General features: G+C 69.2%; 57 protein-coding genes and 1 pseudogene (1 of these 58 cut by a window edge). 25 read left to right on the top strand and 33 right to left on the bottom strand.

Annotated elements, in window-relative coordinates; translation table 11 throughout:
- From B2742_RS04275 to B2742_RS04245, 7 genes are all read right to left on the bottom strand, one after another.
- Window positions 1-264 carry the 5' portion of a DUF4241 domain-containing protein gene (locus B2742_RS04275; protein WP_292063367.1) on the bottom strand. It extends 492 nt beyond the left edge of the window, so 264 of the gene's 756 nt are visible here — the first part of the coding sequence; the start codon lies at window positions 262-264; its stop codon lies off the left edge, out of view.
- A gap of 3 nt (window positions 265-267) precedes the next feature.
- Window positions 268-1,056: an enoyl-CoA hydratase-related protein gene (locus B2742_RS04270; protein ID WP_292063365.1), complete on the bottom strand. Its 789-nt coding sequence runs from the start codon at window positions 1,054-1,056 to the stop codon at window positions 268-270.
- A 37-nt stretch (window positions 1,057-1,093) separates the two neighbouring features.
- Entirely contained in the window at window positions 1,094-1,312 is a 219-nt protein-coding gene (locus B2742_RS04265; protein WP_414633043.1) for a helix-turn-helix transcriptional regulator, read from the bottom strand.
- Complete coding sequence (locus tag B2742_RS04260; protein ID WP_292063363.1) at window positions 1,309-1,797, bottom strand: hypothetical protein; 489 nt, start codon at window positions 1,795-1,797, stop codon at window positions 1,309-1,311. The genes B2742_RS04265 and B2742_RS04260 overlap by 4 nt, the downstream gene beginning before the upstream one ends.
- Window positions 1,798-1,858: 61 nt before the next feature.
- Window positions 1,859-2,413: a DUF1697 domain-containing protein gene (locus B2742_RS04255; RefSeq protein ID WP_292063361.1), complete on the bottom strand. Its 555-nt coding sequence runs from the start codon at window positions 2,411-2,413 to the stop codon at window positions 1,859-1,861.
- Between the two features lie 4 nt (window positions 2,414-2,417).
- Entirely contained in the window at window positions 2,418-3,281 is an 864-nt protein-coding gene (mutM, locus tag B2742_RS04250) for a bifunctional DNA-formamidopyrimidine glycosylase/DNA-(apurinic or apyrimidinic site) lyase (RefSeq protein WP_292063359.1), read from the bottom strand.
- 126 nt (window positions 3,282-3,407) lie between these two features.
- The gene (locus B2742_RS04245) at window positions 3,408-3,866 is read right to left on the bottom strand and encodes a cytochrome c (protein ID WP_292063356.1); all 459 of its coding nucleotides are present in this window, start codon (window positions 3,864-3,866) and stop codon (window positions 3,408-3,410) included.
- A gap of 226 nt (window positions 3,867-4,092) precedes the next feature.
- Here B2742_RS04245 and B2742_RS04240 point away from each other — a divergent pair, with 226 nt between their 5' ends.
- The 3 genes from B2742_RS04240 (at window position 4,093) to B2742_RS04230 (ending at window position 8,912) form a co-directional block, all read left to right on the top strand.
- Entirely contained in the window at window positions 4,093-6,150 is a 2,058-nt protein-coding gene (locus B2742_RS04240; protein WP_292063354.1) for an OPT family oligopeptide transporter, read from the top strand.
- 172 nt (window positions 6,151-6,322) lie between these two features.
- A complete protein-coding gene (gene typA, locus B2742_RS04235) occupies window positions 6,323-8,152 on the top strand; it encodes a translational GTPase TypA (RefSeq protein WP_292063352.1) in 1,830 nt (609 codons plus the stop codon).
- Between the two features lie 154 nt (window positions 8,153-8,306).
- Window positions 8,307-8,912: a superoxide dismutase gene (locus B2742_RS04230; RefSeq protein ID WP_292063350.1), complete on the top strand. Its 606-nt coding sequence runs from the start codon at window positions 8,307-8,309 to the stop codon at window positions 8,910-8,912.
- A 73-nt stretch (window positions 8,913-8,985) separates the two neighbouring features.
- Here the strand turns inward: B2742_RS04230 and B2742_RS04225 are convergent, their stop codons facing one another.
- Window positions 8,986-9,240: a GlsB/YeaQ/YmgE family stress response membrane protein gene (locus B2742_RS04225; RefSeq protein ID WP_292063347.1), complete on the bottom strand. Its 255-nt coding sequence runs from the start codon at window positions 9,238-9,240 to the stop codon at window positions 8,986-8,988.
- A gap of 193 nt (window positions 9,241-9,433) precedes the next feature.
- Here B2742_RS04225 and B2742_RS04220 point away from each other — a divergent pair, with 193 nt between their 5' ends.
- Window positions 9,434-9,811 carry a helix-turn-helix domain-containing protein gene (locus B2742_RS04220; RefSeq protein WP_292063345.1) on the top strand — a complete coding sequence of 126 codons (378 nt, stop codon included), beginning with the start codon at window positions 9,434-9,436 and terminating at the stop codon, window positions 9,809-9,811.
- Between the two features lie 80 nt (window positions 9,812-9,891).
- Entirely contained in the window at window positions 9,892-10,677 is a 786-nt protein-coding gene (gene hisN, locus B2742_RS04215; protein ID WP_292063374.1) for a histidinol-phosphatase, read from the top strand.
- Here the strand turns inward: hisN and B2742_RS04210 are convergent.
- The 4 genes from B2742_RS04210 to B2742_RS04195 form a co-directional block, all read right to left on the bottom strand.
- Window positions 10,674-11,075 (bottom strand): endonuclease domain-containing protein, encoded by a 402-nt coding sequence (locus B2742_RS04210; protein WP_292063343.1) that lies wholly within the window; start codon window positions 11,073-11,075, stop codon window positions 10,674-10,676. The two genes, hisN and B2742_RS04210, sit on opposite strands and share 4 nt — an antisense overlap.
- A gap of 92 nt (window positions 11,076-11,167) precedes the next feature.
- Window positions 11,168-12,208 carry an alpha/beta hydrolase gene (locus B2742_RS04205; RefSeq protein WP_292063341.1) on the bottom strand — a complete coding sequence of 347 codons (1,041 nt, stop codon included), beginning with the start codon at window positions 12,206-12,208 and terminating at the stop codon, window positions 11,168-11,170.
- Complete coding sequence (locus B2742_RS04200; RefSeq protein WP_292063339.1) at window positions 12,205-13,116, bottom strand: class I SAM-dependent methyltransferase; 912 nt, start codon at window positions 13,114-13,116, stop codon at window positions 12,205-12,207. The genes B2742_RS04205 and B2742_RS04200 overlap by 4 nt, the downstream gene beginning before the upstream one ends.
- Before the next feature lie 107 nt (window positions 13,117-13,223).
- Window positions 13,224-14,057 (bottom strand): class I SAM-dependent methyltransferase, encoded by an 834-nt coding sequence (locus B2742_RS04195; protein ID WP_292063337.1) that lies wholly within the window; start codon window positions 14,055-14,057, stop codon window positions 13,224-13,226.
- Between the two features lie 273 nt (window positions 14,058-14,330).
- On the opposite strand from B2742_RS04195, the gene B2742_RS04190 reads away from it, so the two are divergent.
- Window positions 14,331-14,807, top strand: coding sequence for an Hsp20 family protein (locus B2742_RS04190; protein ID WP_292063335.1), 477 nt, complete (start codon window positions 14,331-14,333; stop codon window positions 14,805-14,807).
- A gap of 101 nt (window positions 14,808-14,908) precedes the next feature.
- On the opposite strand, the gene B2742_RS04185 is transcribed toward B2742_RS04190, so the two are convergent.
- From B2742_RS04185 to B2742_RS04170, 4 genes are all read right to left on the bottom strand, one after another.
- On the bottom strand, window positions 14,909-16,141 hold the full coding sequence (locus B2742_RS04185) for a pentapeptide repeat-containing protein (RefSeq protein ID WP_292063333.1): 1,233 nt from the start codon (window positions 16,139-16,141) through the stop codon (window positions 14,909-14,911).
- Window positions 16,138-17,412 carry a pentapeptide repeat-containing protein gene (locus B2742_RS04180; RefSeq protein WP_292063331.1) on the bottom strand — a complete coding sequence of 425 codons (1,275 nt, stop codon included), beginning with the start codon at window positions 17,410-17,412 and terminating at the stop codon, window positions 16,138-16,140. Before B2742_RS04180 ends, B2742_RS04185 begins: the two co-directional genes overlap by 4 nt.
- 64 nt (window positions 17,413-17,476) lie before the next feature.
- A complete protein-coding gene (locus tag B2742_RS04175) occupies window positions 17,477-18,115 on the bottom strand; it encodes a bifunctional diaminohydroxyphosphoribosylaminopyrimidine deaminase/5-amino-6-(5-phosphoribosylamino)uracil reductase RibD (protein WP_292063329.1) in 639 nt (212 codons plus the stop codon).
- Window positions 18,112-18,837 carry a 2,3-bisphosphoglycerate-dependent phosphoglycerate mutase gene (locus B2742_RS04170; protein ID WP_292063326.1) on the bottom strand — a complete coding sequence of 242 codons (726 nt, stop codon included), beginning with the start codon at window positions 18,835-18,837 and terminating at the stop codon, window positions 18,112-18,114. Before B2742_RS04170 ends, B2742_RS04175 begins: the two co-directional genes overlap by 4 nt.
- Before the next feature lie 167 nt (window positions 18,838-19,004).
- Between B2742_RS04170 and B2742_RS04165 the strand changes: the two genes are divergently transcribed.
- Window positions 19,005-20,504 (top strand): phosphomannomutase/phosphoglucomutase, encoded by a 1,500-nt coding sequence (locus B2742_RS04165; protein WP_292063324.1) that lies wholly within the window; start codon window positions 19,005-19,007, stop codon window positions 20,502-20,504.
- A gap of 19 nt (window positions 20,505-20,523) precedes the next feature.
- The gene (locus tag B2742_RS04160) at window positions 20,524-21,849 is read left to right on the top strand and encodes an FAD/NAD(P)-binding protein (RefSeq protein WP_292063323.1); all 1,326 of its coding nucleotides are present in this window, start codon (window positions 20,524-20,526) and stop codon (window positions 21,847-21,849) included.
- Here the strand turns inward: B2742_RS04160 and B2742_RS04155 are convergent.
- Both B2742_RS04155 and glmM read right to left on the bottom strand, forming a co-directional pair.
- Window positions 21,828-22,871, bottom strand: a complete 1,044-nt coding sequence (locus B2742_RS04155; protein ID WP_292063321.1) for a YeiH family protein — start codon at window positions 22,869-22,871, stop codon at window positions 21,828-21,830. The two genes, B2742_RS04160 and B2742_RS04155, sit on opposite strands and share 22 nt — an antisense overlap.
- A gap of 53 nt (window positions 22,872-22,924) precedes the next feature.
- On the bottom strand, window positions 22,925-24,274 hold the full coding sequence (glmM, locus tag B2742_RS04150; RefSeq protein WP_292063319.1) for a phosphoglucosamine mutase: 1,350 nt from the start codon (window positions 24,272-24,274) through the stop codon (window positions 22,925-22,927).
- 165 nt (window positions 24,275-24,439) lie between these two features.
- On the opposite strand from glmM, the gene glmS reads away from it, so the two are divergent.
- Both glmS and galU read left to right on the top strand, forming a co-directional pair.
- The gene (gene glmS, locus B2742_RS04145; protein WP_292063317.1) at window positions 24,440-26,254 is read left to right on the top strand and encodes a glutamine--fructose-6-phosphate transaminase (isomerizing); all 1,815 of its coding nucleotides are present in this window, start codon (window positions 24,440-24,442) and stop codon (window positions 26,252-26,254) included.
- A 55-nt stretch (window positions 26,255-26,309) separates the two neighbouring features.
- The gene (galU, locus tag B2742_RS04140) at window positions 26,310-27,188 is read left to right on the top strand and encodes a UTP--glucose-1-phosphate uridylyltransferase GalU (RefSeq protein WP_292063315.1); all 879 of its coding nucleotides are present in this window, start codon (window positions 26,310-26,312) and stop codon (window positions 27,186-27,188) included.
- Here the strand turns inward: galU and B2742_RS04135 are convergent.
- The gene (locus tag B2742_RS04135; RefSeq protein WP_292063313.1) at window positions 27,185-27,937 is read right to left on the bottom strand and encodes an alpha/beta fold hydrolase; all 753 of its coding nucleotides are present in this window, start codon (window positions 27,935-27,937) and stop codon (window positions 27,185-27,187) included. The genes galU and B2742_RS04135 overlap by 4 nt on opposite strands.
- On the opposite strand from B2742_RS04135, the gene B2742_RS04130 reads away from it, so the two are divergent.
- The 10 genes from B2742_RS04130 to pheT all read left to right on the top strand — a co-directional run bounded on the left by B2742_RS04130 (window position 27,936) and on the right by pheT (window position 38,202).
- Window positions 27,936-28,277 carry a DUF5076 domain-containing protein gene (locus B2742_RS04130; RefSeq protein WP_292063311.1) on the top strand — a complete coding sequence of 114 codons (342 nt, stop codon included), beginning with the start codon at window positions 27,936-27,938 and terminating at the stop codon, window positions 28,275-28,277. The two genes, B2742_RS04135 and B2742_RS04130, sit on opposite strands and share 2 nt — an antisense overlap.
- A gap of 39 nt (window positions 28,278-28,316) precedes the next feature.
- The gene (locus B2742_RS04125; RefSeq protein ID WP_292063309.1) at window positions 28,317-29,276 is read left to right on the top strand and encodes a glycosyltransferase family 9 protein; all 960 of its coding nucleotides are present in this window, start codon (window positions 28,317-28,319) and stop codon (window positions 29,274-29,276) included.
- Window positions 29,277-29,399: 123 nt separating this feature from the next.
- A complete protein-coding gene (gene infC, locus B2742_RS04120; RefSeq protein WP_284221445.1) occupies window positions 29,400-29,921 on the top strand; it encodes a translation initiation factor IF-3 in 522 nt (173 codons plus the stop codon).
- Window positions 29,922-30,062: 141 nt separating this feature from the next.
- The gene (locus tag B2742_RS04115; protein ID WP_292063306.1) at window positions 30,063-32,054 is read left to right on the top strand and encodes an alpha/beta hydrolase family protein; all 1,992 of its coding nucleotides are present in this window, start codon (window positions 30,063-30,065) and stop codon (window positions 32,052-32,054) included.
- A gap of 131 nt (window positions 32,055-32,185) precedes the next feature.
- The gene (locus B2742_RS04110; protein ID WP_292063303.1) at window positions 32,186-33,436 is read left to right on the top strand and encodes an MFS transporter; all 1,251 of its coding nucleotides are present in this window, start codon (window positions 32,186-32,188) and stop codon (window positions 33,434-33,436) included.
- Window positions 33,437-33,596: 160 nt separating this feature from the next.
- Complete coding sequence (gene rpmI / locus B2742_RS04105) at window positions 33,597-33,794, top strand: 50S ribosomal protein L35 (protein WP_003166435.1); 198 nt, start codon at window positions 33,597-33,599, stop codon at window positions 33,792-33,794.
- 54 nt (window positions 33,795-33,848) lie between these two features.
- The gene (gene rplT, locus B2742_RS04100; RefSeq protein WP_292063300.1) at window positions 33,849-34,205 is read left to right on the top strand and encodes a 50S ribosomal protein L20; all 357 of its coding nucleotides are present in this window, start codon (window positions 33,849-33,851) and stop codon (window positions 34,203-34,205) included.
- An 87-nt stretch (window positions 34,206-34,292) separates the two neighbouring features.
- On the top strand, window positions 34,293-35,369 hold the full coding sequence (pheS, locus tag B2742_RS04095; RefSeq protein WP_292063298.1) for a phenylalanine--tRNA ligase subunit alpha: 1,077 nt from the start codon (window positions 34,293-34,295) through the stop codon (window positions 35,367-35,369).
- 8 nt (window positions 35,370-35,377) lie between these two features.
- Entirely contained in the window at window positions 35,378-35,782 is a 405-nt protein-coding gene (locus B2742_RS04090; protein ID WP_292063295.1) for a hypothetical protein, read from the top strand.
- Window positions 35,779-38,202, top strand: coding sequence for a phenylalanine--tRNA ligase subunit beta (pheT, locus tag B2742_RS04085; RefSeq protein WP_292063293.1), 2,424 nt, complete (start codon window positions 35,779-35,781; stop codon window positions 38,200-38,202). Before B2742_RS04090 ends, pheT begins: the two co-directional genes overlap by 4 nt.
- Before the next feature lie 25 nt (window positions 38,203-38,227).
- Here the strand turns inward: pheT and B2742_RS04080 are convergent, their stop codons facing one another.
- A complete protein-coding gene (locus B2742_RS04080; RefSeq protein ID WP_292063291.1) occupies window positions 38,228-38,602 on the bottom strand; it encodes an ammonium transporter in 375 nt (124 codons plus the stop codon).
- Window positions 38,599-38,895 (bottom strand): autorepressor SdpR family transcription factor, encoded by a 297-nt coding sequence (locus B2742_RS04075; RefSeq protein WP_292063289.1) that lies wholly within the window; start codon window positions 38,893-38,895, stop codon window positions 38,599-38,601. The genes B2742_RS04080 and B2742_RS04075 overlap by 4 nt, the downstream gene beginning before the upstream one ends.
- A 170-nt stretch (window positions 38,896-39,065) precedes the next feature.
- Here B2742_RS04075 and B2742_RS04070 point away from each other — a divergent pair, with 170 nt between their 5' ends.
- Window positions 39,066-39,686, top strand: a complete 621-nt coding sequence (locus tag B2742_RS04070; protein WP_292063287.1) for an EipA family protein — start codon at window positions 39,066-39,068, stop codon at window positions 39,684-39,686.
- 50 nt (window positions 39,687-39,736) lie between these two features.
- Here the strand turns inward: B2742_RS04070 and B2742_RS04065 are convergent, their stop codons facing one another.
- The 4 genes from B2742_RS04065 to thpR all read right to left on the bottom strand — a co-directional run bounded on the left by B2742_RS04065 (window position 39,737) and on the right by thpR (window position 43,036).
- Window positions 39,737-40,624, bottom strand: coding sequence for an SDR family NAD(P)-dependent oxidoreductase (locus tag B2742_RS04065; RefSeq protein WP_292063285.1), 888 nt, complete (start codon window positions 40,622-40,624; stop codon window positions 39,737-39,739).
- 8 nt (window positions 40,625-40,632) lie between these two features.
- Window positions 40,633-41,868 (bottom strand): NAD-dependent epimerase/dehydratase family protein, encoded by a 1,236-nt coding sequence (locus B2742_RS04060; RefSeq protein ID WP_292063283.1) that lies wholly within the window; start codon window positions 41,866-41,868, stop codon window positions 40,633-40,635.
- A 95-nt stretch (window positions 41,869-41,963) separates the two neighbouring features.
- The gene (locus tag B2742_RS04055; RefSeq protein WP_292063281.1) at window positions 41,964-42,500 is read right to left on the bottom strand and encodes a GNAT family N-acetyltransferase; all 537 of its coding nucleotides are present in this window, start codon (window positions 42,498-42,500) and stop codon (window positions 41,964-41,966) included.
- Window positions 42,497-43,036, bottom strand: a complete 540-nt coding sequence (thpR, locus tag B2742_RS04050; protein WP_292063279.1) for an RNA 2',3'-cyclic phosphodiesterase — start codon at window positions 43,034-43,036, stop codon at window positions 42,497-42,499. Before thpR ends, B2742_RS04055 begins: the two co-directional genes overlap by 4 nt.
- Window positions 43,037-43,160: 124 nt before the next feature.
- Here thpR and B2742_RS04045 point away from each other — a divergent pair, with 124 nt between their 5' ends.
- Complete coding sequence (locus B2742_RS04045) at window positions 43,161-43,916, top strand: Bax inhibitor-1/YccA family protein (RefSeq protein WP_292063277.1); 756 nt, start codon at window positions 43,161-43,163, stop codon at window positions 43,914-43,916.
- Between the two features lie 120 nt (window positions 43,917-44,036).
- Here B2742_RS04045 and B2742_RS04040 read toward each other — a convergent pair whose 3' ends face one another.
- The 4 genes from B2742_RS04040 to B2742_RS04025 all read right to left on the bottom strand — a co-directional run bounded on the left by B2742_RS04040 (window position 44,037) and on the right by B2742_RS04025 (window position 48,353).
- Complete coding sequence (locus tag B2742_RS04040) at window positions 44,037-44,369, bottom strand: DUF2794 domain-containing protein (RefSeq protein WP_292063275.1); 333 nt, start codon at window positions 44,367-44,369, stop codon at window positions 44,037-44,039.
- Window positions 44,370-44,728: 359 nt separating this feature from the next.
- Window positions 44,729-46,057 (bottom strand): S1C family serine protease, encoded by a 1,329-nt coding sequence (locus B2742_RS04035; RefSeq protein ID WP_292063273.1) that lies wholly within the window; start codon window positions 46,055-46,057, stop codon window positions 44,729-44,731.
- A gap of 27 nt (window positions 46,058-46,084) precedes the next feature.
- Window positions 46,085-47,533 (bottom strand): sensor histidine kinase, encoded by a 1,449-nt coding sequence (locus B2742_RS04030; protein WP_292063271.1) that lies wholly within the window; start codon window positions 47,531-47,533, stop codon window positions 46,085-46,087.
- Window positions 47,534-47,540: 7 nt separating this feature from the next.
- Entirely contained in the window at window positions 47,541-48,353 is an 813-nt protein-coding gene (locus B2742_RS04025) for a response regulator transcription factor (RefSeq protein WP_292063268.1), read from the bottom strand.
- A 195-nt stretch (window positions 48,354-48,548) separates the two neighbouring features.
- Between B2742_RS04025 and B2742_RS04020 the strand changes: the two genes are divergently transcribed.
- Entirely contained in the window at window positions 48,549-49,343 is a 795-nt protein-coding gene (locus tag B2742_RS04020) for a DUF3313 family protein (RefSeq protein ID WP_292063266.1), read from the top strand.
- Here the strand turns inward: B2742_RS04020 and B2742_RS04015 are convergent.
- Window positions 49,340-50,530 carry an acyl-CoA dehydrogenase gene (locus tag B2742_RS04015; RefSeq protein WP_292063264.1) on the bottom strand — a complete coding sequence of 397 codons (1,191 nt, stop codon included), beginning with the start codon at window positions 50,528-50,530 and terminating at the stop codon, window positions 49,340-49,342. The two genes, B2742_RS04020 and B2742_RS04015, sit on opposite strands and share 4 nt — an antisense overlap.
- A gap of 96 nt (window positions 50,531-50,626) precedes the next feature.
- On the opposite strand from B2742_RS04015, the gene B2742_RS04010 reads away from it, so the two are divergent.
- Both B2742_RS04010 and B2742_RS04005 read left to right on the top strand, forming a co-directional pair.
- Window positions 50,627-50,893 (top strand): DUF6356 family protein, encoded by a 267-nt coding sequence (locus B2742_RS04010; protein WP_292063260.1) that lies wholly within the window; start codon window positions 50,627-50,629, stop codon window positions 50,891-50,893.
- Between the two features lie 70 nt (window positions 50,894-50,963).
- Complete coding sequence (locus B2742_RS04005; protein WP_292063258.1) at window positions 50,964-52,196, top strand: CaiB/BaiF CoA transferase family protein; 1,233 nt, start codon at window positions 50,964-50,966, stop codon at window positions 52,194-52,196.
- Window positions 52,197-52,216: 20 nt separating this feature from the next.
- On the opposite strand, the gene B2742_RS04000 is transcribed toward B2742_RS04005, so the two are convergent.
- From B2742_RS04000 to sucA, 3 genes and pseudogenes are all read right to left on the bottom strand, one after another.
- The gene (locus B2742_RS04000) at window positions 52,217-52,513 is read right to left on the bottom strand and encodes a hypothetical protein (protein WP_292063256.1); all 297 of its coding nucleotides are present in this window, start codon (window positions 52,511-52,513) and stop codon (window positions 52,217-52,219) included.
- A gap of 11 nt (window positions 52,514-52,524) precedes the next feature.
- On the bottom strand, window positions 52,525-53,766 hold the full coding sequence (gene odhB / locus B2742_RS03995; RefSeq protein ID WP_292063253.1) for a 2-oxoglutarate dehydrogenase complex dihydrolipoyllysine-residue succinyltransferase: 1,242 nt from the start codon (window positions 53,764-53,766) through the stop codon (window positions 52,525-52,527).
- Window positions 53,767-53,872: 106 nt separating this feature from the next.
- Window positions 53,873-54,463 (bottom strand): annotated as a pseudogene (sucA, locus tag B2742_RS03990) (2-oxoglutarate dehydrogenase E1 component); the annotation flags it as partial.

Below are 54,463 nucleotides of genomic sequence, written 5' to 3'. Positions count from 1 at the left end.
ATACCGGCCCGGCGGCACCGAGATCGCCAAGGGCCGGTCGCGCGTCGACATCAGGAAGGGATCGACCAGGATCACCCGGCCGCTGGAGATCTGCACCTCCCCGATCCGGATGGTGCGGAGCGGATAGCGCTTCTCATCGGCCTCGCCGACGAAGCCGGGCGTGAAGGCGCCGGTCAGGACCTCGGGGCGCGGCGTGATCTGCGCCTGGGCCGCCGGAGTGCAGGCCGCCATCAGTCCGACGGCGGCCAGAATCTTGCGAAACATGGACTATTTCCCCGTGAACACCGGCTTCCGCTTCTCGACAAACGCCGCCATGCCTTCCTTCTGGTCCTCGAAGGCGAACAGGCTGTGGAACAGGCGGCGTTCGAACTGGACGCCCTGGGTCAGGGTGGTCTCGAGCGCGGCGTTGACCATTTCCTTGTTGGCCATGACGGCGAGCGGGCTCTGCGAGGCGATTTTCGCGGCGATCTTGCGGACCTCGTCCAGCAGGGTCTCGTGCGGGACGACGCGGGCGGCGAGGCCGGCGCGTTCGGCCTCGGCGGCGTCCATCATGCGGGCGGTCAGGACCATGTCCATCGCCTTCGATTTGCCGACCAGACGGGTCAGACGCTGCGAGCCGCCGATGCCGGGGGCGACGCCGAGGTTGATTTCGGGCTGGCCGAATTTGGCCTTCTCCGAGGCGACGATGAAGTCGCACAGCATGGCCAGTTCGCAGCCGCCGCCGAGGGCGAAGCCGTTGACCGCGGCGATGACCGGCTTGCGGAAACGGGTGATGCGGTCGTGGCCGAGGGCGAAGAAATTGCCCGTGTACATCTGGGCGTAGGTCTGGTCCGACATCTCCTTGATGTCGGCGCCGGCGGCGAAGGCCTTGTCGCCCGAGCCGGTCAGGATGATGCAGCGGACGCTGTCGTCGTGTTCCACCGCGTCGAGGAAGTCCGACAGGTCCTTGAACAGGGCCGAGTTGAGGGCGTTCAGCGCCTCGGGCCGGTTCAGGGTCACCAGCGCATAGCCGTCGGCGTGGCGTTCGATCAGGAGGGTGGAATAGGTGTCGGCCATGGGGTGCGCTCCGGGTGTTCGCGGGTGGTCTAGCGCGTCACCGCTTCCACTGGAACACCTCGGTGATCCCGACACCGAACACTTCGGCGATGCGGAAGGCGGCCTCGAGGCTGGGCGAGTATTTGTTATGTTCGATGGCGACGATGGTCTGGCGGGTCATGCCGATGCGGGCGGCAAGGTCGGCCTGGGTCATCTCGCCGGCGTGGAAGCGCAGCTCGCGGATGCGGTTGGAGATGGGCGGCGGGTCCTTGCTCAACGCAGCCGCCCCAGGAAGGCGAGGGTCAGGCCGGCGCGGATCATCTCGGCGGCGATGACGCTGGCCAGCAGGATGTTGGCGAGCAGGACCCAGGCGTTGCCCTGGGTGATGTCGAGGCCGCGTTCGACGCCGAAGGCGGGCTGGAGCCAGCTGACGAACCAGGCCGCGCCGGAGAGCGAGATCACCCCGGCGATCAGCGCCATCAGGGCGACATGGCTGGCCTTGAGCGCGGCCAGGGTCTCGCGCTCGTCCTTCGCCTCGCGCTCGGCCTTGCGGGTGGTCCAGGTGGCGATCGCGGTCAGGACGAGCTCGACGATCACGCTGATGATCAGGCAGCCGACGAACAGGCCGCCCATGGCCTCGCCCAGGCCCGCCCGACCGAGGGCGCCGTCCGCGATCCCCCCTATCAGCCGCCAGAAGTAGAAGCCCCAGACGCCGAGGGTGACGACGATGCTGATCCAGAGGTGTTTTTCGCGAAAGGACATGGGGCGCTCCGTGGGATGCGAAGACGATGTCGCACCGGTTAGACACGGTGTCCAGTATTTTTTACAGTGCGTCCGATTTATCCGACATCACCATGTCCGCCAGCTTGAGGACGGTGTTCCAGTTGCGGCCGGTGCCCATGCCCAGCATGCGCGGCGTGGCCTTCTTGAAGATGCCGCTTTCGCCCTGTCCGTCGGGGAACCAGAAATACAGGACGCCGTCGATGGCCTCGACCCGCTCGCCGCCGGCAGCCAGGTCGCGGCAGGCCTCGAGCGCGCCGGCCCTGATCCCGTCCTTCATGACCATGGCCACCATCCGGGAGGGGTGGGCGGCGGCCTCGTCGGCAAAGGGGTTGGCGGCGACCAGCCTCGCCCACTGGTCCGGCGTGCGGACCATGGCGGCGACCTTGAGGCCGAAGGTCTTTTCCATGGCGGCCTCGATGTCGTGTTCGAGCGCGTCGGGGGCCTTGCCGCTTTCGACCACCAGGTTGCCGCTGGCCAGGAGGGTGCGGGGGTTCTTCAGCCCCATGGCCTCCGCCATGGCCCGCTGCCCGGCGACCGGCGCCCGGACACCGCCGGTGTTCATGCCGCGGAAGAGGATGATGCGATGGTCGGTCATGGCGTCACCGCTTCTGGCAGACCGGGCACCAGAAGGTCGAGCGGCCGGCCTGGACGGTGCGTTTGATCACGCCGGAACAGCCGTCGGCCAGACACGGTTTCCCCTCGCGCCCGTAGACGTCGAAGCGGTGCTGGAAATAGCCCTGACCGCCGTCTGCGTTGGCGAAGTCCTTCAGGGTCGAGCCGCCGGCGACGATGGCCTCGTTGAGCACGTCGCGGACGACGGCGGCGAGGGTTTCGAGGCGCGGTTTCGAGACCTTGCCGGCGGCGACCAGCGGCGAGATGCGGGCGCGGTAGAGGGCCTCGCAGACATAGATGTTGCCGAGGCCGGCGACGATGCGCTGGTCCAGCAGCGACACCTTGATGTTCTGTGACTTGCCCGCAAAGGCCTCGGCCAGATGGGCGCCGGAGAAGCCGTTGCCGAGCGGTTCGGGACCGAGGGCGGCGAACCACGGATGGGCCGCGACCTGATCGGTCGGGATCAGGCCCATGAAGCCGAAGCGGCGGGCGTCGGCGAAACCGACGCGGGTCGTGACGGCGTCGCGCACGGCGCAGAGACTCATATGCTCATGCTTGCCGGCGATCGGCGCGGCCTCCTCGAACTCGCCCAGTTGTTCGCCGTCGAGGGTGAAGCGGCCGGTCATGCCCAGATGGCTGACCCATGTCTCGCCGGTTGAGAGCGGGAACAGCAGGTATTTGGCGCGGCGGTCGAGGCGTTCGACGGTCGCGCCCTCGAGCCGCTCGACGAAGCGGTCGGGAAAGGGGAAGCGCAGGTCGGGCCGGTTCTGGCGCACCCGCGTCAGCCGCGCCCCGGTCAGGACGGGCTCAAGGCCGCGGCGGACGGTTTCGACCTCGGGGAGTTCGGGCATGGGGGACCAGGCAGTAGGCAGTAGGCAGTAGGCAGTAGGAGCGATGGAGCAAAATCCGGCTGGAGGGAAGCTGATGGGAGCCGGCGGCGCGCCTGCGCCCTTCCCTACTGCCTACTGCCTGATCCCTCAGCCCGCCTTGTACCCGTCGTGGCACGACTGGCAGCTGGCGCGCACGACGGCCCATTGGGCGGCGAAGGCGGCGGCGTCCTCGCCGGCGGCCAGTTCGGCGAGGCGGTCGGCGGCGGCGGCATAGTCGGCGGCCTTCGCGTCGAAGCCGGCGCGGTCGCTCCAGATTTCGGGTTTGGCGTTGGTGCGTACGCCGGCCTCGGCGCCGCTGCCGGCGGGGAACATGCCGGGGACGGCGTGGGCCCATTTCGACAGGGCGCGGGTCGGGAAGCGCTGGCTGGCGATCGGCTGGCCGGCGTCGATCGCCGACTTGATCGAGCCCATGGCCACGCCCGACAGCATCATCGCCGCCTGCCGGGCCTCGACCGTATCCGCCAGCGGCGAACGCGCGTCCTGGGCGCCGGCGGCGCCGCCGAGACACATCAGGCCGATCACCGCCGCCGTCATTGTCCGTTTCATCGTGTGGGCTCCCCGTTTGCGGCGAGGCTCCGACGGAGGGGAGCGGGAGTCAATGGAGGGCGCTGAGTGGCGAGTCGCGAGTGGCGAGTGGCCAGTGATTGGCCGTCGCCGGTGTCGTGGCGCGGTCCCCGCCGCCCTTCCGCCGGCAGAGACGCTGCAATCACTAACCACTAGCCACTAAGCACTTTCTCGGTTTACCTCCGGTCACCAAGGGAGAGGGACCCCAATGACCGACATGCCCGCGAGTGCGCCCGTGAGCGGCGCCAAGCGTATCGAACTGACGTTGCGCGCCCTGGTGCTGGGGTGTCTGCTGGCCGTGGTGTTCACCGCGGCGAACACCTACCTGGGCCTCAAGGTCGGGCTGACCTTCGCCTCGGCCATTCCGGCGGCGGTCATTTCGATGGCCATCCTGCGGATGTTCAAGGATTCGACCATCTGGGAGAATATGACCGTCCAGACCGTGGCGTCTGTGGGCGGGGCGATGAGCTCGATCATCTTCGTGCTGCCCGGCCTGGTCATGGTCGGCTGGTGGCTGGAGTTCCCGTTCTGGGAGTCGGTGCTGATCTGCGTCTTCGGCGGCATCCTCGGCGTGACCTTCTCCATTCCGCTGCGCCGCGCCCTCGTGGTCGAGGCCAACCTGCCCTACCCCGAAGGAGTCGCCGCGGCCGAGGTTCTGACCGTCGGCTCGCGCGGGGCTGAACAGACCGAGAGCGCGGTGCGCGAGAACGCCTCGGGCCTGTGGGTGGTGATCACCGGCGCGGTGGTTTCGGCGGGGTACGCCCTGCTGGTCGCCGGCCGGGTGTTCGCGGGCGAGGCGGCGAAATTCATCAAGCTGCCGGCCGCGCTGGGCGGCGGGGCGACGGGCATGGGTTTCGGCATGCAGTTCGCGCTTCTGGGCGCGGGCCACCTGATCGGCCTTGCCGTCGGACTGGCCCAACTGTTCGGCCTGATCCTGGCCTGGGGCATCGCCGTGCCGATTCTGACCAGTCCCGACACCATCGCCTGGCTGACCGCCAACGGCATCCCCTCGATCGCCACGACGCTGGAGCCCGGCGCAGGCGCCGAGGAACTGGCCGGTACGGTCTGGAGCCGTGAGGTCCGCTTCATGGGCGCCGGCGTCATCGGCGTGGCCGCCATCTGGACCCTGATCAAGCTGGCCGGCCCGCTGATCGGCGGCCTGACCTCGGCCCTCGCCGCCAACCGTCGCCGTCAGGGCGGCGAGGTTCTGGACCGCACCGAGCAGGACATTCCGATCAATATCGTCGCCGGCCTGTCGGTCGCCTGCCTGATCGGCATCGGCTTCATCCTGGCCTGGTTCGCCAACAGCAATCCGACCCTGGCCGGCTCGACGGCCCTGCTGGTCGGCGGCGGCCTGATCTATGTCGTCTTCATCGGCTTCGCCGTGGCCGCCATCTGCGGCTATATGGCCGGGCTGATCGGCTCGTCGAACAGCCCGGTGTCGGGCGTCGGCATCCTCGCCGTCGTCATCGCCTCGGTGCTGATGCTGGGCGTGCTGGCCCTGGCCGGCCTGCCCGCCGATCCGTCGGTGGTGGCCTTCGCCCTGATCGTGACCGCCATCGTCTTCGCGGTGGCCGTCATCGCCAACGACAACCTGCAGGACCTCAAGACCGGCCAACTGGTCCAGGCCACGCCGTGGCGGCAGCAGACGGCCCTGATCGTCGGCGTCATCGCCGGCGCCATCGTCATCCCGCTGATCCTGAACCTGCTGAACAAGGCCTTCGGATTCGAGGGTGGGCCTGTGGGCATCGCCGACGAACCGTTGGCGGCGCCCCAGGCGACCCTGATCTCGGCGCTGGCGCGCGGCGTGATCGGCGGGGACCTGCGCTGGGACCTGATCGGCCTCGGCGCAGTGATCGGCGTGGTCATCATCGTTCTGGACGCCGTGCTGAGCGGCGCCACGAAAGGGAAGATGAAACTGCCCCCGCTGGCTGTGGGCATCGGTTTCTACCTGCCTGCCGCGGTGACCACGATGTTGGTGATCGGAGCGATCTGCGGCTGGTTCTATGACAAGGCGATCAAAAACACCCGGTTCGCCGACGTCGGCCGCCGCATGGGCGTGCTTCTGGCCTCGGGCCTGATCGTCGGCGAGAGCCTGTTCCTCGTCATGACGGCGGGGGTCATCGTCTCGACCGGCAATGACGCGCCCTTCGCCATGCTGCCCGAGGGCTCGACCTGGCCGGCCATGCTGGCGGGGATTGCAGCCTTCGTGGTGCTGACGCTGATGCTCTACGGCTGGGTGCGGAACCGGTCGGCGAAAGTCTGATCGCCTTCGCGTCGCCCTTTTCCTGAGGCATAGGACCGCCGTTACGCCAGTGCGTGTTCGTCACGCACTGGCGTTTCCGCGTGCGCCCCTGTAAGAGGCGCGCGCTCCCCGCACCGTCGCCAAAATCCAGCGGCCCGCTCTCGCTCGGCCGCCTTGCACGTCTGATAGTCAAATGAATCTGCGCAACGTCGCCATCATCGCCCACGTCGACCACGGCAAGACCACGCTGGTGGACCAGCTTCTGGCCCAGTCGGGCGTGTTCCGAGCCAATGAGGCCCAGTCCGAACGGGCGATGGACTCCAACGACCAGGAAAAAGAGCGCGGCATCACCATCCTGGCCAAATGCACCTCGGTGCTGTGGCACGGCGAGACGGGCGACACCCGGATCAACATCATCGACACCCCGGGCCACGCCGACTTCGGCGGCGAGGTCGAGCGGATCCTGGGCATGGTGGACGGCTGCGTCCTGCTGGTCGACGCCGAAGAGGGCGTCATGCCCCAGACCAAATTCGTGCTGACCAAGGCGCTGAAGATGGGCCTGAAGCCGATCCTCTGCATCAACAAAGTCGACCGGCCCCACGCCGATCCCGACAAGGTCCACAACGCCGCCTTCGACCTGTTCGCCGCCATCGGCGCGACCGACGAGCAGCTGGACTTCCCGCACATCTACGCCTCGGGCCGCTCGGGCTGGGCGACGATGGATCTGAACCAGCCGTCGGACAATCTGAACGCCCTGTTCGAGCTGATCGTGAAACACGTGCCCGAGCCCAAGGTCGTCGAGAACAAGGACAAGCCGTTCCAGATCCTGAACGTGCTGATCGAGTCCGATCCCTTCCTCGGCCGCCTGCTGACCGGCCGGATCGAGAGCGGCAAGGCCGCGCCGGGCATGGCCATCAAGGCCCTGTCGCGCGACGGCAAGACCATCGAACAGGGCCGGATCACCAAGGTGCTGGCCTTCCGCGGCCTGAAGCGCCAGCCGGTGGACGAGGCCGAGGCGGGCGACATCGTCGCCATCGCCGGCATGTCCAAGGCCACGGTGGCCGACACCCTGTGCGCCCTGGAAGTCACCGACGCCCTGCCCGCCCAGCCGATCGATCCGCCGACCATCTCCATGACCGTCTCGGTCAACGACAGCCCGCTGGCCGGCCGCGAAGGCGACAAGGTCCAGTCGCGCGTCATCCGTGACCGTCTGCTGAAGGAGGCCGAGGCCAACGTCGCCATCCGCGTCACCGAGACCGGCGGCAAGGACGCCTTCGAGGTCGCCGGCCGCGGCGAACTGCAGCTGGGCGTGCTGATCGAGAACATGCGCCGCGAAGGCTTCGAGCTGTCGATCTCGCGTCCGCGCGTGGTCTATCAGACCGGCGAGAACGGCGAGCGGCTGGAGCCGATCGAGGACGTCGTCATCGACGTCGACGACGAATACACCGGCGTGGTCATCGAGAAGCTGTCGGCCCGCAAGGCCGAACTGAAGGACATGGGCCCATCGGGCGCCGGCAAGACGCGTCTGACGCTGAAGTCGCCGTCGCGCTCGCTGATCGGCTATCAGGGCGAGTTCCTGACCGACACGCGCGGTTCGGGCGTGCTGAACCGCGTGTTCAGCCACTATGAGCCGCACAAGGGCGCCATCGAGGGCCGTCTGAAGGGCGTGCTGGTCTCGAACGGCGACGGCGAGACCGCCGCCTTCGCCCTGTGGAACCTCGAGGACCGCGGCGTCATGTTCGTCGGCGGCGGCGAGAAGACCTACCAGGGCATGATCATCGGCGAGAACGCCCGCTGGGACGACCTCGACGTCAATCCGATGAAGGCCAAGGCGCTGAACAACATTCGCGCCTCGGGCAAGGACGAGGCCGTGCGCCTGACCCCGCCGCGGCGGCCGTCGCTGGAACAGGCCATCGCCTATATCGAGGAAGACGAACTGGTCGAGGTCACGCCCAAGTCGATCCGCCTGCGCAAGGCCGTGCTGAACCCCTCGTTCCGCAAGAAGCGCGTCCGCGAAGAATAGGGCCGAACGGGCCCAATCACGGCGCCCAGCGCGCCTGAATCGGCCAATCCGGGCCGACTCGGGGTCATTTGGGGGCGGACGAAACAAACGGTCACAGCCTGTGTTTCCTTGTCGGTGCGAGCGCCTCCCCGCTCGCTTTGACAAGGCAGACATCATGCGAAAGACCGCGCTCCTCACTGGCGTCGCCGGCCTGTTCCTCATGACCGCTCCCGCGTTCGCCCAGGACGGCACGGCCCCGCAAACCCCGCCCGCCCCGGCTGAAGCGGCCCCGCCCGCGGCCGAGCCCCAGAGCCTGACCCTCCAACCCGGTTCCGACGTCAAGGGTTCGGACGGCACGGTGCTGGGCCAGCTGGAAGGCGCCCGCAACACCGAGGCCGGCCAGGAGCTGACCGTTCGCGGCGCTGACGGCCAGCTGCGTGGCGTGCCCGTGGCCGCCGGCGTGCGCCAGGAAGGCGAAGGCGTCGCGGTCGGCTGGACCAGCGCCCAGTTCGCCTCGGCCCCGTCGATCGCCGATGAGTCCGCGGCTCCGGTCGCCGAACCGGCCGCCCCGCCGATGCCGGAAGAGCCGGCTGTGACCGAAGAGCCGACGATGACGGAAGAGCCAGCCATGGCGCCGGCCACGCCCGCCACCCCGGCGACTCCGCCGACCGCCGAACCGGCGACCCCGGCCACGCCGGCGACGCCGCCCGTGTCCGCGGAGCCGGCCAACCCGGTTCCGGGCGAGGGCGAACAGGCCACGCCGGACGAACCGGACGCCTGATCCCGATCGACCGGACAAGAAAAAGGGCGGCTCCTCGCGGAGCCGCCCTTCGTCGTTTCAGGCTGCGACGCGTTTAACCGCGACGCTTGACCAGTCCCACCAGGAACAGCAGCAGGCAGGCGCCGAGGAAGGCGACCAGCAGCGTGACGAGGTTGAAGCCGCCGACGGCGATCCCAAGCAGATTACTGGCGATGAAGCCGCCCAGCAGGGCGCCGATGACGCCGACGATCAGGTTCGTCACCAGGCCGTGGCTGCGGCCCATGACTTTTTCAGCCAGCCAGCCGGCGACAATGCCGATGACGATCCAGCCGATGATTCCCAAGCCCATAGTGTTCCTCCAGAGATTCCAAAGCGCGATCGCTCTGTGGCGGTAATGCGTTTCTGCGGCAACGGTTGCGCCGGGTCCGGCAAAACACTGCTCACCGACTCTCCCCCGTCACGCGAGCGCGGCATGGTGCTTGCCGCTTGAAGGGCGAGCCGTCCCGCTTCGGGACAGCCCGCCAACAAGGGGAAATGGGGCCATGGCCACCGATATCGACCTCCACCTGGGCCGCCGTCTGCGCCGCCGCCGGCGTCTTCTGGGTTTGACCCAACAGCAGCTGGCCACCCAGGTCGGCATTCGCTTCCAGCAGATCCAGAAATACGAATGCGGCGCCAACCGCATCTCGGCCGCGCGCCTGTGGCAACTGTCCGAGGCGCTGGAATCGCCGGTCAGCTATTTCTACGACGGTCTGGAAGAGGCCATCGAGCGCAAGGAGGCGGCCAACCAGGGCGGCGAGATGTTTTCCCGCAAGGAAACCCTCGACCTGATCCAGGCCTATTATCAGCTCGACGAGAAGCCGCGCCGGCGTTTGCTGGACCTGGCCAAGTCGCTGCACGCCGAGGGTGATGCTGCGTGATGATCTGATTTCCGCGCATTGCACGGCGCGGGAGGAATGATCCGGTGACATGACGGCGGGGCGTGGGTATCCCGCCTGTCATGACCGAGTACGAACTGTTCGCCGTCGACCTGGCCCGCGAGGCCGCCCGCGTCTCCCTGCCGTATTTCCGCGGCGCGTATGAGGAGACGGACAAGGGCGGCCCCGGCGCCTTCGATCCGGTGACCCAGGCCGACCGTGAGGCCGAGGCGGCGCTCCGCGTCCTGATCGCGGCCCGCTATCCCGATCACGGCGTCATCGGCGAGGAATATGGCGAAGACCGGCCGGACGCCGAGCACGTCTGGATTCTCGACCCCATCGACGGCACCCGCGCCTTCATCGCCGGCCTGCCGCTGTGGACCAATCTGATCGCCCTGCGCACCGAGGACCGCCCGACGGTGGGCGTCATCGGCCAGCCGTATCTGGACGAAATTTTCCTCGGCGGTCCCTCAGGCGCGCGACTGCTCAAGGGCGGGACGGAAGCGCCGCTGGCCGTCCGCCCCTGCCCTCGCCTGACCGACGCCCTCATCGCCACCACCGATCCCGACCTGTTCACGGGTTCCGAACTGGGCGCCTGGACCCAGGTGCGCGCCGCCGCCCGACTGGCCCGGCTGGGCTGCGACGCCTATGCCTACGCCATGCTGGCCGCCGGCCGGATCGATCTGGTGGTCGAGAGCGGGCTGAAGGTCTGGGACTGGTCGGCCCTGGTCCCTGTGATCGAGGCGGCCGGCGGCGAAGTCACCAACTGGCGCGGCGAGACGCCGGACGGCGGCGGACAGATCCTGGCCGTCGGCGACGTCGGCATCCGCGAACAGGCGCTGGTGACGTTGAGAAGAGCAGCTCTTTAGCAGTCCTCCCCCGCAGGGGGAGGGGGACCGCGAAGCGGTGGAGGGGGCTCGCCGCAGACTCGTTGCCTGATGCTGATCAATACCCCTTCGAGATTGCCGAGCACATCGCGCGCCGCGATGCGGCAGACGCTTATCCCCCGCAGTCTGAGCCATTCTGTGCGTCGCTGGTCATGCGCAAGCTGGTCGGGATGCTCGTGAACCCGCCCGTCGATCTCGACGGCCAACCTCGCTTCCACGCAGTAGAAGTCTAGGATGTAGGGACCAACCGGATGCTGGCGGCGAAATCGGGCTCCACCCAACCGCCGGCCGCGCAAGGCGCTCCAGAGGATTACCTCAGGTAGCGTCAGCCTGCGGCGAATTTGCCTGGCCCGAGCGATGGTCCGCGGTGGAGCCTCCATCTGAGCAATCTACGGGAATGACGCTCGCGTCAGGCCCCCTCCACCACGCTTCGCGTGGTCCCCCTCCCCCTGTGGGGGAGGACTGCGACGGATCAGGCGGCTTCGTTCGGTTCGCTGACTCGCGCGGGAACCGCCAGCGGCGACAGGTCCTCGACCGGCGAGACATAGGCGCCCATGGCGTCGAATTCCTCAAGGAAGACCGCGCGCATGTCGTCGGCCTCCATGATGATCTCGTGCTTGGCGCCTGGAATCTCGACATAGCGGCCCCGACCGAGGCGTTTGGCGGCCCATTTGTTGGTCTGTTTCCAGACGCGGTCGTCCTCGGCCGCCTGAACGATCGCGACAGGGATGCGCACGGTCTTCAGCGCCTTGGGCTTGAGCGAGCGCTCACCGGCGTCCAGCGCGAAAGCCAGCCAGCCCCAGGTCGGGCCGCCGACGGCGAGGTGCGGGCAGGCGTAGAGCTGCTGCCGCCACTGTTCGTAGCGGCTCTCGTCCGAGGTCAGGGCGTCCTTCTCGAAGGTGTGGTCGAACGGATCGTCGGCGTCGTCGAGCACATAGTCCCCGGCCTTGCCGTGGCGCAGGTTCCAGCGGACGGCCAGTTTCACCGACCACATCGACCGCTTGCCGGTGCGGATGCGCAGCATGGGGCTGGACAGGACGGCGCCGGCGAACCGGCTCTCGCCGCCCTGCAGCGTCATCAGGTTCAGAGTCCCGCCCATGGAGTGGCCGACCATCACCCAGGGCTTGGGCGCGCGGCCCTCCCAGGCGTCGAGCAGGCGGGCGTAGTCGTCGAGGAATTCCTCGACCGCCCGGGCGTGGCCCTTGAGCCGGTCCGGCAGGAGGCGGGCCGACAGGCCCTGGCCGCGCCAGTCGTGGGCCAGGACGCACCAGCCGCGGGCGAGGAAATTGCCGATGACCTCGTAGTATTTCTCGATCGGCTCGGTCCGGCCGGGGCTGAGGACCACCGTGCCGCGGGGTTTTTTCGCGACGAGGGCCGACGGGGTCCAGAAGGCGGACCGCAGGCGCAGACCTCCGGCGCCCCGGAACCACTCGCCCTCGCCGCCCGGAGGCGCGGACGCGCCCGGGACCCCCATCAGGGGCGCATTGGCGGCATAGGCGGCGGCTCGGTTCACTCTGGCTTCCTGAATCTCAAGGTCATGCGGTCACTCTCACCGATCTCATCGTATTTCGACCGGTCAAAGGTCGGATCCGGCGGCGAGCCGCGCGGCGCGGTCAACCCCATCGGAGGCAGGGTCTCGACGCCGAACGGATGATCCTTGGTATCCCTTTCATTCGCGTTGATTTCCGACGCGGCGACGAAGGCAAAACCCGCTTCCGCCGCCAGCTGTTTCACGAACGCCTCCTGGACGTATCCGTTCGCCGCGGCGGGGTCCTGGTCCTCTTCCGGTCCCAGGCGGTGCTGCTCGACGCCCAGCACGCCGCCGGGGCGAAGCGCGGCCCAGGCGTCGGCGAAGGCCTTTTCGGCGATCCCCGCCGCCATCCACGCATGGATGTTGCGCATGAACAGAACCAGGTCGGCCGTGCCCGCCGTCGTCACCGGCCCCGAGGTCGGCCCGAAGGCGCTGAGCTCGATCTCGCCATACAGACGCCGGTCGTTGGTGAACCGCTGCTGGAAGGCCGCCATCAGCGCGCCCTGGGACGGATCGGCGCCCGGACCGGTCTGGAAGCCCGCGGCGACGTATTTGCCGCCGCCCTCGTCCAGATAGGGCGCGAGGATTTCCGTCCACCAGCCGCCGCCCGGCCAGAACTCCACCACCGTCATGCGCGGCTGCAGGCCGAAGAAGCGCAGCGTCTCCATCGGATGCCGCGCGGCGTCGCGCGCCTTGTCCTGGGCGCGCCACGGGCCGGCGACCGCCCATTCCAGGGACCCTTGCGGCGGGCCGTCGGGCGTGGGCGGTGGTTCGGCGGTCTTTTCCTTCCGGCCGCAGCCGGCGAGACCCGTAAGCGTCAGGGCCGCGCCGCCGGACAATACGCCCCGGCGCGACAGCGACAGCCGCCAATCCTGTCTCGATTTGCTCATCCAGATCCCCTGGAGGCCGATACTGCACGTTTCAGACCAGCCGTCCGAGGGCCGGGCTTAACCCTGTTCCCAGGCCCGGTCAAAACGCTTCCGGGCATCCGCTGCGATCATTCCGGCTTGCGGAAACGCAGGGTCATGCGGTCGCTTTCGCCGATCGCATCATACTCGGCCCGCTCGGCGTCGGTCAGGGGCGTCGGACGGTCCGTGGCGTTGTTCGCGCGGGGCGCGCTGGTGCGGACCGGCGGCAGGGTCCAGACGCCGTAGGGGTGGTCGTGATCATCCCGGGGATTGGCGTTCAGCTCGCTGCGGGCCTCGAGCACGAAGCCGGCGGCCTGGGCGGCGCGGATGACATAGCTCTCCGGCATGTAGCCGGTCGGGGCGGTGAGGTCGGGGTTCAGGCCGTCGACGCTGCGATGCTGTTCGACCGCCAGCACGCCGCCGGGCTTCAGCGCCTTGAAGAAGGCCTCCAGATAGGGCCCGGTCCGCGACGGGTTCGAGCGGTGCCAGTTGTGGAAGGCGCGGGCGACCACGATCATGTCGGCGGTCCCGTCCGCGACGCCCATGCTCTCCAGCGGGCGGGCGACCGCGACATAGGTTCCACCGGTGGCCTCGGCATAGGGCTGCAGGATGGCGCTCCACCAGCCGCCACGGCCGGGCTCGATCTCGACGATCGTCGAACCGGGGGTCAGGCCCCAGAAGGTCAGCGTCTCGAACGGGTGGCGATGGACATCGCGCGCGACATCGGCGGCGGGGCGGGCGGCGGAGCCAATGGCGGCCTGGAGCGCCGTGTCTTCCTGCAACTCGGGCGGCGTCATGGCGGCGCGGCGGGCGGTGCGCTGGGCCGGTGTTTCGTCCAGCGTCGGCATCGTCGGCATGGCCTGGGCGGCGGCGAACGACGGCAGAGCCAGCGCGGTCGTCAGGACGAGGGCAAGCAGGCGCATGGGCAGTCTCCAGGGGAATTTGCGGCAAACCCTAAGGCCTCCGGGGCGAGGGGCAAGCCATGACAGCCCCTCGGCGACAGATTGGCGCACGACGAGACAGGCCCCCCTTGACGGTTTCGCGGCGCATCCCACATCGGTTCCGAGGCCGCCGATTCCGGGGCCTCCAGACCGGACGGGGCCGATCATCGGACCGTCGGGGCTGAACTCCCACCGCCGGTCCGGGCCTCAAACCGCGGGACCGGTTCAACCTTGCTGATCCCAGGAGGATGACCCATGCGTACCTATGATTTCACCCCGCTGTACCGTTCCGCCGTCGGCTTCGACCGTCTGGCCGGACTGCTGGAAAGCGCCGCGCGCACCAGCCAGGAAAACGGCTGGCCGCCCTACAATATCGAGACCACGGGCGAGAACGCCTACCGGATCGAGATCGCGGTGGCGGGCTTCAAGCCCGACGAACTGACCCTCGAGGTCAAGGAGAACCTGCTCACCGTCACCGGCCGCAAGACGGCCAATGACGACGCCGGCGCCGAACGCACCTATCTGCACCGCGGCCTGGCCGAGCGCGATTTCGAGCGCCGGTTCCAGCTGGCCGACTATGTGGTGGTCAGGAGCGCGGACCTCGCCGACGGCCTGCTGTCGGTCGAACTGGCGCGCGAACTGCCCGAGGCGCTGAAGCCCCGCCGCATCGAGATCGGCGTGCCGGCCGCGGCCAAGCCGCTGATCGAGGGCAAGTCGCCGAAAGCGGCGTAAGCCTCACAGAAACCGCCTCAAGCCGCGAGCCTCCGCGAGGCGAGCGCAGGCGACGAACCAGGGGGACGGCGTTCGCGTCGTCCCCTTTTTCGTGCCCGGACTCAGGCGGCGGCGGCCACCGGCTGGCGGATCGCGTCGCGCTGGGCGTCGGTCAGGGAGGCGGCGTCGATCCGGGCCCCGGCCACATCGGCGCCCTCGAGACGCGCGCCCTCCAGCAGGGCGCCTTCCAGCCGGGCGAAACGCAGGCTCGCCTCGACCAGCATGACGGGCATCGAACGGTCCTTGCCGATCGCCAGGGCGCCCAGATTGGCGCCGCGCAGGTCGGCCTTGTTCAGGAGCGCCCCGTTCAGGCGCGCGCCGCGCAGGTCCGCGCCGCGCAGGTCGCAGCCGCGCAGGTCCGAGCCTTCGAGGCCCGCGCCCTGCAGGCCGACGCCGCGCAGGTCCATGCCGGCCAGACAGGCGTGCCGGGCGCTGAGGCCAGGCAGCCGCAGGCCCTTCAACCGGTCGCCCAGCGGGCGCAGGTCCTCGCCGTCGAAGATCGCAGGCTCGCCGAACACGCCGCCGCTCTCGGCCCAGGCGTTGGCGTCCAGGGCCCGTTCCCCCAGCGCCTCGGCGCGGGACCGGGCGTCGGCGCTGGGGCTGCGAAGCGCGCCGGTCATGTCGGCGCGGCTGGTCGTGGCCCGGTCGAACGCCACGCCGGTCAGGATCGCGCCGGTCAGGCGAGCCCCCTCCAGATTGCAGCCGTCGACCGAGGCGTCTTCCAGCATGGCGCCGGTCAGATTGGCGTCCTTCAGATTGGCCCCGGTCAGCATGGCGCCGCGCATGGAGCAGTCGGAGAAGTCCGCCTTGAAGGCGTTGATGCCGTCGAAATGGCCGCCGTCGAGGGTGGCGCCGGCGAAGGTGGCGCCATCGGCGATGCCCTGGCGGGTCTCGTGCTTGACCGCCGCCAGCCCCTTGGTCGCATGGGGCACGGCGATGACGCCCTCGCGGAAGTCCGCCCGCGTGAGGTCGGCGTTCATCAGGCTGGCGCCGCGCAAACAGGCGCCGCGCAGGTCGGCCCGCACCAACTGGGCGCCGGTGAAGTCGGCTCCCCTGAGATCGCAGCAGAACAGCACGGCGCCGTTCATCCGGGCCCCGACCAGCCGGGCGTTCTCGAGCGCGCAGCCCGTGAAGTCGGCCTCGGCCAGATTGCGGCCCGACAGGTCCAGTCCGTTGAGATCGACGAATTTCAGCGCCAGCCGGCGCCCGCCGGGGCGGCCTTCGACCAGACGCTCATGCGCCGCGATGAACAGGTCCAGATCACCCTGGGACAGCGCCCTGCGAACAAAGGTCATGCGACGGCGTCCAGAGGTTCGAGACCGCGCGCGCCGGTGGTGATCGCATCCGTCAGGTCCGCTTCCCGCAGGCAGGCGCCGAACATCCGGGCCCGGCCGAGGTCGGCGCCGGACAGGACCGCGCGCTTCAGGTCCGCGCCCGACAGATCGGCGCCGCGCAGGCAGGCGCCGGTGAGATCGGCGGGCAACAGCCGGTCGGCCGCGATCAGCAGCGGCCCCAGCTGGGCCCCGCGCAGGTCCGCGCCGTTCAGCCGGGCCCCCGCCAGGCGGGCTCCACGCAGGTCGGCGCCCTTCAGATTGACGGAGCGCAGGTCGGCGTCCTCGAGGTGGGCGCCCTGAAGCTGGACCCCCTCCATGTCGAGGCCGTAGAAGACCGCGCCCCGGGCGGACAGGGCCGTCAGATTGTAGCCGTGGATCGACCGCAGGGCGCGCAGGTCGACGCCGTCGAAGACCGAGGGACGGCCGTCGACGCCGCCGCTCTCGCACCACTGGGCGTGCTCGGCCAGCATTTCGGCGGCGGGCATCTTGCCGACCGGGCTGCCGGAGGAGCGTTCGTCGGTCAGGGCGCCGGCCATATTGGCCCCGTCCGTGCGCCACATGGCGACCTTGGTCCCGACCAGGATGGCGTCGCGCAGATCGGCGCCCGACAGATCGGCCCCGGACAGGTCCGCCCCGGCGAGGTCGGCGCCGCGGAAACTGGCCTGTTTCAGATTGGCCCGGACCAGTTTGCAGTCCTTCATGATGGCGTCGGAGAAGTCCGCGGACACGGCGACGATGCCGGTCAGTTTGGAGCGCTGCAGATTGGCCCCCGCGAGGCAGGCGCCCTGGGCCTCGGTCTCGTTGCGCGACTTGGCGGCGACGATCCTGAAGCCCAGCCGGGCGTCGGCGGCGGCGATGGTCCCCTCGCGCAGGTCGGCCTCGAACAGGTCCGCGCCGGTCAGGTCCGCCCCGCGCAGGCAGGCCCCGCGCAAATCGGCGCGACGCAGGCTGGCCTCGACCAGCAGGCAGTCCTGCATGTCCGCGCCGAAGAAGGTGGCGTTGTCCAGCTTGCTGCCCGACAGATCGGTCCCGATCAGGCTGGCGGCGGCGAAGTCGGCGTCGGCGAGGTTGCGGCCCTTGAGCGAAAGACCGGACAGATCGAGCCAGGCGAGGACCGCGCGGGCGCCGCCCGGCTTGGCCTGCCACAGACGATCGTGCCGGGCGCAGATGGCGTCCAGTTCGGTCTGATCGATGCGCCTTCTGGCGGCGGTTGGAGCCGTGGTTCCCGACATGGTCCCGATATGGCACGCCGCCGCTTAAGGAAGGGTTTGTGGGAACGGCGTGTTCGCACCGAATTCAGAGGGTCAGCAGGCCCTGCTCCGCCAGCGCGTCGGCCAGTTCGCCGGGACTGACCCAGACGCGGGTGTAGCCGGCCTCGCCCAGCCGTTTCAGCTCGGTGGTCAGGTCGGCCTTGGCCGAGGCGGCGAAGCGGGCGTCGAAGCCGGCGCCGTCGGCGCTGATCCGGACCATGGGGCGACCGGTCTCGACCCGGTGCAGATAGCCCTCGTAGAGGACCGCCGCCTCGGGCGCGAGCAGGCCCGTCTCGACCTGCAGGCCGGCCTTTTTCAGGCGCTCGACGCCGCGGCCCGAGGCGAAGGGCGAGGGATCGACCGCCGCCACGATCACCCGGCTGACGCCGGCGTCCATCAGGAAGTGGGAGCAGGACGTCCGGCCCGAGGACCGCGCGCCGCAGGGCTCCATGGTGACATAGGCGGTGGCGCCGCGCGCCCGGTCGCCGGCGGCGGGCGCGGCCTGTTCCTCGGCGTGGGGCCGGCCGCCGGGCGCGGTGGCGGCTTCGGAGACGATCTCGCCGTCCTTGACGATGACGCAGCCGACCGCCGGATTGGGCCAGGTCTGGCCCATGCGGTCGCGGGCCAGGGCGATGGCCCGGCCCATGAAGCGGATGTCGTCCGACGCCTGTTGCGCGGTGGTCATGCGGCGGCTCCCGGCAGCGGGGGCAGGTCCGCCGCCCGGGCGCTGTCCAGATAGCGCGCCGCAACGGGCGTCAGACCGGCGTCGAGGTCGATCTCCAGCGGATTGCCGGTCGGAATCTCGACGCCGACGATCCGGTCGTCGGGCACGGCGAACAGGTGTTTGACGATGGCCCGCAGCGAATTGCCGTGGGCGGCGATCAGCACGTCCTCGCCGGCCTTGAGGCGCGGGGCGACGGCCTCGTCCCAGTAGGGAAGGACGCGGTCCAGCGTGGTCTTGAGGCTTTCGGTGTCGGGGATGGCCTGGCCGGCGTAGCGGGGATCACCGGCGAAATCCCATTCGCCGCCGGGGGCCAGCGGCGGGGGCGGGATGTCGTAGCTGCGGCGCCAGATACGGACCTGGTCCTCGCCGTGGGTCGCCGCCGTCTCGGCCTTGTTCAGCCCGGTCAGGCCGCCGTAGTGACGCTCGTTCAGGCGCCAGTCGTTGATCACCGGCACATCCCTCAGCCCGGCGGTGTCGAGGGCCAGGGCCCCCGTCCGCGTCGCCCGCTTCAGCACCGAGGTGAACATGACCGCGGGCCGGAAGCCGGCGGCGGCGATCTGTTCACCGGCGCGTCGCGCCTGGGCCTCGCCCTCGGCGGTCAGGTCGACGTCGACCCAGCCGGTGAAACGGTTGTCGAGGTTCCATTGGCTCTGGCCGTGGCGCAGCAGGATCAGACGGGGCATTCAGGTCTCCGGACAGTCTGTTGGGGGTAGGACCGGCGACGGCGCGGGTCAAGACGAGCCCGGTCCGGCGGCGCGGCGGAGCCATGCGGGCGGCGGGGCGTTGTTGTCGGCGCGGCGCGCGGCGCCCTATAGCCAAGCTGAACCCCCGTCTCCTCCCAAGGTTTCCGATGCAAAAGCCCCGCTCCGACCTGCGCCCCAACACCGCCGACTACGAGACCACCCCGCTGGTCAAGGCGACCGGGTTCCGCGAGTACGACGCCCGCTGGATCCTGGAGAAGGAGATCAATCTGCTGGGCATCCAGGCGCTGGGTCTGGGACTGGCGACCTATGTGCAGGAGATCGGGCAGCGGCCGCGGATCGTCGTCGGCCATGACTTCCGGTCCTATTCGCTGAGCGTCAAACAGGCGCTGATCCTCGGCCTGCTGGAAGGTGGGATGGAGGTGCTGGACATCGGCCTGGCCCTGTCGCCGACGGCCTATTTCGCCCAGTTCGCGCTTGATGCGCCGTGCGTGGCCATGGTCACCGCCAGCCACAATGAGAACGGCTGGACCGGGGTCAAGATGGGCGCGAACCCGCCGCTGACCTTCGGCCCCGACGAGATCGGGCGGCTGAAGGACATCGTGCTGAACGGCGAGGGCGTGAACCGTCCGGGCGGGTCCCTGACCCGGGTCGAGGGCTTCCGCGAACGCTATCTGGAAGAGATCACCGCCAAGGTGAAGCTGAGCCGGCCGATCAAGGTCGTGGCCGCCTGCGGCAATGGCACCGCCGGCGCCTTCGCGCCCGAGGCCCTGCGCCGGATGGGGGCCGAGGTGATCGAGATGGACACCGACCTCGACTGGAACTTCCCCAAATACAATCCGAACCCGGAAGATCACGCCATGCTGATGCAGATGGCGGCCCGGGTGCGCGAGACCGGGGCCGAGCTGGCGCTGGGCTTCGACGGCGACGGCGACCGTTGCGGCGTGGTCGACGACACCGGCGAGGAGATCTATGCCGACAAGATCGGCCTGATGCTGGGCCGCGACCTGTCGGCCCTTCATCCCAACGCCACCTTCGTCGTCGATGTGAAATCGACCGGCCTGTACAAGACCGACGAAGTCCTGAAATCGAACGGCGCCGACGTCGTCTACTGGAAGACCGGCCACAGCTATATCAAGCGCAAGACCGCCGAACTGGGGGCCCTGGCCGGGTTCGAGAAGTCGGGGCATTTCTTCTTCAACGCCCCGATCGGGCGCGGATACGACGACGGCATCGTCGCCGCCGGGGCGATCCTGGCCATGCTGGACCGCAACCCCGGCAAGACCCTGTCGCAGCTGAAGGGCGCCCTGCCCGACGCCTGGACCTCGATGACCATGTCGCCGCATTGCGACGACGAGCTGAAATACGAAGTGCTGGAGCGGATCGTGGCTGAGTATCAGGCCCTGGCTGACGCCGGCGGCTCGATCCTGGGGCGGAAGATCGTCGAGGCGATCACCGTCAACGGGGTGCGGGTGCATCTGGAGGACGGATCGTGGGTGCTGGTGCGGGCCTCGTCCAACAAGCCCGAGCTGGTGGTGGTGGTCGAGAGCATGCGCTCCGAGGCCGACATGAAGGCCCTGTTCCGTGATGAGGTGAAGCCGCGGCTGGCGAAATATCCCGAGATCGGGGCCTATAATCAGGAACTCTGAGGCCAGCGAAGGGGGCGCGGTGTCCGACGGCGAACCGGACGTGGTCATCGTCGGCGGCGGGTTCTCCGGGGCCATGCTGGCCGCCCGGCTGGCTGAACGCGGCGTCGCCTGCAGCCTGATCGACCGGACAGGGACGTTCGGGCCGGGGCTGGCCTATTCGACGCCGTTCGAGGGGCATCTGCTCAATGTCCGGTCCGATCGCATGAGCGCGGTGGAGGGCAAGCCCCGCGACTTCGTCGACTGGCTGCGGGACAATTGCCCGCGGCATGCGGACCCGGACGGTTTCGCGCCGCGCCGGCTGTACGGCGAATATCTGCAACACCGGCTGAATGCGGTCCGGCTGGCGCATCCCGGGATGATCGAATTGGTCACCGGCGAGGTGGCGGCGATCGAGGGCGACGCCGTGCGCCTGTCCGACGGACGGGGGGTCGGCGCGCGCGCGGTCGTGCTGGCGACCGGCAACCCCGCCCCGAGAACGGCCGGCAAGGGATCACGTCGCATCATCACCGACCCCTGGGCCCTGGCCGCTCTGGAACGGATCGGGCCGAACGATGAGGTGATCATCGTCGGCACGGGCCTGACCATGGTCGATATGGTTCTGTGGCTGGACGCCACGGGCCGCAAGGGCCGGATCACGGCCCTGTCCCGCCGCGGCCTGACGCCCCGGGTGCATGGCGCGGCCCACGACCACCCCGAAACGCCGACCGATGCCTTGCTGACCGGCGCCTTGTCGCATCGGCTGATGGAAGCCCGACGGCTGGCGTCAGGCGGCGGCTGGCGCGGCGTGATGGAGGGACTGCGCCCGGTCACGGCGGGACTCTGGTTCAAGGCGGACGCGCAGACCCGCGCGCGCTGGCTGCGGCATCTCCGGCCCTGGTGGGATGTTCATCGCCACCGCATTCCGGCCCGGGTCGATGAAGCCATGAAACAGTTTCAGGCCGCCGGCCGCCTGACCCTCGCGCCCGGGCGCATTGAGCGGATCGAGGAAGGCGACGACGGCGTGGCGCTGCACTGGCGCGCGCGGGACGGTTCGGCGCCGCCGCCGATCACCGGCCGGTGGCTGATCGACTGCACCGGACCCGGCCATGCCGCGCTTGAGGATCCCCTGACCGGACCCCTGATCAGGGACCGTCGCGCACGGCTTGATCCCGTGGGTCTGGGTCTCGATCTGGATGCCGATGGACGACTGCTGGCCGCCGACGGTTCGCCCGACGCCCGCCTGTTCGCCCTCGGCCCGCCGGCTCGGGCCGCCTTCTGGGAAACGACCGCCGTGCCGGACATCCGCAAGCGGATCGAGGCGCTGGTCGACCGTCTGACCGGGCCTCAGGCCACGGCCAGCAGATAGATCAGGGCCAACGCCAGTCCGAGCAGGGCCAGCAGCGAGAGGATCACCACGGAGGCGATGCGGACGCCCGACCGGGCCACCGCCCGCGCGTCGGTGCTGAGCCCGAGCGCCGCCATCGACAGTCCGGTCAGGATCTTGGCGGTATCCGCCATAACCGGCACGGCGGCGGCCGGGATCAGGCCCATCGAACGCGCCGCCATCATCAGCAGGAAGCCGATGATGAACCACGGCACCAGCTGATGAATCGCGACGCCGCGCCGGGGGGCCGTGACCGCTTCGCCCTCACGGCCGCGAACCGCCGTCAGGATCGCCAGACCGAGGCAGACGGGGCCCAGCATAAGCACGCGCACCAGTTTGATCAGGGTGCCGGCCTGGTTGGCGACGGCGCCCACGGGCAGGGTGGCGGCCAGGACCTGGGGGACGGCATAGACGGTCAGGCCCGCCAGGACGCCGTAGCGGACGTCTGACATCTGCAGGAACTCGCCCAGCAGCGGCAGGAGCAGGACCACGGCCACGCCCAGCACGGCTGTGAAGGCGATGGCGGCGGAAACGTCATCGGCCTCGGCGTCGATCACCGGGGCGACGGCGGCGATGGCGGAGTTGCCACAGATGGCGTTGCCGCAGGCGATCAGCACCGCCATCCGGTGCGGCAGGCGCAGCAGCCGCCCGATCCCGTAGCTGATGACGAGCGCAAGGACGACCACCACCGCTGTCCCCGCCAGCAGGCCGGGGCCGATGGCCATGACCGTCGCGGCGCTGACCGAGGCGCCGAGCAGGACCACGGCGATCTCGAGCAGGGTGCGGGCGCTGAACTCGACGCCGGGTTTCAGCGCCGCGGGCGGCGTCCAGACGCTGCGGATCGCGGCGCCGATGAGGATGGCCAGGACAATGGCGTCGATCCAGCCCCGTCCGAACAGCCGCAGCTCGAGCGCCTGGACGGCGACGGCGGCCAGGGCGACCACCACACAGGCGGTCAGGCCGGGAATCAGGGCGAGGACGCCGGGTCGGCGGGCGGGAATCATGGGGTGAGACTGCGCCGGTCCGGCGGCGGGTTCCATGGTTGAGTTTGGCGTCCCTACCCCGCCGCCTTCACCGCCGCGACCACATCCGCGACCACCGACTTCACCAGCTTCGCGTCATCGCCCTCGGCCATGACCCGGATCAGCTTCTCGGTGCCCGACGGCCGCACCAGCAACCGCCCCGTGCCCTTCAGCCGCGCCTCGGCGTCGGCGATGGCGGCCTTGACGCCAGCGTTCTCCAGCGGCTTGCCGGACGTGTAGCGGACGTTCTCCAGCTTCTGCGGAACGGTCTCGAACTGCTTCGCCAGCTCACTCATCGGGCGGCCGCTTTCGATCAGCACGGCCAGCACCTGCAGGGCCGACATCAGGCCGTCGCCGGTGGTGGCGTGGTCGTGCAGGATGATGTGGCCCGACTGTTCGCCGCCCAGGTTGAAACCGCCCTCGCGCATCCGCTCCATGACATAGCGGTCGCCGACCTTGGTCCGCTCCAGCGTCAGGCCGGCGGCGTTCAGCGCCCGCTCCAGACCCAGATTCGACATCACGGTGGCGACCACGCCGCCGCCGACCAGCAGGCCGCGTCGCGCCCAGTCGAGGGCGACCAGGGCCATGATCTGGTCGCCGTCGACGACCTGACCCTTCTCGTCACAGATGATGACCCGGTCGGCGTCGCCGTCGAGGGCGATGCCGATGTCGGCGCGGTAGCGTTTGACCGCTTCGGCCAGGGTCTCGGGGTGGGTCGAGCCGCAGTCGGCGTTGATGTTCAGGCCGTTGGGCTCGACGCCGACGGCGCAGACCTCGGCGCCCAGTTCATACAGGGTGGTCGGGGCGACCCGGTAGCCGGCGCCGTTGGCGCAGTCGACGGCGACGCGCAGGCCCTGCAGGCTCAGGCCCTTGGGGAAGCTGGCCTTGGCGATCTCGACATAGCGGGCCTGGGCGTCGTCGATGCGCTTGACCCGGCCGAGGGCGTCCGGCGGCGCGAGGTTCGCGTCGAGCGCCTGGTCCATCATCGATTCAATCTTCAGCTCGACCGCGTCGGAGAGCTTGTAGCCGTCGGGGCCGAACAGCTTGATGCCGTTGTCGAGGTAGCCGTTGTGCGAGGCCGAGATCATCACCCCGATGTCGGCCCGCATGGAGCGGGTCATCATCGCCACGCCCGGCGTCGGCAGGGGGCCGAAGGTGCGAACGTCCATCCCGGCGGAGGAGAAGCCCGCAACCAGCGCCGGCTCGATCATATAGCCGGACAGGCGGGTGTCCTTGCCGATCACCACCAGGTGCCGGCGGTCGTCGGCGGACATGAACAGACGGCCGGCGGCGAGGCCCACGCGCAGGGCCACTTCCGGGGTCATCGGATGGGTGTTGGCGCGGCCGCGAATGCCGTCGGTGCCGAAATAGCGTCGTTCGCCCAACTGTCACGTCCTTTGAGTACTGGCGGCGCAGAAACCTTGCGAAACCGCTTTTTAGATGCAAATCCAGTCGCCTGTCGCCTACACGAGACCTGACGATGACGGTGGCTTAGACCGTCCACCGCCCGTGCGCAAAGCACCTGACCCCCGGCTTTCGAGGATATATCCATGTGCGGCATCATTGGCGTGACAGGCGTCGGTCCGGCAGTTCCCCGTCTGATCGACAGCCTCAAGCGACTGGAATACCGGGGCTATGACTCCGCCGGCGTGGCTGCCCTGGTGGACGGCCGCATCGAACGCCGCCGCGCCAAGGGCAAGATCCGCGAGCTGGAAGCGGTGCTGGCGGCCGAGCCGCTGGCGGCCACCATCGGCATCGGCCACACCCGTTGGGCCACCCACGGCGCCCCGACCACGGCCAACGCCCACCCGCACCAGGCGGGCCGGGTCGTGCTGGTCCACAACGGGATCATCGAGAATTTCGCCGAGCTGAAGGCCGAGCTGGCCGTCGAGGGCCGCACCTTCGAGAGCCAGACCGACACCGAGGTGGTGGCCCATATGCTGGACCGGGCGCTGGGGACCGCCAACGATCCGCTGGTCGCGTTCAAGAGCGTGCTGGACCGGCTGACCGGGGCCTATGCGCTGGCGGTGCTGATCGAGGGCGAGGACGGGCTGATCCTCGGCGCCCGGCGCGGCAGTCCGCTGGTGGTCGGCTGGGGCGACGGCGAGATGTATCTGGGCTCCGACGCCCTGGCGGTCGGCCCCTTCACGACGCAGATCTCCTATCTGGAAGAGGGCGACTATGTCGGCATCGACCGGGACGGCGCGCGGATGTTCGACGTCGAGGGCAACGCGGTCAAACGCCCGATCGTGCAGGTCTCGGCCTCCTCGGCCATGGTCGAGAAGGGTGAGTACCGGCATTTCATGGAGAAGGAGATCCATGAACAGCCGGACAGCGTCCAGCGCACCCTGTCGCACTACCTCGACTTCGTGAACGGCAAGGCGCGGACCGACGCCGCCGATTTCGCCGCGATCGACCGTATACAGATCATCGCCTGCGGCACCGCCTTCTACGCCGGCCAGATCGGCCGCTACGCTTTCGAGCGGCTGGCGGGCCTGCCGTGCGATGTCGAGATCGCGTCCGAGTTCCGCTATCGCAGCCCGGCGCTGACGCCCGGCACCCTGGCCGTCGCGGTCAGCCAGTCCGGCGAGACGGCCGACACCCTGGCCAGCCTGTCGTGGTGCAAGGCCGCGGGGCTGAAGACGGCCGCCCTGGTCAATGTCCATTCGTCCTCGATGGCGCGCGAGGCCGGCTATCTGTGGCCGACCCATGCCGGGCCCGAGATCGGCGTGGCCTCGACCAAGGCCTTCACCGCCCAGGTCGCGGCCTTGCTGGCCCTGGCCGTGGCCGCGGGGGTCCAGCGCGGGCGCATCGACACACCGACCGAGGCCGAACTGGTCAAGGCCCTGTTCGAGGCGCCGCGCCTGATCGCCGAGGCGATGGCGATGGAGGACGACCTGAAGGCCGTCGCCCAGGACATCGCCAAGGCCACCGACGTCCTGTTCCTCGGCCGCGGGGCGATGTTCCCGCTGGCCATGGAGGGGGCGCTGAAGCTGAAGGAGATCAGCTATATCCACGCCGAGGGATACGCCGCCGGCGAGCTGAAGCACGGGCCGATCGCCCTGGTCGACGAGCTGACGCCGATCGTGGCCCTCGCCCCGATGGACGAGGTGTTCGAGAAGACCGCCTCGAACCTGCAGGAGGTGGCGGCGCGCGGCGGGCCGGTGATCATGATCGCGCCGAAGTCCGCGCCCGATCCGCATGGGGCCGGCATCCGTCGGGTCGACGCGCCGGAGTGCCACTCGCTGATCGCGCCGCTGGTCTATGCCGTCCCGGTGCAACTGCTGGCCTATTACACGGCAGTGCAGAAGGGCACCGACGTGGATCAGCCGCGCAACCTGGCCAAGTCCGTCACCGTCGAGTGATCGCATCCGCGCTCCGATGCGTTAGGGTGGCCGACCTCGCCGTACAGGATCTCTCATGACCGCTTCCGCCCGCCGCCTCCGCAAGGCCGTCCTGCCCGTCGCCGGCCTCGGCACCCGTGTGCTGCCCGGCACCAAGACCACGCCCAAGGAGCTGCTCAACGTCGTCGACCGGCCGATCCTGAGCTATATCGTCGAGGAGGCGCGCGAGGCCGGGATCGAGCACATCGTCTTCGTGACGGGGCGGTCCAAGGGGGCGATCGAGGACTATTTCGACCACCAGATCGAGCTGGAGGCCCAGCTGCTGGCCAAGGGCAAGACCGACATCCTCGACGCCATGATCGCCGAACTGGCCACCGCGGGCGAGATGAGCTTCACCCGCCAGATGCAGCCGCTGGGCCTCGGCCACGCCGTCTGGTGCGCCCGCGACATCATCGGCGACGAGCCGTTCGCGGTGCTGCTGCCGGACGTGATCGTGGACTCCCAGCCGGGCGCCCTGAAGCAGCTGGCCGATGTCTACGCCCGGGTCGGCGGCAATGTCATCGGCGTCGAGGCGGTGCCGGAGAGCGAAACCCATAAATACGGCATCGTCGATCCCGAGAACCGCGACGGCCGCCACATCCGCATGAAGGGGATGGTCGAGAAGCCCCCGCGCGGCGAGGCGCCGTCGAACCTGTCGATCGCGGGCCGCTACATCCTGCAGCCGGAGATCTTCGGCATTCTCGAAAACCAGCCGCGCGGCGCGGGCGGCGAGATCCAGCTGACCGACGGCATGGCGCGGCTGATGAAGGACCAGACCTTCACGGCGGTCGAATACGAGGGCGTGACCCACGACTGCGGCGACAAGATCGGCCTGCTGCGCGCCAATGTCGCCCTGGCCCTGAAACGGCCCGACCTGGGCGAGGCGGCGCGGGCGGCGCTCACCGCCCTGCTCTAGCCCGCCGCCGAACGGCGCATCCGCTCGACCGCCTCAACCAGACGGTCCAGATCGGCGGGGGCGGACAGGCGGTGGTCGCCGCCCTCGATCAGGTCCAGCCGGACGTCGCCCCCCGTCAGGCGCTCGACCAGGGTCGCGGCGTGGGACCAGGGCACCACGTCGTCGGCCCGGCCCTGAAGGATGTGGACCGGCGCCGCGATCGGCACGGGCGCATCCAGCAGCAGCCAGTCGCGGGCCTCCTCGAACATGGTCCGGGTCAGGACGTATTCGCCCAGCCCCTCCTCGGTGATGAGGGTTTCGCCGTCCCGCAGGATGGCCTGGCGCTGATGGTCCGCCAGACCCGGCCACATCAGCCGTTCGGTGAAGTCCGGGGCCGGATTGACCAACACAAGACCCGCCATCCGTTCCGGCCGCGCCAGCGCCAGCAGCAGGGCCACCCAGCCGCCCATCGAGGAGCCGACCGGAACCACCGGCCCTTCAAGACTGTCGATCAGGGCGATCGCGTCCTCGCGCCAGCGGCCGATCGTGGCCTTGCGCCAGTCGCCGGACGACTGCCCATGGGCGAAATGGTCGTAGCGGACATAGTCCCAGCCGCGCTCGCGGGCCGCGGCGTCGAGGGCGAGGGCCTTGGTTCCCTCCATGTCGGAGCGAAAGCCGCCGATCCAGACCAGGGTGGGGCCGGAGCCCTCGACATGGCGAAAGGCGAGCGCTTCGCCGTCGGGTCGGGTAAGGTGCTGAACGTCTGGCATGAGACTGATGTCGCGGGGGAGCCTGATGAAATCAATATCCATTCCGCCAGCAGCGCTCGAAGACGACGCGGCTGTCGAGATGGCCCGTATATGGGTGGCCAAGCGGGGCCTTCACTGCGTGCTGAACGTCGGGACCTATCGGGACAGCGGCATCCGCGAGGCGACCGCATGGGGTGTGATCCTGGCCGACATGGCTCGCCACCTGAGCCACGCATTGCGCGACAACGGTCTGGAGGCCGACAGCGGCCGGGCGTTGGCTGAAATTCAGGAGGCCATGACCCGGGAGCTGGACCATCCCACGTCGACCGCAACCGGTGAGTTTGGATCGACCACGCAGTAGCTGACTTTGATCTTCCGCCGAAGCCGCCGATAACGCCCCATGTCCAAGGTCCTGTTCGTCACCTCCAACCGCATCGGCGACTGCGTCATATCCTCGGGCGTGATCCGCGAGATCGCGCGGCAGATTCCGGGCGCGCGGATCACCGTCGCCTGCGGGCGCCCGCCGGCGCCGTTCTTCCGCTCGGCGCCGAACGTCGAGCGGGTCATCATTCTCGACAAGAAGAAGCTGGCCGGACACTGGTTCGGCCTGTGGCGGGAGGTCGTGGGCACACGCTGGGACATGGTCATCGACATCCGCGGCTCGGCGCTGAGCTGGCTGATCCCGGCGAAGCGGCGCGTGGTCTACAACCGGGGCTGGGAAACCGGCGTGCGCAAGGTCGAGATGGTCTCGCGCCTGATGGGATCGGCCACGCCCCTGGAGCCGGCGATCTTCCTCGACCCTCAATCCCGCGTCGACTGTCAGGCCGTGCTTGCACCTCAACTGGAGAGCGGCAGCGGACCTGGCCCCATCATCGCCCTCGCCCCGATCGCGCACCAGCCGGGCAAGAGCTGGCCCGCCGACCGCTGGGGCGAACTGGTCGAAAGGCTGAAGGCCGAACCGCGTTTCGACGGCTGGCGGTTCATGGCCGTCGGCGGACCGGGCGACCGGCCCCCGGCGACGCCGGCGCTGGAGGCGGCCGGGCCGCGCGGCATCGACTTCATCGGCAAGGGCGACATCCTCGCCTCGGCGGCCGCGATCGACGCCGCCGACCTGTTCGTGGGCAATGATTCCGGCCTGATGCACGTCGCCGCCGCCCTGGGCCGGCCGACGCTGGGCCTGTTCGGCCCGACCGAGTGGTGGCTGTACGGTCCGTGGGGCCCACGCACCCGCATCGCCGCCTCGAATGAGACACAGGGGGAGTTCGCGCCGATCGAGGCGCTGACGGTGGACCGTGTCTTTGAGGCCGTCCTTGACCTGCACGACGCCTACGTCGCCGGCCGCGCGCCGCTCAAACCTTGAAGACGGGGGCTTTCGCGGTCATATAGGCCCCATAAGGGGAACGCCGCGATCCGTCGCGGGCTCATCCTCGTCCGACCTCCGACCCTTCTTCCACACAAGGAACCGACGCTCATTCGCCGTCCGATGAACCAGCCGCCCGTCAAGGACGGGCCGCCCATGAACCAAGATATCCGCGCGCCGCGCGTTCTGCTCATTGACCAGAACGGCGAGAAACAGGGCGTCATGCCGACGTCAGCCGCGCTGGAAGCCGCCGAAGAGGCCGGCATGGACCTGGTTCAGATCGTCTCCACGTCAGAGCCGCCGGTCTGCAAGATCCTCGACTACGGCAAATTCCGCTTCCAGGAGCAGAAGAAGAAGGCCGAGGCGCGCAAGCGTCAGAAGGTCGTCGAGCTGAAAGAGATCAAGCTGCGTCCCAACATCGACGTCCACGACTATGAGGTGAAGGCCAAGGCCATGCACCGCTTCTTCGACGAGGGCGACAAGGTCAAGGTGACGCTGCGCTTCCGCGGCCGCGAGATGGCCCACCCGGAACTGGGCATGAAGCTGCTCAACAAGGTGCAGGCCGATTTCGAGGAAATCGCCAAGGTCGAATACGCGCCGCGTATGGAAGGCCGCCAGATGATCATGATCCTGGCCCCGAAATAGGCCCGACGCCGTCCATCGCCTGATCCAGAAAGCCCCGACCGACCCGGTCGGGGCTTTTCTTTTTGTCGCGCCGGTCGCGCCCCTTGAAACCGGGGCGCATGGCGGGGGAGAAGGATACTCGCCAAGGGGGAGACAGTGCGCGTGTTCAAGTCAAGGATGATGGCGTTCGCCCTCGCGGTCGCCGCGTTGGGTTACGTGGGAAACGCCGGCGCATGGGCCCAGACACCGGTTCCCCAATCAGCGCCCCTTGAGGCCTATGGCGCCACCCCCGCCATCGAACTGATTCAGCTGTCGCCCAGCGGCGAACTGATCGCCCGCATCACGGTCACGGGCGAAACGCGTTCCGTCGTGGTCACCCGGCTCGCGACTGGCGAGGACCTCTTCGTCGGCGATGTCAGCATCAGCAAGGTGCGTGACCTGCGCTGGATCGGCGAGGGCCGGGTCCTGGTGGTCAGCTCGCAAACGCGCAACATCGCCTCGCTGGGCGTGCCGCGGATGGAACTGTTCTTCGGCCAGGTGCTCGACCTCGAGAGCCAGAGGGTCGTCCAGGTGCTGGACCGCACGCCGGAGGTTCTGGCGGTTCTCTATGGCCCGGCCTCGGTCCGGAACACCAGCGACGGCGACACCGTGTTCGTGCGCGCCGTCAGCGTCTCGAGCGAGCAGATCAATCTGCACCGCATCGACCTGAGAACCGGGCGCGGGCGCTCGGTGGCCTATATGGACCGCACGACCGACGACTATATCCTGGACGACGAAGGCAGGGTCATCGCCCTGTCGCGCTATGACGAGCGCACCGGCCGCTGGTCGTTGCGCCTGCCCGACGGCCAGGGCCATCGTGAGGTCTGGGCGGTCGACGCGCCGGTGGACACGCCGGCCTTCCACGGCCTGGGCCGCACCCCCCGCACCATCGTCATCGGCGCCGATCGGCCGGACCTCGCGTCGGAAGATGAGCGGTCCGGGGATTCGGACATCCTGTTCGAGGTCGATGTCGACACCGGCGAATGGAGCCGTCTGCCGTTCGAGCACCACCCCGACTTTCTGGTGCATCATCCGCAAACCCGCCTGCTGATGGGCGGCGGCCGCACCGAAGAGGATGGTCTCCGGTACGAGTTTCTCGACCCGCTGGCCGCACGGCGGTGGCAGACCGTCGAACGGGCCTTTGAAAACAAGGCCCCGATACCGGCGTCGTGGAACGACGCCCTGAGCCGGGTCGTCGTCTTCACCGACACGGGCGAGGCGGGTCAGTATCTGCTGGTCGATTTCGATCAGGGCGCCGCCGGGATACTGGCGGACGCCTATCCCGCCATTACGCCCGGGCAGGTGGGCGCCGTTCGCCCCATCACCTACACCGCCGCGGACGGGCTGGAGATTTCCGGCTATCTGACCCTGCCGCCGGGCGTCGCCGAGCCTTCCGGCCTGCCGCTGGTGGTGCTGGCGCACGGGGGACCGGCGTCCCGTGACGTGGCGGGATTCGACTGGTGGGCCCAGGCGCTGGCCTCGCGCGGCTATGCGGTGCTGCAGGCCAATTTCCGCGGCTCGACCGGCTACGGCCGCGACTTCCTCGAGGCGGGCTATGGCGAATGGGGCCGCAAGATGCAGACGGACCTGTCCGACGGCGTGCGCTGGCTGGCGGCCGAGGGCGCCATCGACCCTGCCCGTGTCTGCATCGTCGGCGCCAGCTACGGCGGCTATGCGGCGATGGCGGGTCTGACCCTCGACCGCGACGTCTATCGCTGCGGCGTTTCCGTCGGCGGCGTCTCGGACCTGCGCCGCATGGTCAACCGGGAGGCGCGGCAGGAGCGCTACAGAGACAGCCAGACCGTACGCTACTGGAACCGGTTCATGGGGGCGGAGCGGCTGAACGACCGGACCCTGGACGACCTGTCCCCGGCCTATCTCGCGGCCTCGGTCGACAGCCCGCTGCTGTTGATCCACGGCCGGGACGATACGGTGGTGCCCATCGAACAGAGCCGGGTCATGGCCGACGCCCTGCGTCGGGCCGGCAAGTCCGTCGAGTTCGTGGAATTGCCCGGCGAGGATCATTGGCTGTCGCGATCCGAGACGCGCCGCCAGATGCTGACCGAGACTGTGCGTTTCCTCGAGGCGAACAATCCGCCGGGCCGGGCGGACTGACCGAAGCCGGCATCCCCACGTCGTGCGGCGTCAGCGGCGACGGTCGGGGCGCGCCCCCCTTGTCAGCTTCGCCTTGCGCCCCCGCCCGATCTGACTCAAACAGGGGCCGCCTCCCGCCCGAGTAACGCCCCGTGACCTCAGCCGCCCTGCCCCCGCCTCCGTCGCGCTCGGCGCTGTTCGTGCTGTTCGGGGTGGTGTTCATCAACCTGGTCGGCTTCGGCATCGTCATTCCGCTGCTGCCCTTCTACGGCCAGACGCTGGACGCCCCGCCGTGGCAGGTGGCGCTGATGTTCTCGGCCTATTCGCTGGGCCAGTTCGTCGCCGAACCCTTCTGGGGCCGACTGTCGGACCGGATCGGCCGCAAGCCGGTGCTGCTGATCACCATCGTGGCCAACGCGCTGGGCTATCTGGCGCTGGCCTTCGTGCCGAACATCTGGCTGGCCATCGCGGTGCGGCTGTTCACCGGCCTGGGCGCCGGCAATATCTCGACCGTCCAGGGCTATGTCGCGGACGTGACGCCCCCCGAGCAGCGCGCCGGCCGGATGGGGCTGATCGGCGCAGCCTTCGGCCTGGGCTTCATCGTCGGGCCGGCGCTGGGCGGCCTGCTGACCCGGCCGGACCTCGGCGCCCTGGGCTATCAGCTGCCCATCTTCGTGGCCGCCGGCCTGTGCGGTCTCGCCGCCATCGGCATCGCCGTGCTGCTGAAGGAAAGCCGGGTCCGCGCCGATCCCGCCGCGGCGCGCCCGCCTTTCCTCGGTGGCGTGCATGACGCCGTGGCCAATCCGGTGGTGTCGCGCGTGCTGCTGGTCACCCTGATCTATATGGCCGGCTTCTCGGGCATGGAGTCGACCTTCGGCTTCTGGACCGAGGCGCGCTACGGCTGGGGCGCGCGCGAGGTCGGCCTCAGCTTCATGGCGGTGGGGGTGGTCTCGGTCATCTGCCAGGGCTTTCTGGCCGGACGGCTGGCCCGGCGCTTCGGCGAGGCGCGGGTGCTTGCCGTCGGCTGCCTGGTTTTCGGCGCCGGCCTGATCGGCCAGGTGGTCGCCAGCCGCCTGCTGCCCGACGCCGACTATCTGGTGCCGGTGATCATGGCGGCCGGGGCGTTCGGCATGGCGGTGACCATGCCCAATATCTCATCCCTGATCTCGCGTTCGGTCGACCCGGACCGGCAGGGCGCGATGCTGGGGCTGAACATGGCCGCCAGTTCGGCCGCACGGATCTTCGGCCCGATGGCGGCGGGCGCCCTGTTCTCGGGCGTGGGCCATGACTGGCCGTATCTGATCGGCGCGGCGCTGACCATTCCCGCGGCGATGATGGCGATCAACGCCGGAAAGGCCTTCCGCAGGCGACAGGCCGGCGCGGCTCCCATCGTGGCCGCCTAGCGTCGGCCTTGCTTTCCCGTGCTGGCTGGCCTAGAAGCCGCGCCTTCGCGTACCGAACCGCCGGGCTAACAGGCATGCCTGGGCGGTTCTCATCAGGGTTTCCAATCCGACGGCTCCAAAGGCCCGAAGAACCGGCAACCCACTCAAAAAGAGAGTGAAAATGCCCAAACTGAAGACAAAGTCTGGCGCCAAGAAGCGCTTCAAATTCACGGCGACTGGCAAGGTCAAGGCCGGCGTGGCAGGCAAGCGGCACCGCTTGATCAGCCACAACAGCAAATACATCCGCCAGAACCGCGGCACCTCGGTCATGGCCGACGCCGACGCCAAGAAGATCAAGTCCTACATGCCGTACGCCTGATCGGCGCGCGCATCGACGACCTGATTTTCCCATAGAATTTGAAAGGATAGCGACATGGCTCGCGTCAAACGCGGCGTAGTTTCCCACGCCAGACACAAGAAGGTTCTCAAGCAGGCCAAGGGTTTCTACGGCCGCCGCAAGAACACCATCCGCACCGCCAAGGCCGCGGTCGATCGCGCCGGGCAATACGCCTACCGCGACCGCCGCAACAAGAAGCGCTCGTTCCGCGCCCTGTGGATCCAGCGCATCAACGCCGCCGCGCGTCTGGAAGGCTTCACCTATTCGCAGTTCATGCACGGCCTCGGCGAAGCCGGGATCGAGCTGGACCGCAAGGTCCTGGCCTCGATGGCCGCCGACGAAGTCGCCTTCAAGGCCGTGGCCGACAAGGTCCGGGACGCCCTCAAGGCCTGATTTTCCGGCAACGGAAGACGCAAAAGCCCTCCGGTTCGCGCCGGAGGGCTTTTTGCTTTGCGCCGCACCCGCTAGACGAACCCCAGCATGACCGATCTCGCCCAACTCGAACTCGACCTGATCAACGCCATCGGTGGCGCGGAGACCGCCGCGGCGGTCGAGGAGCTGCGCGTGGCGGCCCTCGGCAAGTCCGGCTCCATTTCCGGGCTGCTCAAGGGCATGGGGTCCCTGTCGCCCGACGAGCGCCGCGAACAGGGGCCGATGATCAACGGCCTGCGCGACCGGGTCTCGTCCGCCCTGGCCGCCCGCAAGGCCGAGCTGGAGACCGCCGAGCTGGACGTCCGCCTCAGAGCCGAACATGTCGATCTGACCCTGCCCTCGCGGCCGCGCCGCGCCGGCTCGGTGCATCCGACCATGCAGGTGATGGACGAAATGATCGCCGTCTTCGCCGACATGGGCTTCGCCGTCGCCGAGGGGCCGGACATCGAGGACGATTTCCACAATTTCACCGCCCTGAATTTCCCGCCCAAACATCCGGCGCGGGAGATGCACGACACCTTCTTCCTGCGGCCCGATCCCGAGACCGGCGAGCGCAAGGTGCTGCGCACCCACACCAGTCCGGTGCAGGTGCGGACCATGATGACCCAGAAGCCGCCGATCCGGATCATCGCGCCGGGCCGGACCTTCCGGAAGGACTCGGACGCCACCCACACGCCGATGTTCCATCAGGTCGAGGGGCTGGTGATCGACCGCGACATCCACATGGGCCATCTGAAGTGGACGCTGGAAACCTTCGTCGCCCGCTTCTTCGAGGTGGACGACGTCGACGCCCGGTTCCGGCCGCACCATTTTCCCTTCACCGAGCCATCGGCCGAGATGGACATCCGCTGCGACCGCTCGGGTGGGGAGCTGAAACTGAACCAGGGCGACAGCTGGATGGAGATCCTGGGCTGCGGCATGGTGCATCCGAACGTGCTGCGGAACTGCGGCATCGATCCCGACGAATACCAGGGCTTCGCCTTCGGCATGGGCGTGGATCGTCTGGCCATGCTGAAATACGGCATCCCCGACCTGCGCCCGATGTTCGACGCCGACACCCGGTGGCTGGCCCACTACGGCTTTTCCCCCTTCGCCGCGCCCAACCCCGCCAGCGGCCTTAGCTGAGACCTGACATGTTTGACCCGAACGCTCTCACTCCCATGCCCGCCGACGCGATCGACCGCACCGAGTTCCGCAATGTGGCGGTGCCGATCGCGCGTCTGGCGGATCTGTTGCTGGACGCCGGACGCAAGCCCGAACTGAACGGCGTGCGGTTCATCGACTGCGCCATCCGCGGGCCGGCCGTCATCCTGCCGAGCGTGGACACGCAGTTCAGGGACAGCAATCTGGGTCAGGTTCACGGGGAGATCCGCAACCTGTTCCTCCGCGCCGCCGGCCCGATGGTCACGGGCGCGATCGCGCTGCACGGCTGCGTGTTCGAGAACTGCGTCTTCCTGGGCGTCGGAATCGCCGGGGATGATGCGTTCGTCGACGGCTTCGTGGCCCAGCTGTCCGGGGCCAAGGGCGGCGCCGCGTGAAATTCACCCTCTCCTGGCTGAAGGACCATCTCGACACGGAGGCCGACGTCGCCACCGTGGCCGAGGCCATGACCATGGCCGGGCTGGAGGTCGAGGACGTCCACGATCCGATCGCCCGCCTGGCGCCCTTCACCGTGGCCCGGATCGTCTCGGCTGAACAGCATCCCAACGCCGACCGGCTGCGGGTCTGCCAGGTCGATACGGTCGACGGGCCGAAGGAGATCGTCTGCGGCGCGCCCAATGCGCGCGCGGGCCTGACCACCATCTATGCGCCCATCGGCGCCTTCGTGCCCGGTCTGGGCGTGACCCTGGTCGAGAAGCCGGTGCGCGGCGTGGTCTCGCACGGCATGCTGTGCTCGGCCTCGGAGCTTGAGCTGGCCGGCGACAGCGACGGCATCCTCGAACTGGCCGACGACCTGACAGTGGGAACCCCGGCGGCGGGCGTGTTCGGCGCCGAGCCGGTGATCGATTTCGAGGTGACCCCCAACCGGCCTGACTGGCTGGGCGTGGCGGGTATCGCGCGCGACCTGGCGGCGGCCGGCCTCGGCCAGTTGCAGACGCCCTCGGTCCAGCCGGTCCCCGGGACCTTCCCCGCGCCGATCACCGTGCGGATCGATGCGCCGGACATGTGCCCGGTGTTCGCCGGGCGGCTGATCCGGGGCGTGAAGAACGGCCCCTCGCCCGAGTGGCTGCAGCGGCGGCTGACGGCCATCGGCCTGCGCTCGATCAACCGGCTGGTCGATGTGACCAATCTGGTCGCCTATGACCGCTGCCGGCCCCTGCACGTCTATGACGCGGCCAAGCTGGTCGGCGGCGAGATGGTGGTGCGCGGCGGGCAGGTGGCGAAAGACACGCCGGAGCACGAAGGCGGCCAGCCCGAGCATCTGATCGCGCTCGACGGCAAGACCTATACCGTCGACCCGGCCATGTGCGTGATCGCCGACGCCGGTGGCGAACGGCCCATCGGCCTGGGCGGCGTCATGGGCGGGGAGTCCACCGGCTGTTCGGACGAGACCGTCGATGTCTTCGTCGAATGCGCCTGGTTCGATCCGCTGGTCACGGCCCAGACCGGCCGGACCCTGTCGCTGAATTCCGACGCCCAGTACCGGTTCGCCCGCGGCGTCGATCCGGCCTTCGTCGTGCCCGGGATCGAACTGGCCACCCGGATGATCCTCGACCTGTGCGGCGGCGAGCCGTCCGAGGTGGTGGTGGCCGGCCAGGCGCCCGCCAATCCCGCGCCCTTCGCCTTTGATCCGGCGCGGGTGGCCTCTCTCACCGGCCTGTCGCTGGACGACGACCGCATCGCCGAGATCCTGACCCGGCTCGGCTTCGAGGTCGCGCGTGGCGCCCCGTGGACCGTGACGCCGCCGTCGTGGCGCCGCGACGTCGAGGGCCCGGCCGATCTGGTCGAGGAGGTTGCCCGCATCGAGGGCTATGGCGCCCTGCCCTCTACCCCCCTGCCCGATCTGGGCGCGCCGTCGAAGGGCGTGCTCAACCCGCGTCAGGCGCGGGTGCGGTTGGCCCGGCGGGCGCTGGCGGCCATGGGCTACGCCGAGGCGGTCACCTGGTCCTTCACCAAACAGTCGACGGCCGCCCTGTTCGGCGGCGGCGACGACGCCCTGCGGGTCGAAAATCCGATCGCGGCCGATCTGGACTGCATGCGGCCCTCGGCCCTGCCCAATCTGATCGAGGCGGCGGCGCGCAACGCCGCGCGCGGCCACCCGGACGCCGCCCTGTTCGAGATCGGCCCGATCTATCTGAACGACCAGCCGGACGGTCAGCGCACCGTCATCGCCGGCCTGATCGCCCCGCGCGCGGCGCGCCATTGGGGCGGCGCCCCGGAGGACGCCCCGTTCGGCCTCAAGGGCGACCTGATGGCCCTGCTGGAGACGCTGGGTGCGCCCGTCGCCTCGTTGCAGCTGGCCCAGGGCCAGAACCGCGACTGGTGGCATCCCGGCCGTTCGGCCCGGCTGCAGCTGGGTCCGAAGAACGTCATGGTCGAGTTCGGGGCACTGCACCCGCGCGTGCTCAAGGCGCTGGACGCGGACGGGCCGATGCTGGCCTTCGAGATCGTGCTGGACGCCGTGCCCGAGCCGCGCGGCGCGAAGGCCAAGACGCGCGGTCCGGCCAGTCTGGCCAATCTGATGCCCCTGACCCGCGACTTCGCCTTCGTGGTCGAGGACGGCAAGGCCGTGGGCGATCTGGTCCGGGCTGTCGCTGGCGCCGACAAGGCCCTGATCGCGGGCGTGTCGGTGTTCGACGTCTATCGTGGCGCGGGCGTGCCCGAGGGGATGAAGTCGGTGGCCCTTGAGGTCACGCTCCAGCCCGTCGAGGCCACCCTGACCGAAGGCGAGATCGAGGCCCTGTCGGCGAAGGTCGTCGCCGCGGGGGCCAAGGCGGGGGCGACGCTGCGGGGGTGATCCCGCACCGTCGCCGCGCCCCGGATCAGGCCGCCTTCGCCTTTGCCCGCAGCGACAGGCAATAGCCGAGCGTCACCGCCATCCCGAGGATGATCGCGCCGCAGCCAAAGATCAGCGCCGCCTGGAGGGGGGCGAAGGCCCACAGGGCGGCGTAGACGAGGCCGCTCAGGGCCATGGACCAGCCGCCCACCCGTTGGGCCTGCCGGGCGCGCGTGCTCGGCGCAATGGTCTTGGGCATCCGGTTGCCAAACCAGGCGACCATCAGCCCGGTCGCGCCGAGGACCAACCGGGTGACCGTCTCGGCGTCGATATAGCCGAGGTTGCGGGCAAACGTGGCGACGAGCGCCAGGGCGACGATGCCGACGCCCCAGGCGAGGTCGGCGATCAGTTGTTTTCTCATTTCGCAGGTTCCTTTCCGGGCCCGGACGCCGCGACGCCGGGGCCGAACGAGTCGACGAAGCCCAGCAGGGCCTCTTCGAGCACCGAGAGCTTCAGGTGATAGATGACGGACTTGCCGGCCTTTTCGGCGTGGACCAGGTCGGCCTCCTTCAGGACCGCGAAATGGGCGGACATGGTCGGCTTGGAGACATCGAATTGATCGCTGAGCTCTCCGGCGCTCATCGGCCCGGACTGCAGCAGTTGCAGCACACGCCGGCGGGTGGGATCGGAAAGGGCTTTGAAGACCTGGCTCATAATGTGATATTTAGCTAATCATCGAAATGAGTCAAGCGGCGACGTCACGATCCGGCCGCGGCAACCTCCCGTTAACCTCATCGCCGCAAGGCTGACTCAAAGGCCGGTGACGGTATGGACCAGCGCCCGCGCGAGTCGGGCGGCCCGTCCCCGCCTATCGGAGCCATCCCATGCACCGCCGCCAACTGATCCTCTCGGGCCTCGCCGCCACCGCCGGCGCCTCGGGCCTGTCCGCCTGCGCCACGGGTGGCGGCCAGCCGGCGTCCGATCCCGCCTATCCGATCGCCTCGGACCAGCAGGCGCCAGCCTATACGGCGGACGAACTGGTCGCCGCCGGTTCGCGTGAACTGGGCATCGCCGCCGAGGCTCTCGGCGGCGCCATCGAGCGCATCTTCGCCGACAACGGCGACCGGCCCACCGCCTATATCGCGGGCGAGGAAGGCGCGGGCGCGGCCGGCGTCGGCCTGCGCTACGGTCGCGGCGCCCTGCATATGAAAGACCTGTCGGCCTCGCAGGAGGTGTTCTGGCAGGGCATCTCGATCGGCTGGGACCTGGGCGGCAACGCCAGCCGCGTCTTCACCCTGGTCTACGGCCTGTACCACCCGGACATGATCTACCGCCGCTACCCGGGCGTGGAGGGCACGGCCTATCTGGTCGGGGGCGTGGGCGTGAACTACCAGCGCGCCGACGGCATCATCCTGGCCCCGATCCGCACCGGCGTCGGCCTGCGCGCGGGCGCCAACGTGGGCACCATGGCCTACAGCCGCCAGCGGAACCTGCTGCCTTTCTAGCAGGGCGCTAACGCTCGCGACGCGGCCGCTCGCTGCTTGAGCGCGAGCGCTCAGTCGGCGTCGCTGACCAGCGCCTCCAGCCCGTCCCGCCAGCTCGGATATTTCGGCCGCCAGCCGAGCTCCGCCTTGGCGCGGGCGTTCGAGAGGCGTTTGGAGTCGAGGTAGAAGCGCCGCATGGCGTTGGAGACTGAGGGATCGTCGAGGTCGATCTCGGGCGGTATCGGCAGGCCCAGACGCCGCGCCGCGCCTTCCATGACCACATCGGCCGGGGCGGGCTCGTCGTCGCACAGGATGTAGGCGGCGCCGGGCCGGGGGCGGGCCATGGAGGCGAACAGGCCCGCGACGACGTCGTCGACATGGACGCGATTGAACACCTGTCCCGGCTTGCGCACGATCCGCGCCGTGCCGTCGCGCAGCCGGTCCAGCGGCGAGCGGCCGGGGCCGTAGAGGCCCGGCAGGCGGAACAGCTGCACCGTCAGCCCCATGCCCTGGCCGGCGTCCAGCCAGTCGCGCTCGGCCCGCACCCGGCGGGCGCCCTCCAGCGAGGCGGCGTTGAGTTCGCTGTCCTCCAGCGCCCAGCCGCCGGCGCGGTCGCCATAGACGGCGGTGGAGGAGACATAGCCGATCCAGTCCGGCCAGACGCCCGAGGCCGCGAGCGCCGACGACAGGGCCTTGAGGCCCGGGCAACCGTCCGCCTCGGGCGGGGCGGAGACGAGGATGGCAGAGGCTTGGGCGACGGCCCCGGCCAAGGCCGTCGGGTCAGTCGGGTCGATGGCGCCAAGGCCCTCGGCCGATAACGCCGCCCGCCGGTCCGCGTCGCGGCTGGTCAGGACCGCGCGGCCGCCCCGGCGCATGGCCTCCAGCCCCGCGGCCCGGCCCAGCCAGCCGCCGCCGAAAACCAGCAGCGAGGGAGAGGCGGCGGCGTCAGGCGGGGACATGTCCGGGATCAGGCCGAGCGGGCCTGCACCGGCGCGGTGGGCGGGGCGGCGACCGTCGACGGCGCCTTCAGGGCCTCGGCCCGCTTGCCGTTCCAGGTCGAGACGCAGGGCACTTTCGACAGGTCGGCGCGGTCGGCGTAGCGACGCGCGATCTCGGTCACGTCCTGCATCAGCCCCTCGGCGAGGGTGATGGGCTTGAGGCCCAGTTCACGGAACTGGTCGTTGGCCACGACCAGTTCGTTCTCGTCGGCCTCCAGACGCGGGTTGGGCACATTGTGCACCTCGGCCCCGGTCATGTCGGCGATCATGGCGGCGAGGTCGCGCACGCGGCGGCTCTCGGTCATCTGGTTGAGGATCTTGACCCGGTCGCCGACCTTGGGCGGATTGGCCAGGGCCAGTTCGACACAACGCACCGTATCCTGGATGTGGATGAAGGCCCGCGTCTGGCCGCCGGTGCCGTGCACGGTCAGCGGATAGCCCACCGCCGCCTGCATCAGGAAGCGGTTCAGCACCGTGCCGTAGTCGCCGTCATAGTCGAACCGGTTGATCAGCCGCTCATCCTTGCGGGTCTCTTCCGTCTGGGCGCCCCAGACGATGCCCTGGTGCAGGTCGGTGATCCGGACGCCGTCGTTCTTGGCGTAAAACTGGAACAGCAGGGCGTCCTGGGTCTTGGTCATGTGGTAGATCGACCCCGGGTTCGGCGGGAACAGGATTTCCTGCTCGGTCGGGCCGAAATCGGTTTCGACGGTGATCTTGAGATAGCCCTCCGGAATTCGCAGCCCGGCGGTGGTGTAGCCATAGACCCCCATGGTCCCGAGATGGGCCAGGTGCACGTCCAGCCCGCTCTCGACGATGGCCGCCAGCAGGTGGTTGGTGGCGTTGAGGTTGTTGTCGACTGTGTATAATTTGTGCCGCGCCGACTTCATCGAATAGGGCGCGGCGCGCTGTTCGGCGAAATGGACGACGCTGTCGGGCTTCCAGTCCTTGATCAGGGCGACCAGCCGGTCGAACTCCTTGCCGACGGTCATATTGACGAAATCGATGGTCTGGCCGCTGACTTCCTTCCAGGCGGCGATGCGCTCGCCCATGGTCCGGATCGGCGTCAGGGACTGGACCTCGAGCTCATTGTCGATGTTGCGGCGGCTGAGATTGTCGACGACGCAGACGTCCCAACCCCGTGCCGACAGATGCAACGCCGTGGGCCAGCCACAGAAGCCGTCACCGCCCAAAACCAGAACCCGCATCCGTCCATCCTCGTCGATTTATGCACCCTGACTAGCGGAACGCGCGGATCGGTCAAAGCGTCAGTATGCGGCGGAGAACCCCGCCGGAATGGTCTTCAGCGGCGACGGGCCCGCCATTCCGCGCGGCTCTGTCCCCATTTGTCGACAGGGATGTCCTGATATGGAGGCGGCATCTGCGTCGGCCCCTGATTGTACGATCCGAGTCGCTCGGCCAGGCGCTGCGACGGCGTGTTGTCGGGGTCGATGCAGTGGATGACGTCGGTCCAGCCCAGCACGTCGAAGGCGTAGTCGATCGTCGCCGTGGCCGCCTCGACGCCATAGCCCTTGCCCTGGGCGTCAGGATGGAGCCCCCAGCCCACTTCGGTCCCCGGCCAGTCGAGCGGTTGCCAGGGGCCGATCCGGCCCAGCCAGAGGCCCGTGTTCCGTTCGATGAGCGAGAACATGGCGATCCCGGTCAGGCTCCAGGCCCCGGCCATGCTCATGAAGCCGCGCCAGGCCGTCGCCGCCGGCTGGGCGCCGCCAAGGAATTTCGCCGCCTCCGGATCGGCCATCATCTCCGCCCAGCGCGGGAAGTCCGCGAGCGCGAGGGGGCGCAGGGTCAGGCGTTCGGTCTCCAGCACCGGTCCGGTCAAAGGCGGTACTCCCTCTCGAGTTCATAGCGGCTGCCGTCCTGGGTCAGGACGCTGGAATACAGGCCGAACCGGTCGATCCGGATCGGCGGAGACTGCAGCAGATTGTGGCCTGCGATCCAGTCCCCGATCCGCGCAGGATCGGCGTCCGCGCCCAGATAGGCCAGCGTCAGGTGCGGGCGATAGTCGCGGCGCTCCATCGGGATAGCGGCCCGTTCGGCGGCGCTGCGGCAGCGCCCGGCGAGGACCGCCAGGCGGTCGCCGGCCTCGACCCCGGCCCAGATGGCGCGGGTGCGATGACCGTCGCCGAAGGCGCCGACGCCGGACAGGGCGATCTCGAACGGCCCGCCCGTCGCCGCCCGCTCCAGCTCGACCGACAGGTCGTCGGCGCGGCGCTCGTCGACCTCGCCGTAGAAGGCGAGGGTGATGTGCAGCTGGTCGGCGGAGCGCCATTTCGCGCCCGGCAGGCCGGTCTGACGGCGGGCGAGCGCTTCGGCGACGTCGTCAGGGACAGACAGGGCGGTGAACAGCCGGATCATGCGACCCTTGGTAGCGGCTGGAAACGCGCGGCCCAAGTCCGGTTTTCCTTGCGGAAGGGCTGATCCAGCCCGATATTTGCGCAAAGGCCGGGATCGCCCGGCCCAACGGAGGACCGATCTCGCCATGAGCGATTTCAGAAACGGCTATTCGATCCCCGCCACCGCCGACATGTCGGTGGACGCGGGTCTGCGCAGCTTCATGCTGGGCGTCTACAACAAGGTGGCCCTGGGCCTGCTGGTATCGGCGGTCCTGGCCTATGTCACCGGCTCGGTGCCTGCGGTTCGCGATCTGCTGTTCGCGACCCAGGTGTTTCCTGACGGGGTCACCCGCCTGACCGGCTACACCCTGCTGGGCATGATCGTGGCCTTCTCGCCGCTGGTCATACTGCTGGGCTCCAACTTCGTGATGAAGAACCCCACCTCGGGCGGCGCCAGTGCGCTGTACTGGCTGATCGTGGCCCTGATCGGCGCCTCGATGGGCACGGTGGTGCTGCTCTACACGGGCACGTCGGTGGTCCAGACCTTCCTGATCACGGCCGCGGCCTTCGGCGGCCTCAGCCTGTTCGGCTATACGACCAAGAAGGACCTGACCGGCATCGGCAGCTTCCTGATCATGGGCGTGATCGGCCTGATCATCGCCTCGGTGGTCAACATCTTCCTGCAGAGCGGCATGATGCAGATGATCATCAGCATCGCCGGCGTGCTGATCTTCGCCGGCCTGACCGCCTATGACACCCAGCGGCTGAAGATGACCTACTACGCCCTCGGCGGAAACCAGACCGCCATGAGCGTGGCCACCAGCTACGGCGCGCTGAGCCTGTACATCAACTTCATCAACATGTTCCAATTCCTGCTGATGCTGTTCGGCGGACGCAGGTAGGTTGCGCTAACGGCCGGGACGCGGTCCCGGCCTGCTTGAGCGCGGGTTGCCCCGGCCTCAAGCAGCCCGAAGGGCGGTAGGCCAAACGAGACAGGGCCCGGAGCGATCCGGGCCCTTTTTCTATTCCACGATCGTGAATTTGCGGCTGTCGAAGACGCGCAGGACCTGGGCCAGGTCGCGACCCCGGCGCAACACCACGCCGCCCTCGCCAATTACCGCCCACTGGCCCTGACGCAGCCGAAGGGCCGGGCGTTTCTCGATGCGGTACAGGGGCGCGTCGCCCGAGCGCCGGAAGACGGCGAACTCGGCGACGTCCTTGTGGCCGACCATGGCGTAGTCGCGCCACTCCGCGGCCGCGACCATCCGGCCATAGACGCGCAGGATCAGGTCGAGCTCACGCCGGTCGAAAAAGACCGGGCCTGGAACGGACTGCAAGTCAGCGGCGTCGCTCATCAGAAGAAGGTTACGCCGCCCGCCTGAAAACGCCAGTGGGCAGGCCGTTCCGAATAATCACGTCGCCGAACACTGTGTCGGGAACATCGCAAGGCAAACAATTCGTCGCGAACACGAAATCGCCTCGCTTCCGCCCATCGCCCGCCCCCATGCGGGTCGACACCGGACCCATCGGCTCGTTGGAGTTCGGAGCGATTCCGGATCCTGAACAGCCCCCCCAGCCCCTCCTGGATTTCTCCACCAAGGGCTCCGGCGGGCCGATGCTTCCTCCAAAGCGAGACGCCCGCTCCGCCACCCTCCCCCCCTCCGGCCGAGCGGGCGTTTTGCTGTCCGGCGTGTGGAGGCGGCGATTCCGGGGTTCAGGGCAGGCCGATCTCCACCGGCTCGCCGCCGCGCATCACCGACAGGATCCGCTGGCCTTCGCCGTCCAGCGCCGCGGCCAGGGCGTCGAGTCCCCTCATCGGCGTATCGTCGACCAGCGCGATCAGGTCGCCCGCCTGAAGCCCCGCCGCCGCCGCCGCCGAGCCGCCCTCGACCGCAAACACCTGCAGCCCGTCCGACGCGACGCGCACGGACGCTCCCCGCGCCATGACGGCATCGGCGCCGGCGATGACCGTCCGCGCCGACGGAGCCTCGACCGTCAGGGTGGCGCGGCCTTCGTGGCCGTCCCGCAGATAGACGACCTCGAGCCGGGTTCCCCGCTCGGCGATGCCGATGGTGGCCGCGACGGTGCCGGCATTGGAGACGGGACGGTTCTGGATACGGGTGATGATGTCGCCGCGTCGCAGGCCCGCCGCCTCGGCCGAGGAGCCCGGGGCCACGTCCTCGATCACGGCCCCGCGCACGATGCCGAGGCCGAGGTCCCGCGAGCGCTCGGCGTTGAGCGAGCCGAGGATGGCGCCGGTGGTCCCGCGTTCGACCTCGCCGCTCTCGCGCAGCTGGGCGACCACATACATCAGGATGCGGCTGGGCACGGCGAAGGCGATGCCGTCATTGCCCCCGCCCCCGCCCGACAGGATGGAGGTGTTGATGCCGATCAGCCGGCCGCGGCTGTCCAGCAGCGGACCGCCGGAATTGCCGGAATTCACCGCCGCGTCGGTCTGGATATAGTCCTCGATCCGGTCGCCCATGCCCGAGCGACCCATGCCCGAGATGACGCCCATGGTGAGGGTCTGGTCCAGGCCGAGCGGGTAGCCGACGGCGAACGCCAGGTCGCCGGTGCGCAGGGAATCTGAGTTGACCACCTCGATCTGCGACAGGCCCAGCTCTGACACGGAGGGCGCCTCGATCTTCAGCACGGCCAGGTCGGTGGCCTTGTCGACACCCAGAAGCACGGCGTCGAAGATGCGTCCGTCGGTCATGTCGACGGTGAATTTCCGTCCGCCCTCGACCACGTGGTGGTTGGTGACGACGATGCCTTCGCGCGCGTCGATGATGGCGCCCGAGCCGCTTGAGATCGGGCTCGGCTCATTGTCGCCGGAGCTGGGCCCTTCGGACTGTCCGAGGGTGGTGACCTGGACCACGGCGGGCAGGGCCTGCTCCAGCCCCGTGGCGAAGGTGAACACCCCGCGCCGGGCGTCGAAAGGAACCGGCGATTGCTGGGCGGCGGCCGGCGTCGCCGCCAGCAGCGGCAGGGCGACGACCAGCGTCAGCACGGACAGACCGCCGGCCCGGATGATGGAACGCATCGCCAATCCCCTGTTGTTGGACGGACCCTAGCGCGAGAAACGCGCCGTGACGACAGCCCCCGGACCGGCGTCATCAATCGTCATGGCGGCCCCGTGCCGCTTGAGGATGGCGCGTACGAACGCCAGGCCCATGCCGTGGCTTTCACGCCCCTCCTCCGCCGCGCTCAGGATGGCCCGCGCGGGATCGTCGAGCAGGTCGGGATCGAATCCCGGTCCCTGGTCGGCGACCGACAGAACCGGCTTGCCGCCGTCCAGCCGCACGGACAGGGTCACCACGCCGCCCTCCGGCGAGAATTTGACCGCATTGTCCACCAGATTGGCCACGGCGCGCTGCAGCAGGGAGCTCACGCCGAGCACGGACACCGGCGCGGCCTCGACCCGGATGACCACTTCGCGCTCCTCGGCCAGGGGCTGATAGAGTTCGGCCGCCGAGGCCGCCAGCCAATCCAGCCGCACCGTCTCGAACACCCAGGCCTCGCCGTCGCGCAGGGCCATGGCCTCGTTCATCGCCCGCGTCAGACGGGTCAGGTCAGCGCGGGCCTCCTCCGCCAGGGCGCGGGCCTCGGGCATGGTCGACGCCTCCTTCAACCGGTCCAGCCGGGCCGAGGCCCGCGCCAGCGGGGTGCGGAAATCGTGGGCCAGCTGGTCGGCCGAATCTCTGAGCCAGCTCAGCAACTCCTCCAGACGATCCAGGGTCAGGTTCACCCGGCCGGTCAGTTCGGTCAGCTCGGGCGCCACCGCAGTCTCGGGCGCCCGGACCGAGAAATCTCCCACGGAGGCGAGATCCAGCGCCCGGCTGACGTCGGCGACCGCGCTGGTCAGGCGGCGGCGCGCGAAGGTGGCGGCCGTCAGACCGAAGGCCAGCAGCAGCCCGCCGGCGCCGGCCACCGCCGCCACGGCCCAGCCCCAGGCGGCGCCCGAGCGGTCGACCACCCGGCCGACGGCGATGTCGAGCGCGCCCACCGAGCGGCGCACGACCACCACCTCCACCGCCCGCGACGGGCACAGGACGCCATGCTCGAGCTGCATCACGAAGACCCCGTCTCCAAGACGCGGCGCCCGTTCGCCACGAATCGTCTCCAGCGCCGCCAGTCCCGCCGGCTTGCCGATCGGGGCGCGGATGAAGCGCACGCCCGCTCCGCCCCGGCCGGTGCTGCAGGTTTCCTCGATCGTGCCGGCGTCGCGTGTCGGGCCGCTCTGGAAGGCGCTCAGCCAGTTCGACAGATAGGCGGCGTCGGCCGCCGTGATGTCGGCCGCGGTCAGACTGGCCTCGAGCCCCAGTTTCTCGACCATGGTGCTGTAGTCGTCGAGCGCGGCGAGGGCCGCCTTCTCACGCTGGTCCATCCGCACCGCGGCGCTGGTGACCATCAGGGAGCCGATCAGGGCCACGGCGGCCATGACGGCGATGCCCGCCGCCAGCTGGGTCGAGGTCCGCCGGCCCAGCCAGGCGCGCAGGCGGACGAGGGGCGGTTTCACGACGGCCTCAGTTCGTCCAGGCGGACAGGTCGCGGAAGATCAGGCTCTGGCTGCGGGCCGAGACGATCAGGGGGTGCAGATCATCGCCCAGTTCGGCGGCCTGCTCCTTGAGCCGGCGACGCAGGGCGCTGATCCGGGCGTCGATGATGTTGACGAAATTATCGGGCAGGAAGCGCCATTCGACCCAGCAGCGGTCCCACAGCATGGTCTTGGTCACCGGCTGGCCGCGCGCGGTCATCAGTTCGCAGACAATGGCGAACTCCAGCGGCGACAGATCGATCAGCCGCGAATGTCCCGCGACATCGAACTTCAGCGTGCGGGGCCCGAACGCCAGCCGGAAGGGGCCGTTGACCAGATCGCCGCCGACCGGAACGGCCCGCCGCGCGGCGCGGCGCAACTGGGCGGCGATGCGGGCCAGAAGCTCTTCGTCGCCGATCGGCTTGGCGAGATAGTCGTCGGCCCCGCCCAGCAGGCCCTCGACCTTCTGGCGCTCGCCCCCCAAGGCGGTCAGCATCAGGGCCGGGGCGTCGGCGCAGGGCCCGCCCCCGGCCCGGATCCGCTTCAGGGTCTCCAGCCCGTCCAGCCCCTTGGTCAGGCGATCGAAGACCAGGACGTCAAAAGGCCGGTCCGCGGCGGCGATCGCGGCTTCACCGCTGTCGACCCGTTCCACGACCTCGAAGCCGGCCTGGAGAAGTCGACCGGCGACATGTTCCGACAGGGCCGGGTCGTCCTCCAGCAACAGGGCGTGACGGCCGGCGAAGACCCCGCGCAGTTGGGCGAACGGATCGTCGCCGTTGATGCCTGCCGCTTCCCCGTCCATCGTCGCCACTCCGCTCCTTCGCTGACGATACGGCGTTGATACCGAATGACAATGCTCAACGGACCGCGTTCTCTCTAACTAGGAGCCGAAAGTTCGCGCGAGGGATGATGTTTCCTGACGCGGGCGGGAGCGTTCGACGCGTCCCGACGCATCCAGATCGGCCGCCCGCGCGTACCTTGAGGCCAAGGAGCCTCAATGACCGCCAGATTTCTTCTTCCCGTCGGCCTTCTGGCCGTATGCGGCCTCGCCGCATGTCAGACCGCGCCGACCGCGGACAGCGGCTTTCTGTCCGGCTATGATCGGCTCGAGGCCGAGGAGGGAACCGTGCGCGCCTCGATCCGGCAGCACCGCGACGAATCGCGGGCGTCCGGGATCGAACAGGTCTGGCTTGAGCCGGCCGTTCTGATCGGCCCGGTGGGCGACGGCGTCACCGATGCGGACCGCGCCATGGTGCTGCGCGAAGTCGACCGGCAGGTTTGCTATGAGATGAGCGAGCGCTTCGGCCTCGCCGCATCCCCCGACGGCGCCGCGCGCGTGCGCACCGCCGTGGTGCGGATCGACTCCACCGCGCCGGCGGGATCGGCCGTGGCGGCGGTCGCCAACGCCTTCATCCCCGGTCCCGGCACGGTCCGGGTGCCGGGCACGACGGGCGGGCTGGCGGCCGAGGCGGAACTGCTGGACGCGCGGGGCGGTCAGGCGGCGGCCATCGCCTGGGCCCGCAACGCCAATGTGCTCGGGACCGATTCGCCGTCGCTCTCGCGTGTCGGCGATGCGCTGCAGATGGCCGAGCCCTTCGCCGACGCCCTGGGCGACGCCTTCGCCCCCGCCGACCGGGCCGTCCGGCCGATCGCGGACCCGGATCCCTGCGGCCGCTACGGGCCGCGGAACCAGCCGGGCGGCTTCCTGACGCGGCTGGTCACCGGCCTCTATGTGCCCGAGGTCAATACGGGGACGCGTGAGGATGCGCCGGGCGAGGCGCCCCGCCCCTAGAAGGCGCTTTCGCCCGTGATCGCCCGGCCCAGGATCAGGGCGTGGACGTCGTGGGCGCCCTCATAGGTGTTGACCGTCTCGAGGTTCATGGCGTGACGCATGACGTGCATCTCGCCGGTGATGCCGGCCCCGCCATGCATGTCGCGGGCGACGCGGGCGATATCCAGCGCCTTGCCGCAGTTGTTGCGCTTCATCATGGAGATGGCCTCGGGGACCCAGGCCCCCTGGTCGAGCAGACGGCCCAGGGCCAGGGCCCCCTCGAAACCGAGGAAGATCTCGGTCTGCATGTCGGCCAGCTTCTTCTGGACCAGCTGGCGCGAGGACAGCGGGCGGCCGAACAGCATCCGCTCGCCGACGTAGTCGCGGGTCAGGTGGAAACAGGCCTCGGCCGCGCCCATGGCGCCCCAGGCGATGCCGTAGCGGGCCTTGTTGAGGCAGGAGAAGGGCCCGCGTAGGCCCTTGACGCCGGGCAACAGGTTCTCTTCCGGCACGAAGACGTCGTTCAGGCCGATGTCGCCGGTGATGGAGGCGCGCAGGCTCAGCTTGTCGCCGATCTTGTCGGTGGTGAAGCCGTCCATGCCGCGTTCGACTATGAAGCCGCGGATCACGTCGTCGAGCTTGGCCCAGACGATGGCCAGATCGCTGATCGGGCTGTTGGTGATCCAGTATTTGGCGCCGTTGAGTTTGTAGCCGCCGTCGACCTTGACCGCCCTGGTCTTCATCGAGGCAGGGTCTGAGCCGCCGTCGGCCTCGGTCAGGCCGAAACAGCCGACCAGTTCGCCGGCCGCCATGCGGGGCAGGAAGCGCATCTTCTGCTCTTCCGAGCCGAAGGCGTAGATCGGGTACATGGCCAGCGACGACTGCACCGACATGGCTGAGCGGTAGCCGCTATCGACCGCCTCGATCTCGCGCGCGATCAGGCCGTAGGCGACGTGGCTGACCGAGGAGCCGCCGTACTGTTCCGGCAGCATGGCGCCGAGGAAGCCCATTTCGCCCAGTTCGGTCATGATGGCGCGGTCGAAGGTCTCGTCGCGGAAAGCCTCGACCACGCGGGGCAGCAGCTTCTCGCGGGCGTAGGACCGGGCCGCGTCCTGGATCATCCGCTCGTCGTCGGTGAGGCGGCCCGACAGGTCGAGCGGGTCATCCCAGCGGAAGGTCTTTTGCGGGGCGGAGGCGCCGTCGGCCATGGGCGGGGTCTTTCTGAGCGTGGCGGAGGCGCGCGGTTTAGGCCAAAATGCACCGGTCGGGTAGAGGGACGCCCCGACGCAGGCTAGACTGTACGCATGAGCCGCACCTTTCATCGCCTGTTCGTCGAACACCCGCGCGAGGTCGACGAGAGCTATTTCCACCATATGGCCGCGTCGTCGCGGTTCGGATTCCGCCTGCTGAAACTGGCCGGCTGCGCCTTCATGCACGCCCTGGTGCCCGGGGTTCACAAGGCCACGGTGTCCAGGGCGGTGTGCTGCATGGCCGAGGAGATGGACGGCCGCGCGCGCGAGGCCCGCGAGTGCCGGATGCGGGATGCGGGCGTGTGGGACCCGGGGCTGTGACGGGGTCGAGGGTCGAGGGTCGAGGGTCGAGGGGTGAAGCCGAGCTGACCGCGATGCGGACCTCCCACACATGAATTCGACAGTAGATCAGGCCTCCCTCGACCCTCGACCCTCGACCCTCGCCCCCCACGGCCCCCTCTCCGGCGTTCGCGTCCTCGACCTCAGCCGCGTCCTCGCCGGGCCGTGGGCGACGCAGATGCTGGCCGATCTCGGGGCCGAGGTGATCAAGATCGAACGGCCAGGCGTCGGTGACGACACCCGCGCCTGGGGCCCGCCCTTCACGACGAAGGCCGACGGCGCGAAGGGCGATGCGGCCTATTTCCTGTGCGCAAACCGGGGCAAGAAGTCGGTCGAGCTGGACCTGGCCTCGCCCGAAGGCGCGGAGATCGTCCGGGAACTGAGCAAGACCTGCGATGTGGTGGTCGAGAATTTCAAGACGGGCGGGTTGAAGAAGTACGGCCTCGACCACGCCGCCCTGTCGGCGCTCAATCCGAAGCTGGTCTATTGCTCGATCACCGGCTTCGGTCAGGACGGGCCGGACGCCCACCGCGCCGGCTATGACTATATGATCCAGGCCATGGGCGGGCTGATGTCGATCACCGGCCAGCCCGACGGCGCGGCCGGGGCGGAGCCGATGAAGGTGGGCGTCGCGGTCGTCGACCTGTTCACCGGCCTGTACGCCTCCAACGCCATCATGGCCGCCCTGCTGCACGCGCGCGCGACGGGTCAGGGCCAGCACATCGACATCGCCCTGTTCGACGTCCAGGCCGCCATGCTGGCCAACCAGGCGACCAATTTCTTCGTCTCGGGCAAGGCGCCGACGCGGATGGGCAACGCCCATCCCAACCTCGCACCCTACCAGCCTTTTCCGTGCACGGACGGAATGGTCGTCATCGCGGTCGGTAACGACGGCCAGTTCCGCGCCCTCGCCGCCGCCCTCGGCGCGCCCGGCCTCGGCGCCGACCCCCGCTTCCTGACCAACGCCCTGCGCATCGAGCATCGCGCGGTGATGACCGCCGAGCTGTCGGCCCTGACGGCGGGCCTGACCATGCACGGGCTGATGGCGAAGCTTGAGGCCGCGGGCGTGCCTTGCGGCCCGGTCAATACGGTCGATCAGGTCTTCGACGAGCCGCAGGCGAAGCATCGCGGCCTTGAGGTGACCCAGGCCCGCGCCGACCTGTCCGGGCCGGTGCGCACCGTCGCATCGCCGATCCGGATGTCGGTGACGCCGGTGGCCTACGACCGGCCGCCGCCCGCCTTGGGTCAGGACACGGACGAAGTGCTGGGCTCGCTGCGCCCCTAGCTGCCGACAATGAGCGCCAGCTAGGCGGCGCCGAGGGTGACCTTGGCCGGAAGGGCGCGGTCCGGCGCGGCCGGCTCCAGTTCCACGTCCGCATCGATCGCCTCGGCTCCGGCCCGGAGCGCCGCCAGCCTCGCGGTCGCGGCGATGACCTCGCCATCCGGCACCGACAGCCGCACCCACCCCAGCGCCTGCAGAATCAGCGGATCGGCCTTGGCGTGCTCGGCCCCGCCCAGCGTCGGCGTGAACCCGTCCGCCCGCAGGCGCGACGCGACGATCTCGGCTTCATAGACGTCGGCGAAACGGGCGATCTCGATCATCGCCCCTTCCCCTACAGGTCCAGCAACGCCCGCGCCGGGTCTTCCAGCAGTTCCTTGACCCGCACCAGGAAGGTCACCGCCTCCTTGCCGTCGACGATGCGGTGATCGTAGCTGAGGGCGAGGTACATCATCGGCCGGATCACCACCTGGCCGTCGATCGCCATCGGCCGCTGGACGATGTTGTGCATGCCCAGGATGCCCGACTGCGGCGCGTTCAGGATCGGGGTCGACATCAGCGAGCCATAGGTGCCGCCGTTGGTGATGGTGAAGGTGCCGCCCTGCAGCTGGTCGAGGGTCAGGTCGCCGTCGCGGGCCGCCTTGCCGAGGGCCGCGATGCCCTTTTCGATGCCCGCCAGCGACAGCTGGTCGGCGTCGCGCAGGACCGGGACCACGAGGCCCTTTTCGGTGCCGACGGCGACGCCGATGTCATAGTGGTTCTTGTAGATGATGTCCGTGCCGTCGATCTCGGCATTGACCGCCGGGATCTCCTTCAACGCCGCGACGATCGCCTTGGTGAAGAAGCTCATGAAGCCGAGCTTGACGCCGTGGCGCTTCTCGAAGGCGTCCTTGTACTGGGTCCGCAGGGCCATGACGTTGGTCATGTCCACCTCGTTGAAGGTGGTCAGCTGGGCGGCGGTGTTCTGCGATTCCTTGAGGCGGCGGGCGATGGTCTGGCGCAGGCGCGTCATCTTCACGCGCTCCTCGCGCGGCGCGTCGGATTCCGACGAGGGCGCGCGAGCGGCGACCTTGACAGGCTCGGCTGCAACCGACGGCGTCGAAACACCCTTGGCGACGGCGGCGATGACATCGCCCTTCAGCACCTGGCCGCGCTTGCCGGAACCCTCGACCTCTCCGGCGGTGATGTTGTTTTCCGCGAGCATCTTCTGTGCGGCAGGCGCCGGCGGCATGTTGCCTGCGGGCGCGGCGGCCGGTGCCGGCTGCGCGGCGGGCGTTGCCTTTTCGGGGGCTGCTGCCTTCTCCGCGGAGGCGGCGGATGCGGCGGCCCCGGCCGAGGCGCCTTCCGCGATCTGACCGAGCAGGCCGCCCGGCTCGACCGTGTCGCCGGCATTGGCGACGATCTCGGACAGCACGCCGCTTGCCGGCGCCGGAACCTCGATCGTCACCTTGTCGGTCTCGAGCTCACAGAGCGGTTCGTCCGCCTTGACGGCGTCGCCGACCTTCTTGAACCAGGTGCCGATGGTCGCTTCGCTGACGGATTCGCCGAGGGTGGGGACGCGGATTTCGGTAGCCATGAGTGTGTTCCGTTCGTGGTGTCTTTGTCGCGTTGCTGGAACAATCCCGGGAGATGCGCGAGGCGGATGTCCGTTCGGGATTGCGCGAAATCGTTTGCCGGGCGGCTCAGCCGCCCAGCGCGTCCTCGAGGAAGGCGGCAAGCTGCGCCATGTGCTTCGACATCAGGCCCGTCGCCGGCGAGGCGGCGGCCGGACGGCCGGTATAACGCACGCGCTGGTACTTGGCGTCGATATGGGCAAGCACCCATTCGAGATAGGGGTCGATGAAGGCCCAGGCGCCCATGTTCTTCGGCTCTTCCTGGCACCAGACCATCTCGGCATTGCGGAAGCGCGAGAGTTCGTTGATCAGCGCCTTGGCCGGGAACGGATAGAGCTGTTCGAGACGCAACAGATAGACATCGTCGACGCCGCGCTTCTCGCGCTCCTCGAGAAGGTCGTAATAGACCTTGCCGGTGCACATGACGACGCGGCGGATCTTGGCATCCTTCTGGAGCTTGATCGGGCCGTCCTTGATGACCTCCGCATCGTCCCAGAGCAGCCGGTGGAACGAGCTTTCGCCCGCCATCTCCGACAGCGACGAGACCGCCCGCTTGTGGCGCAGCAGGGACTTCGGCGTCATCATGATCAGCGGCTTGCGGAAGTCGCGCTTCACCTGACGGCGCAGGATGTGGAAGTAGTTCGCCGGCGTCGTGACGTT

Source organism: Brevundimonas sp. UBA7664, from assembly GCF_002483305.1.
Lineage (GTDB): Bacteria > Pseudomonadota > Alphaproteobacteria > Caulobacterales > Caulobacteraceae > Brevundimonas.
Note: the sequence above shows the minus strand (reverse complement) of the source record. Positions and strands in the feature narration are given on the sequence as shown.

What these genes read in the sequence shown, in the direction of transcription:
- B2742_RS04130 (WP_292063311.1), top strand. Translation starts at nt 27,936, where the DNA reads ATGAGACTGATGTCGCGGGGGAGCCTGATGAAATCAATATCCATTCCG.
- B2742_RS04010 (WP_292063260.1), top strand. Translation starts at nt 50,627, where the DNA reads ATGAGCCGCACCTTTCATCGCCTGTTCGTCGAACACCCGCGCGAGGTC.
- B2742_RS04185 (WP_292063333.1), bottom strand. Translation starts at nt 16,141, where the DNA reads ATGACCTTTGTTCGCAGGGCGCTGTCCCAGGGTGATCTGGACCTGTTC.
- mutM (WP_292063359.1), bottom strand. Translation starts at nt 3,281, where the DNA reads ATGCCCGAACTCCCCGAGGTCGAAACCGTCCGCCGCGGCCTTGAGCCC.
- glmS (WP_292063317.1), top strand. Translation starts at nt 24,440, where the DNA reads ATGTGCGGCATCATTGGCGTGACAGGCGTCGGTCCGGCAGTTCCCCGT.
- B2742_RS04075 (WP_292063289.1), bottom strand. Translation starts at nt 38,895, where the DNA reads ATGAGCCAGGTCTTCAAAGCCCTTTCCGATCCCACCCGCCGGCGTGTG.
- B2742_RS04170 (WP_292063326.1), bottom strand. Translation starts at nt 18,837, where the DNA reads ATGCCCCGTCTGATCCTGCTGCGCCACGGCCAGAGCCAATGGAACCTC.
- B2742_RS04000 (WP_292063256.1), bottom strand. Translation starts at nt 52,513, where the DNA reads ATGATCGAGATCGCCCGTTTCGCCGACGTCTATGAAGCCGAGATCGTC.
- thpR (WP_292063279.1), bottom strand. Translation starts at nt 43,036, where the DNA reads ATGATCCGGCTGTTCACCGCCCTGTCTGTCCCTGACGACGTCGCCGAA.
- B2742_RS04180 (WP_292063331.1), bottom strand. Translation starts at nt 17,412, where the DNA reads ATGTCGGGAACCACGGCTCCAACCGCCGCCAGAAGGCGCATCGATCAG.
- B2742_RS04070 (WP_292063287.1), top strand. Translation starts at nt 39,066, where the DNA reads ATGCACCGCCGCCAACTGATCCTCTCGGGCCTCGCCGCCACCGCCGGC.
- B2742_RS04210 (WP_292063343.1), bottom strand. Translation starts at nt 11,075, where the DNA reads ATGGAGGCTCCACCGCGGACCATCGCTCGGGCCAGGCAAATTCGCCGC.
- pheS (WP_292063298.1), top strand. Translation starts at nt 34,293, where the DNA reads ATGACCGATCTCGCCCAACTCGAACTCGACCTGATCAACGCCATCGGT.
- hisN (WP_292063374.1), top strand. Translation starts at nt 9,892, where the DNA reads ATGACCGAGTACGAACTGTTCGCCGTCGACCTGGCCCGCGAGGCCGCC.
- B2742_RS04125 (WP_292063309.1), top strand. Translation starts at nt 28,317, where the DNA reads ATGTCCAAGGTCCTGTTCGTCACCTCCAACCGCATCGGCGACTGCGTC.
- B2742_RS04245 (WP_292063356.1), bottom strand. Translation starts at nt 3,866, where the DNA reads ATGAAACGGACAATGACGGCGGCGGTGATCGGCCTGATGTGTCTCGGC.
- B2742_RS04040 (WP_292063275.1), bottom strand. Translation starts at nt 44,369, where the DNA reads ATGAGCGACGCCGCTGACTTGCAGTCCGTTCCAGGCCCGGTCTTTTTC.
- B2742_RS04255 (WP_292063361.1), bottom strand. Translation starts at nt 2,413, where the DNA reads ATGACCGACCATCGCATCATCCTCTTCCGCGGCATGAACACCGGCGGT.
- B2742_RS04065 (WP_292063285.1), bottom strand. Translation starts at nt 40,624, where the DNA reads ATGTCCCCGCCTGACGCCGCCGCCTCTCCCTCGCTGCTGGTTTTCGGC.
- B2742_RS04270 (WP_292063365.1), bottom strand. Translation starts at nt 1,056, where the DNA reads ATGGCCGACACCTATTCCACCCTCCTGATCGAACGCCACGCCGACGGC.
- B2742_RS04190 (WP_292063335.1), top strand. Translation starts at nt 14,331, where the DNA reads ATGCGTACCTATGATTTCACCCCGCTGTACCGTTCCGCCGTCGGCTTC.
- B2742_RS04135 (WP_292063313.1), bottom strand. Translation starts at nt 27,937, where the DNA reads ATGCCAGACGTTCAGCACCTTACCCGACCCGACGGCGAAGCGCTCGCC.
- B2742_RS04225 (WP_292063347.1), bottom strand. Translation starts at nt 9,240, where the DNA reads ATGGGCTTGGGAATCATCGGCTGGATCGTCATCGGCATTGTCGCCGGC.
- B2742_RS04015 (WP_292063264.1), bottom strand. Translation starts at nt 50,530, where the DNA reads ATGGCCGACGGCGCCTCCGCCCCGCAAAAGACCTTCCGCTGGGATGAC.
- galU (WP_292063315.1), top strand. Translation starts at nt 26,310, where the DNA reads ATGACCGCTTCCGCCCGCCGCCTCCGCAAGGCCGTCCTGCCCGTCGCC.
- B2742_RS04005 (WP_292063258.1), top strand. Translation starts at nt 50,964, where the DNA reads ATGAATTCGACAGTAGATCAGGCCTCCCTCGACCCTCGACCCTCGACC.
- B2742_RS04035 (WP_292063273.1), bottom strand. Translation starts at nt 46,057, where the DNA reads ATGCGTTCCATCATCCGGGCCGGCGGTCTGTCCGTGCTGACGCTGGTC.
- B2742_RS04080 (WP_292063291.1), bottom strand. Translation starts at nt 38,602, where the DNA reads ATGAGAAAACAACTGATCGCCGACCTCGCCTGGGGCGTCGGCATCGTC.
- B2742_RS04200 (WP_292063339.1), bottom strand. Translation starts at nt 13,116, where the DNA reads ATGAGCAAATCGAGACAGGATTGGCGGCTGTCGCTGTCGCGCCGGGGC.
- B2742_RS04020 (WP_292063266.1), top strand. Translation starts at nt 48,549, where the DNA reads ATGACCGCCAGATTTCTTCTTCCCGTCGGCCTTCTGGCCGTATGCGGC.
- B2742_RS04045 (WP_292063277.1), top strand. Translation starts at nt 43,161, where the DNA reads ATGAGCGATTTCAGAAACGGCTATTCGATCCCCGCCACCGCCGACATG.
- rplT (WP_292063300.1), top strand. Translation starts at nt 33,849, where the DNA reads ATGGCTCGCGTCAAACGCGGCGTAGTTTCCCACGCCAGACACAAGAAG.
- odhB (WP_292063253.1), bottom strand. Translation starts at nt 53,766, where the DNA reads ATGGCTACCGAAATCCGCGTCCCCACCCTCGGCGAATCCGTCAGCGAA.
- B2742_RS04220 (WP_292063345.1), top strand. Translation starts at nt 9,434, where the DNA reads ATGGCCACCGATATCGACCTCCACCTGGGCCGCCGTCTGCGCCGCCGC.
- B2742_RS04195 (WP_292063337.1), bottom strand. Translation starts at nt 14,057, where the DNA reads ATGCGCCTGCTTGCCCTCGTCCTGACGACCGCGCTGGCTCTGCCGTCG.
- B2742_RS04165 (WP_292063324.1), top strand. Translation starts at nt 19,005, where the DNA reads ATGCAAAAGCCCCGCTCCGACCTGCGCCCCAACACCGCCGACTACGAG.
- B2742_RS04090 (WP_292063295.1), top strand. Translation starts at nt 35,378, where the DNA reads ATGTTTGACCCGAACGCTCTCACTCCCATGCCCGCCGACGCGATCGAC.
- infC (WP_284221445.1), top strand. Translation starts at nt 29,400, where the DNA reads ATGAACCAGCCGCCCGTCAAGGACGGGCCGCCCATGAACCAAGATATC.
- B2742_RS04175 (WP_292063329.1), bottom strand. Translation starts at nt 18,115, where the DNA reads ATGACCACCGCGCAACAGGCGTCGGACGACATCCGCTTCATGGGCCGG.
- B2742_RS04240 (WP_292063354.1), top strand. Translation starts at nt 4,093, where the DNA reads ATGACCGACATGCCCGCGAGTGCGCCCGTGAGCGGCGCCAAGCGTATC.
- B2742_RS04025 (WP_292063268.1), bottom strand. Translation starts at nt 48,353, where the DNA reads ATGGACGGGGAAGCGGCAGGCATCAACGGCGACGATCCGTTCGCCCAA.
- B2742_RS04260 (WP_292063363.1), bottom strand. Translation starts at nt 1,797, where the DNA reads ATGTCCTTTCGCGAAAAACACCTCTGGATCAGCATCGTCGTCACCCTC.
- B2742_RS04230 (WP_292063350.1), top strand. Translation starts at nt 8,307, where the DNA reads ATGCGAAAGACCGCGCTCCTCACTGGCGTCGCCGGCCTGTTCCTCATG.
- typA (WP_292063352.1), top strand. Translation starts at nt 6,323, where the DNA reads ATGAATCTGCGCAACGTCGCCATCATCGCCCACGTCGACCACGGCAAG.
- B2742_RS04155 (WP_292063321.1), bottom strand. Translation starts at nt 22,871, where the DNA reads ATGATTCCCGCCCGCCGACCCGGCGTCCTCGCCCTGATTCCCGGCCTG.
- rpmI (WP_003166435.1), top strand. Translation starts at nt 33,597, where the DNA reads ATGCCCAAACTGAAGACAAAGTCTGGCGCCAAGAAGCGCTTCAAATTC.
- B2742_RS04060 (WP_292063283.1), bottom strand. Translation starts at nt 41,868, where the DNA reads ATGCGGGTTCTGGTTTTGGGCGGTGACGGCTTCTGTGGCTGGCCCACG.